General features: G+C 42.8%; 52 protein-coding genes and 5 tRNA genes (2 of these 57 running past the window's edge). 45 read left to right on the top strand and 12 right to left on the bottom strand.

Translation table 11 applies throughout. The features are described from left to right. The 27 genes from AC4CUZ_RS01915 to AC4CUZ_RS01785 form a co-directional block, all read left to right on the top strand. Positions 1-612 carry the 3' portion of a uroporphyrinogen-III synthase gene (locus tag AC4CUZ_RS01915; RefSeq protein WP_419380939.1) on the top strand. 168 nt of this gene lie to the left of the window's left edge, so only the last 612 of its 780 coding nucleotides appear in the window; its start codon lies off the left edge, out of view; it ends in the stop codon at positions 610-612. Beyond that, entirely contained in the window at positions 609-1451 is an 843-nt protein-coding gene (locus AC4CUZ_RS01910; RefSeq protein WP_087014448.1) for a hypothetical protein, read from the top strand. The genes AC4CUZ_RS01915 and AC4CUZ_RS01910 overlap by 4 nt, the downstream gene beginning before the upstream one ends. A 4-nt stretch (positions 1452-1455) precedes the next feature. Continuing rightward, positions 1456-2649: a heme biosynthesis protein HemY gene (locus AC4CUZ_RS01905; RefSeq protein WP_419380938.1), complete on the top strand. Its 1194-nt coding sequence runs from the start codon at positions 1456-1458 to the stop codon at positions 2647-2649. 7 nt (positions 2650-2656) lie between these two features. Further along, positions 2657-3085: an acyl-CoA thioesterase gene (locus tag AC4CUZ_RS01900; protein WP_004978627.1), complete on the top strand. Its 429-nt coding sequence runs from the start codon at positions 2657-2659 to the stop codon at positions 3083-3085. A 151-nt stretch (positions 3086-3236) separates the two neighbouring features. Then, complete coding sequence (locus AC4CUZ_RS01895; RefSeq protein ID WP_004692786.1) at positions 3237-3560, top strand: H-NS histone family protein; 324 nt, start codon at positions 3237-3239, stop codon at positions 3558-3560. A 197-nt stretch (positions 3561-3757) separates the two neighbouring features. Further along, positions 3758-4468 (top strand): type II secretion system protein N, encoded by a 711-nt coding sequence (gene gspN / locus AC4CUZ_RS01890; RefSeq protein WP_078425920.1) that lies wholly within the window; start codon positions 3758-3760, stop codon positions 4466-4468. Then, positions 4468-5292: a type II secretion system protein N gene (locus tag AC4CUZ_RS01885; RefSeq protein WP_419380937.1), complete on the top strand. Its 825-nt coding sequence runs from the start codon at positions 4468-4470 to the stop codon at positions 5290-5292. The genes gspN and AC4CUZ_RS01885 overlap by 1 nt, the downstream gene beginning before the upstream one ends. A gap of 39 nt (positions 5293-5331) precedes the next feature. Continuing rightward, positions 5332-7689: a type II secretion system secretin GspD gene (gene gspD, locus AC4CUZ_RS01880; protein ID WP_419380936.1), complete on the top strand. Its 2358-nt coding sequence runs from the start codon at positions 5332-5334 to the stop codon at positions 7687-7689. Positions 7690-7776: 87 nt separating this feature from the next. Then, the gene (locus tag AC4CUZ_RS01875; protein ID WP_419380935.1) at positions 7777-8520 is read left to right on the top strand and encodes an FHA domain-containing protein; all 744 of its coding nucleotides are present in this window, start codon (positions 7777-7779) and stop codon (positions 8518-8520) included. 85 nt (positions 8521-8605) lie between these two features. Continuing rightward, the gene (gene gph / locus AC4CUZ_RS01870; protein ID WP_078390391.1) at positions 8606-9274 is read left to right on the top strand and encodes a phosphoglycolate phosphatase; all 669 of its coding nucleotides are present in this window, start codon (positions 8606-8608) and stop codon (positions 9272-9274) included. Positions 9275-9385: 111 nt separating this feature from the next. Next, positions 9386-10879, top strand: a complete 1494-nt coding sequence (gene trpE / locus AC4CUZ_RS01865; protein WP_419380934.1) for an anthranilate synthase component I — start codon at positions 9386-9388, stop codon at positions 10877-10879. A gap of 98 nt (positions 10880-10977) precedes the next feature. Continuing rightward, positions 10978-11053, top strand: a tRNA-Thr gene (locus tag AC4CUZ_RS01860). A gap of 54 nt (positions 11054-11107) precedes the next feature. Then, positions 11108-11191: transfer RNA gene (locus AC4CUZ_RS01855), tRNA-Tyr, on the top strand. 41 nt (positions 11192-11232) lie between these two features. Then, positions 11233-11308 (top strand) — tRNA-Gly (locus AC4CUZ_RS01850). Between the two features lie 17 nt (positions 11309-11325). Further along, positions 11326-11400: transfer RNA gene (locus AC4CUZ_RS01845), tRNA-Thr, on the top strand. A 146-nt stretch (positions 11401-11546) separates the two neighbouring features. Further along, positions 11547-12737 (top strand): elongation factor Tu, encoded by a 1191-nt coding sequence (gene tuf, locus AC4CUZ_RS01840; RefSeq protein WP_004692776.1) that lies wholly within the window; start codon positions 11547-11549, stop codon positions 12735-12737. A 48-nt stretch (positions 12738-12785) separates the two neighbouring features. Continuing rightward, positions 12786-12861, top strand: a tRNA-Trp gene (locus tag AC4CUZ_RS01835). 76 nt (positions 12862-12937) lie between these two features. Next, on the top strand, positions 12938-13378 hold the full coding sequence (secE, locus tag AC4CUZ_RS01830; protein WP_004692774.1) for a preprotein translocase subunit SecE: 441 nt from the start codon (positions 12938-12940) through the stop codon (positions 13376-13378). A gap of 7 nt (positions 13379-13385) precedes the next feature. Then, positions 13386-13919 carry a transcription termination/antitermination protein NusG gene (gene nusG, locus AC4CUZ_RS01825; RefSeq protein ID WP_004692772.1) on the top strand — a complete coding sequence of 178 codons (534 nt, stop codon included), beginning with the start codon at positions 13386-13388 and terminating at the stop codon, positions 13917-13919. 118 nt (positions 13920-14037) lie between these two features. Continuing rightward, complete coding sequence (gene rplK / locus AC4CUZ_RS01820; RefSeq protein ID WP_004668262.1) at positions 14038-14466, top strand: 50S ribosomal protein L11; 429 nt, start codon at positions 14038-14040, stop codon at positions 14464-14466. A gap of 3 nt (positions 14467-14469) precedes the next feature. Beyond that, complete coding sequence (gene rplA / locus AC4CUZ_RS01815) at positions 14470-15165, top strand: 50S ribosomal protein L1 (RefSeq protein WP_004692770.1); 696 nt, start codon at positions 14470-14472, stop codon at positions 15163-15165. A 298-nt stretch (positions 15166-15463) separates the two neighbouring features. Beyond that, positions 15464-15970: a 50S ribosomal protein L10 gene (gene rplJ / locus AC4CUZ_RS01810; RefSeq protein ID WP_004692769.1), complete on the top strand. Its 507-nt coding sequence runs from the start codon at positions 15464-15466 to the stop codon at positions 15968-15970. A gap of 48 nt (positions 15971-16018) precedes the next feature. After that, entirely contained in the window at positions 16019-16384 is a 366-nt protein-coding gene (gene rplL, locus AC4CUZ_RS01805) for a 50S ribosomal protein L7/L12 (RefSeq protein ID WP_004692767.1), read from the top strand. A 301-nt stretch (positions 16385-16685) separates the two neighbouring features. Next, the gene (gene rpoB / locus AC4CUZ_RS01800; RefSeq protein ID WP_062035236.1) at positions 16686-20774 is read left to right on the top strand and encodes a DNA-directed RNA polymerase subunit beta; all 4089 of its coding nucleotides are present in this window, start codon (positions 16686-16688) and stop codon (positions 20772-20774) included. A gap of 141 nt (positions 20775-20915) precedes the next feature. Continuing rightward, a complete protein-coding gene (gene rpoC, locus AC4CUZ_RS01795; protein WP_004692765.1) occupies positions 20916-25115 on the top strand; it encodes a DNA-directed RNA polymerase subunit beta' in 4200 nt (1399 codons plus the stop codon). 168 nt (positions 25116-25283) lie between these two features. Continuing rightward, positions 25284-25823, top strand: a complete 540-nt coding sequence (locus AC4CUZ_RS01790) for a hypothetical protein (protein ID WP_178928091.1) — start codon at positions 25284-25286, stop codon at positions 25821-25823. Positions 25824-25972: 149 nt separating this feature from the next. Continuing rightward, on the top strand, positions 25973-26329 hold the full coding sequence (locus tag AC4CUZ_RS01785; protein ID WP_058868762.1) for a DNA transfer protein p32: 357 nt from the start codon (positions 25973-25975) through the stop codon (positions 26327-26329). Between the two features lie 49 nt (positions 26330-26378). Here the strand turns inward: AC4CUZ_RS01785 and AC4CUZ_RS01780 are convergent, their stop codons facing one another. Then, positions 26379-26864 carry a DUF4442 domain-containing protein gene (locus AC4CUZ_RS01780; RefSeq protein WP_004978660.1) on the bottom strand — a complete coding sequence of 162 codons (486 nt, stop codon included), beginning with the start codon at positions 26862-26864 and terminating at the stop codon, positions 26379-26381. A 116-nt stretch (positions 26865-26980) separates the two neighbouring features. On the opposite strand from AC4CUZ_RS01780, the gene AC4CUZ_RS01775 reads away from it, so the two are divergent. The 5 genes from AC4CUZ_RS01775 to htpG all read left to right on the top strand — a co-directional run bounded on the left by AC4CUZ_RS01775 (position 26981) and on the right by htpG (position 32779). Next, positions 26981-27865, top strand: coding sequence for an alpha/beta fold hydrolase (locus AC4CUZ_RS01775; RefSeq protein WP_178928089.1), 885 nt, complete (start codon positions 26981-26983; stop codon positions 27863-27865). Between the two features lie 101 nt (positions 27866-27966). Then, positions 27967-29337: a Na+/H+ antiporter family protein gene (locus AC4CUZ_RS01770; RefSeq protein WP_058868765.1), complete on the top strand. Its 1371-nt coding sequence runs from the start codon at positions 27967-27969 to the stop codon at positions 29335-29337. Positions 29338-29652: 315 nt separating this feature from the next. Further along, positions 29653-30255: an OmpW/AlkL family protein gene (locus AC4CUZ_RS01765; RefSeq protein WP_151837216.1), complete on the top strand. Its 603-nt coding sequence runs from the start codon at positions 29653-29655 to the stop codon at positions 30253-30255. A gap of 160 nt (positions 30256-30415) precedes the next feature. Then, positions 30416-30760 (top strand): lysozyme inhibitor LprI family protein, encoded by a 345-nt coding sequence (locus AC4CUZ_RS01760; protein WP_178928088.1) that lies wholly within the window; start codon positions 30416-30418, stop codon positions 30758-30760. A gap of 99 nt (positions 30761-30859) precedes the next feature. Beyond that, positions 30860-32779: a molecular chaperone HtpG gene (htpG, locus tag AC4CUZ_RS01755; RefSeq protein ID WP_178928087.1), complete on the top strand. Its 1920-nt coding sequence runs from the start codon at positions 30860-30862 to the stop codon at positions 32777-32779. Positions 32780-32961: 182 nt separating this feature from the next. On the opposite strand, the gene AC4CUZ_RS01750 is transcribed toward htpG, so the two are convergent. The 4 genes from AC4CUZ_RS01750 to AC4CUZ_RS01735 all read right to left on the bottom strand — a co-directional run bounded on the left by AC4CUZ_RS01750 (position 32962) and on the right by AC4CUZ_RS01735 (position 36946). Then, on the bottom strand, positions 32962-34113 hold the full coding sequence (locus tag AC4CUZ_RS01750) for a hypothetical protein (RefSeq protein ID WP_178928086.1): 1152 nt from the start codon (positions 34111-34113) through the stop codon (positions 32962-32964). A gap of 77 nt (positions 34114-34190) precedes the next feature. Then, complete coding sequence (locus tag AC4CUZ_RS01745; RefSeq protein WP_490747160.1) at positions 34191-36320, bottom strand: hypothetical protein; 2130 nt, start codon at positions 36318-36320, stop codon at positions 34191-34193. Between the two features lie 10 nt (positions 36321-36330). Further along, positions 36331-36510, bottom strand: a complete 180-nt coding sequence (locus AC4CUZ_RS01740) for a hypothetical protein (protein ID WP_017397192.1) — start codon at positions 36508-36510, stop codon at positions 36331-36333. Between the two features lie 274 nt (positions 36511-36784). Further along, positions 36785-36946 carry a hypothetical protein gene (locus AC4CUZ_RS01735; protein ID WP_004692748.1) on the bottom strand — a complete coding sequence of 54 codons (162 nt, stop codon included), beginning with the start codon at positions 36944-36946 and terminating at the stop codon, positions 36785-36787. 459 nt (positions 36947-37405) lie between these two features. Between AC4CUZ_RS01735 and AC4CUZ_RS01730 the strand changes: the two genes are divergently transcribed. Then, positions 37406-37606, top strand: coding sequence for a dodecin family protein (locus AC4CUZ_RS01730; protein ID WP_004978694.1), 201 nt, complete (start codon positions 37406-37408; stop codon positions 37604-37606). A 104-nt stretch (positions 37607-37710) separates the two neighbouring features. Here AC4CUZ_RS01730 and AC4CUZ_RS01725 read toward each other — a convergent pair whose 3' ends face one another. Beyond that, complete coding sequence (locus AC4CUZ_RS01725; RefSeq protein ID WP_078425769.1) at positions 37711-38394, bottom strand: DsbA family oxidoreductase; 684 nt, start codon at positions 38392-38394, stop codon at positions 37711-37713. A gap of 235 nt (positions 38395-38629) precedes the next feature. On the opposite strand from AC4CUZ_RS01725, the gene AC4CUZ_RS01720 reads away from it, so the two are divergent. The 3 genes from AC4CUZ_RS01720 (at position 38630) to AC4CUZ_RS01710 (ending at position 40427) form a co-directional block, all read left to right on the top strand. Further along, positions 38630-39145: a hypothetical protein gene (locus AC4CUZ_RS01720; protein WP_419381178.1), complete on the top strand. Its 516-nt coding sequence runs from the start codon at positions 38630-38632 to the stop codon at positions 39143-39145. A 147-nt stretch (positions 39146-39292) separates the two neighbouring features. Continuing rightward, complete coding sequence (locus tag AC4CUZ_RS01715) at positions 39293-40042, top strand: hypothetical protein (protein ID WP_419381179.1); 750 nt, start codon at positions 39293-39295, stop codon at positions 40040-40042. A gap of 112 nt (positions 40043-40154) precedes the next feature. Further along, a complete protein-coding gene (locus tag AC4CUZ_RS01710) occupies positions 40155-40427 on the top strand; it encodes a hypothetical protein (RefSeq protein WP_126038546.1) in 273 nt (90 codons plus the stop codon). A 57-nt stretch (positions 40428-40484) separates the two neighbouring features. Here AC4CUZ_RS01710 and AC4CUZ_RS01705 read toward each other — a convergent pair whose 3' ends face one another. Further along, positions 40485-41183 carry a YidX family protein gene (locus AC4CUZ_RS01705; protein ID WP_126038543.1) on the bottom strand — a complete coding sequence of 233 codons (699 nt, stop codon included), beginning with the start codon at positions 41181-41183 and terminating at the stop codon, positions 40485-40487. A 282-nt stretch (positions 41184-41465) separates the two neighbouring features. On the opposite strand from AC4CUZ_RS01705, the gene tehB reads away from it, so the two are divergent. Further along, positions 41466-42335, top strand: a complete 870-nt coding sequence (tehB, locus tag AC4CUZ_RS01700) for an SAM-dependent methyltransferase TehB (protein ID WP_419381165.1) — start codon at positions 41466-41468, stop codon at positions 42333-42335. 143 nt (positions 42336-42478) lie between these two features. Here tehB and AC4CUZ_RS01695 read toward each other — a convergent pair whose 3' ends face one another. The 3 genes from AC4CUZ_RS01695 to fadB all read right to left on the bottom strand — a co-directional run bounded on the left by AC4CUZ_RS01695 (position 42479) and on the right by fadB (position 46903). Then, entirely contained in the window at positions 42479-43198 is a 720-nt protein-coding gene (locus AC4CUZ_RS01695) for a YidX family protein (RefSeq protein ID WP_419381166.1), read from the bottom strand. A 366-nt stretch (positions 43199-43564) separates the two neighbouring features. After that, the gene (gene fadA / locus AC4CUZ_RS01690) at positions 43565-44737 is read right to left on the bottom strand and encodes an acetyl-CoA C-acyltransferase FadA (protein WP_004978712.1); all 1173 of its coding nucleotides are present in this window, start codon (positions 44735-44737) and stop codon (positions 43565-43567) included. Between the two features lie 12 nt (positions 44738-44749). Continuing rightward, on the bottom strand, positions 44750-46903 hold the full coding sequence (fadB, locus tag AC4CUZ_RS01685; protein ID WP_004978714.1) for a fatty acid oxidation complex subunit alpha FadB: 2154 nt from the start codon (positions 46901-46903) through the stop codon (positions 44750-44752). A 479-nt stretch (positions 46904-47382) separates the two neighbouring features. Between fadB and lpxO the strand changes: the two genes are divergently transcribed. The 6 genes from lpxO to pgsA all read left to right on the top strand — a co-directional run bounded on the left by lpxO (position 47383) and on the right by pgsA (position 52986). Further along, the gene (gene lpxO, locus AC4CUZ_RS01680) at positions 47383-48297 is read left to right on the top strand and encodes a lipid A hydroxylase LpxO (RefSeq protein WP_184117838.1); all 915 of its coding nucleotides are present in this window, start codon (positions 47383-47385) and stop codon (positions 48295-48297) included. 218 nt (positions 48298-48515) lie between these two features. Continuing rightward, positions 48516-48923, top strand: coding sequence for a PH domain-containing protein (locus tag AC4CUZ_RS01675; protein ID WP_010325754.1), 408 nt, complete (start codon positions 48516-48518; stop codon positions 48921-48923). Between the two features lie 156 nt (positions 48924-49079). Next, positions 49080-49424, top strand: a complete 345-nt coding sequence (locus AC4CUZ_RS01670; RefSeq protein WP_078390040.1) for a DUF2185 domain-containing protein — start codon at positions 49080-49082, stop codon at positions 49422-49424. 160 nt (positions 49425-49584) lie between these two features. Next, complete coding sequence (uvrC, locus tag AC4CUZ_RS01665; protein WP_419381167.1) at positions 49585-51384, top strand: excinuclease ABC subunit UvrC; 1800 nt, start codon at positions 49585-49587, stop codon at positions 51382-51384. Positions 51385-51497: 113 nt separating this feature from the next. Further along, complete coding sequence (locus AC4CUZ_RS01660; protein ID WP_332481935.1) at positions 51498-52292, top strand: thioesterase family protein; 795 nt, start codon at positions 51498-51500, stop codon at positions 52290-52292. Positions 52293-52398: 106 nt separating this feature from the next. Further along, on the top strand, positions 52399-52986 hold the full coding sequence (gene pgsA, locus AC4CUZ_RS01655) for a CDP-diacylglycerol--glycerol-3-phosphate 3-phosphatidyltransferase (protein WP_004692729.1): 588 nt from the start codon (positions 52399-52401) through the stop codon (positions 52984-52986). A gap of 52 nt (positions 52987-53038) precedes the next feature. Here pgsA and AC4CUZ_RS01650 read toward each other — a convergent pair whose 3' ends face one another. Next, complete coding sequence (locus AC4CUZ_RS01650; RefSeq protein ID WP_195728530.1) at positions 53039-54841, bottom strand: ABC transporter ATP-binding protein; 1803 nt, start codon at positions 54839-54841, stop codon at positions 53039-53041. Positions 54842-54969: 128 nt separating this feature from the next. Here AC4CUZ_RS01650 and AC4CUZ_RS01645 point away from each other — a divergent pair, with 128 nt between their 5' ends. Beyond that, a complete protein-coding gene (locus AC4CUZ_RS01645) occupies positions 54970-55602 on the top strand; it encodes an alpha-ketoglutarate-dependent dioxygenase AlkB family protein (RefSeq protein ID WP_005400948.1) in 633 nt (210 codons plus the stop codon). 6 nt (positions 55603-55608) lie between these two features. Here AC4CUZ_RS01645 and AC4CUZ_RS01640 read toward each other — a convergent pair whose 3' ends face one another. Continuing rightward, on the bottom strand, positions 55609-56379 hold the full coding sequence (locus AC4CUZ_RS01640) for an IclR family transcriptional regulator (protein ID WP_004692725.1): 771 nt from the start codon (positions 56377-56379) through the stop codon (positions 55609-55611). A 448-nt stretch (positions 56380-56827) separates the two neighbouring features. Here AC4CUZ_RS01640 and AC4CUZ_RS01635 point away from each other — a divergent pair, with 448 nt between their 5' ends. After that, positions 56828-57671, top strand: the beginning of a protein-coding gene (locus AC4CUZ_RS01635; protein WP_419381168.1) for an FUSC family protein. 1238 nt of this gene lie beyond the right edge of the window; only the first 844 of its 2082 coding nucleotides appear in the window; its start codon is at positions 56828-56830; its stop codon lies beyond the right edge, outside the window.

Raw genomic sequence — 57671 nt, 5'->3', positions numbered from 1 at the left:
GTGGTGGTCAGCCCCAGTGCCGTGCAGTTTGGTATGGCACATTTGCTGCAAAGTGGTTTAACGGTGTCCGATTTACAGCATATTCAATGGATTGCGGTTGGACAAAAAACAGCGCAGGCTTTGGCTGAATATGGTTTGGATAGTGTGGTGCCTGAGGTGGAAACCTCTGAAGGGATGTTACAACTGCCTGTTTTGCAGAACTTGGCCAGCAATGCGAGCATTGCGTTTTGGCGGGGAGAGGGTGGGCGTCAGTTTATGATGGACACCTTAATGCAACATGGGCGTCTTATACTGAACTTTGTTTTGTATGAGCGTCATTGTCCAAATGAAACGATGCAGCAACAGGCTGAACTAATTCAATGTTTATCAGAACATAATCACTACGTCGCACTGATCAGCAGTGAGGCCAGTTGGCTGAATTGGTTAGCTCTGCTGGACTCAAATATTCAGCTTCTGCAACAAGGACACTTTTTGGTGTTGGGTGAGCGTTTGGCACAGATCTTGAAACAGTATCAACAGCAAATGCATGTGCCGTTTAAAATGAGTGTACTGAAAGATTTAAAGACAGCCACGATTGTACAGTTGTTACAAAGTGAGCAAGGGAACGCATGAAGAAGATTCTTATCATTGTATTGATGGCTGCATTGGCGTGGATTGCGAAGCTAAGTTATGACGTGTGGGGGCTGAGTACACAGCAAGCTACTTTGCTCAATGAAATGCACCAAATCGAACAGCGCAGCGCCAATTTGAACGATCAAGTCGTGGCTATGCAGCGTCAAAAAGAAACTTTGAAACAAAACCCTGCAACAGTGAATACGATGAGTAGCCAACCTGCCGAATTGGTGGTTGAGGGTATTGATCCAATTTTGTTTATTAAGCAACAGTTGGACTTGGTTGAGTTTGCCTTAAAGCAACAGCAGTATGTGGTGGCCACCGATAAGTTGGCTTTTTTAGATATGCAGCTGGAAAAATATAACTTGGCTGTGGCGTTGAAGCAAAGTTTGCATCAGGTCATAGCGCGAGATATGCAAACCATTCAGAAGTTTGTGGCTGAGCGCAATGAGCAGCAAGCGTTGATTAACCGCCAGCTGCAACAGATTGATCAGGCTTTAAGTCGAGAAATACAACAACCTCAGTTAAACACCACGCGCGATACGTCCGAATCCTTTTGGAAACAATGGTTGAGGCTCGAACCTGCGCAAGCACCTGCAACAGCGTTAATGCAACGACAAATCGTGCTTAAAGAAGCCCAGTTACGCTTATTGTTGGCACGCCAAGCCTTAGCTGCAGGGCAATATACCGAATACCAAAAAGACTTAACCGAAGTAATGCTGTTGATCCAGCAACTTCCAGACCCTAAAGCCAAAGAGCTGCTGAAACAGCTGAATAAGCTGAAAACATTGGTGGTTGTCCCAACGCCTATTTTAAGTACGCGTGCGTTGTTGGGGTAATGGAATGAAACAAATACTGATTGCTTATGGTTTGGTGAGTTTAATTGCAATTGCTGTGTTGAGTGTCTTGAGTTATGGGCATGGTGCGGGTTATGTCTACGTGTTTTGGCATGACTGGCAGTTACAAACCAATCTCTGGATCGTATTTATTGCTCTAGCACTGCTTAGTTTTAGCTTGCATTTGGTTTGGTTGGGGCTAAAACGGTATCTCAGTCGAGAAAAACGCAAAGCGGAAACTGTTTTTGATTTTAAAAGTTTGCATCCTTATGAACAACTGGCTGTGATTTGGCTGTTGGATGCAGGTCGAGATCAACAAGCCTTTATTCAAAATGCCTTCGCGCAGTCGGGCTTGCTCAAAAGTATAATCGATGCACGTTTATATTTGATGCAGGAGCAGTTCCCTGAAGCCTTAAGCGCCTTGAGCCAAAGCAATGCCATGGCTTTTGAGTTGGCTGAACTGCAGCGTATTGAACTGTTTTTAGCACAAGAAGATGCAGAACAGGCTTTAACCCATCTAGAGTTTCTCAATCAACATGAACTTTCACCTTGGCTTAAAGATGTGCAAACCGCTTATGAAGCGTGTTTAAAAGAGCTATGGGGGCGTTTTGCGATTCAGTTTCCGTGGCTGTATTTACGCTCAACCCAATATGGTCATTTAGATCAAGATGTGAAAAAAGCATGGCTGAAGCGTTTGTTGATAAAATTTGATCAAGCCAATTATGAAAATTTAGAGGATTTAAAACAACGTTATTTGGATTTGTCTGATCAGATTTTCAGCCGCAGTTATGATGTTCAACTGCTGTGGCTTAAGTTATTAGCACGTATGCCAGACATGAGTGAACAGCATGAATACTTGTCGATTTATTTACTCAATCAGCAGTTTAATTCGGAAGTATTTTATTTGTGGTTCCAGCAGCAACTTTTGAAACAGCAACCCGATTATGTGGACTTGCAGCAACACATTGAAGCATGGGAAGTGAAGTATAAGAGTGTGCCGGTTTTGAGTTTTGCTAAGTGGCATATTTATACTGCTTTAGGCATGAAAGAGCAGGCAGATGCGTTATTAAGTTTATATCCCGATAATGTATTAATGAACTATTTAAGAATCAAATCGACCTTAAATGGTGATGAAGATTTAATTAAACAGTTAAATTTAATTTTTGAAAATAATGCAAATTTTGTAGAAATGAAAATATAGGTACATAATGCAGAGTGTTTTAGATTACCCATTGGTTTATACTCAACACGTGGCTTGGGGAGATATGGATGCCTTTGGTCATGTTAATAATGTCATGTATTATCGTTATGTAGAGAGTGCTCGTTTGGCTTATATTGAACATACGGGTATTTTATCTGCGGATGTACTGACCGTTGTTGCATCAAATCAGTGCAAATATTTAAAACCAGTATTTTATCCAGACCAATTAAAAATTAGTGCACGTATTGAAGAACTCAGAAATAGTGCATTTCGTATGCACTATTTATTATGGAGTGAACAGCAACAAGCGTTCGTTGCAGAAGCAGAAGCGGTCATTGTTTGTGTGGATAAAACCAATATGCAGAAAACATTAATTCCTGAACTGGTGCGTCAAAAACTCAAAGAATTTGAGTTAACGGTCGGTCATCAAATATAAATATCTTTTTATTTATTTTAAAAGTCGCTAGACTATATAAATACTGTCTAAGTATTGTTGTTTAAGTCATGGATGAGTTGAGTCTTTGGTCTAATCAAAATATTATTAAATAGACTCAGTAAATAAAATGTTGGTTAATGGAGTTAATGTAATGCCAGATATTAGTAATTTATCCGTAGAAGAGTTAAAGCGTCTACAAATCGAAGCGGAAGCTTTAATTGCATCTAAAAAAGATCAAGCAATTGAAGATGCTTATACCCAAATTAACGCGATTGCGGAAAATGTAGGCTTAAGCATTGAACAAATTTTAGAGTTTGGCGCGACTAAGCGTAAAAAAGGCACACGTAAGTCGGTTGAACCGCGTTATCGTAACAAAGGCAATGCTGCTGAGACATGGACTGGCCGTGGTAAGCAACCACGTTGGTTAGTGGCTCAGTTAGAAAAAGGTGCGAAGCTTGAAGATTTTCTAATCTAAGTCATCACCTTGTCACAGATGTGACATAAGCTCAAAAAACCAAGCATCATCTGCTTGGTTTTTTTTATAGTTAAAGTTTGGTGTTGTTGTAAAATTATGCATAATGTCTATCAAAGAAAGACAAGAAATGAAGCAAGGAAGAATAATTGAAAGTTCGTGGTGGGAGAATCACAAAACCTAAATACATCACGTGGTGGATGTTTGCAGTCGTTGCCTTTTTAATTTTTGTTTTGCTGCAAATTCCTGCGGCATGGCTCATTGCAAAATTTTATAAAAACAACCAAGTTTTACATAACGTCAGCGGTAATATTTGGCATGGACAGGCCGATTGGCAAACTGGAAAATTGCGTGGAACTGTGCTGTGGACCACCCGACCTTTAGATTTACTGCTCCTTCGTGCAGGGGCCAATCTCGAAATTTATAGTGCCAATACCAAGCTTGAAGGCGTTTTAGCCTATGGGTTTGGGAAAAAAATAATGGTGCGTGATTTAAACGGACAAATTGCACCTGAAACGTTAAAGTCGTTGGCCAATTGGCAATGGCCGAGTAATGCGATTCAGTTACAAGAAATTGATTTTAACTATAAAAAAGAGCAGGGATTTGATCAAGTGGATGGGGGAATACAATGGGCAGGTGGCGAACTCATGTATATCTTTGCGCAGCGCCCACAACAAATGCAGATTCCATCGTTGGCGGGTCGTTTGTCGCAGGAGCAAAATAAGCTGATGGTCGATTTACGCGATCAACGACAACAGAAACTGATGAACCTGACCATCGACCCAAGTCTGATGCTAGATGTGCAATTAACCCAGCGTCTCATGTTGAATGTCCCGTCATATCAAGGCAAAGCAGGCCTAGATAGTTATGTGGTGAGTTCACGTCAGCCTTTACTTAGTGGGGGCTTTTAATGGGTTTTGATCTACAAAAATTACCAGAAGTGAATCTCAAACAGTTTGAACGTATAGCGCCACTGTGCTTAATGCTTTTGATCTTGGCACTATGCTGGAAGTTGGCTGGCTTATTTTGGCTTTGGGTGGCGCCACCACAAGTTATGCAAATGCCACGCGTTGAATTGGGTTCGCAGCAACCTCAAGTTCCGAATATTACCAATTTTGCGTTATTTGCAGAGCAAAGTAAGAATCCCGCAGATGATCAGCTCAATTTACAGCTACAAGGGGTGGTGGTTGGACAACCCAGTCAGTTCTCATCTGCCGTGATTAAGGCAAATAATGTGGCAGAGCGTTATCGAGTGGGGGAAAATATCGAAGGCAGCGCTTATTATTTGGCAGAGGTGTATTGGGATCGCGCGATTCTCAAAAGTAACAGTGGGCAAACCCTAGAATTGTTTTTTCAAGGAATTGATAATTTAGATCAGCAAATTGTGCCCCCAACAGCAACACCCGTTGCAGTGCCTCCTGTGAGTCAAGAGCAGCAAGCATTAGGCCAAGCAGTACAGAACTTACAACAAGATCGTGAGCAATATTTAAAAGATTTGGGTGTAAATACCAATAACACAGGGCAGGGTTATCAAGTCACTGAGCAAACACCAGCTGTATTGCGAAGCCGTTTAGGCTTGCAGGCTGGGGATCAGATTATGTCTTTAAATGGTCAAACGATCGGACAGGGGCAAAACGACGCGCAGTTGTTAGAACGTGCGCGCCGTGAAGGACAAGTAAAAATAGAAGTGAAACGTGGTGATCGTATCATTACGGTACAACAGAATTTTCAGTGATCGAACATCACCAATATTAGTTAGGAATGACTTGGATTTATGGCTTTATTGAATCACCGCCCTGTTTGGGCACTGACAATCGCAGCGCCTTTGCTTGCCATGGTGAGTACAGCCAGCTATGCACAAACGTGGAAAATTAATCTGCGTGATGCGGACTTAACTGCATTTATTAATGAAGTTGCGGATATCACTGGGAAAAACTTTGCAGTTGATCCACGAGTACGCGGCAATGTCACGGTGATTTCAAACAAAGCGTTGAATAAGCAAGAAGTCTACGACTTGTTCTTAGGGGTATTGAATGTTAATGGTGTAGTTGCGATTCCTTCTGGGCGGACCATTAAAATTGTGCCTGACAGTAATGTTAAAAGTTCAGGCATTCCTTATGATGTTCGTCACCGTGCCACAGGCGATCAGGTTGTGACGCGGGTGATTTGGCTGGAAAACACCAATGCCAATGACCTGATTCCTGCACTGCGTCCATTGATGCCGCAGTTTGCACATTTATCTGCGGTGAATGGCACCAATGCACTGATTGTGTCAGATCGTGCCAGTAACATTTATCAGCTTGAGACCATTATCCGTAATTTGGATGGGACGGGACAAAATGACATCGAAGCGGTGTCGTTGCAGTCGAGTCAGGCTGAAGAAATGATTGGGTTACTAGAAAGTATGAGCGGAACGGGCTCGATCAAAGATTTAAAAGGTTCCAGAATACGAATTATTGCAGATAATCGGACCAATCGGATTATTCTAAAAGGGGATACCGCGACACGTAAACGTATTCGCCAAATGATCGAGATGCTGGATGTACCTGCTGCGGAGCGTCTGGGTGGCTTGAAGGTGTTCCGCTTAAAATATGCCAGCGCTAAAAGCTTATCCGAAATTTTACAAGGTTTGGTTTCAGGGCAGGCTGTTAATTCTAGCCAGTCTAACGACAGCAATAACAATAGCAATTCCAGCTATAACCAAAATAATAGTTCGAGTGAAGGTTCATCTTCACAGATTTCCACCCCAAGTATTAACTTAAACAGCCAGTCCAATCGCAATCAGAATAACATCACCAGCTTTAACAGTAATGGGGTCAGTATTATTGCCGATAGTTCGCAAAATGCGTTGGTGGTCAAGGCTGACCCTCAATTGATGCGTGAAATTGAGTCTGCTATTCAACAGTTGGATACGCGTCGCCAGCAAGTCCTGATTGAGGCGACTATTCTCGAGGTGGAAGGCAATGATGCCGACCAGTTGGGCGTGCAATGGGCGATGGGGGATTTAAGTAGTGGTGTTGGGATTATCAATTTTGACAATATTGGTTCGAGTCTCAAAAGTATTGCTGCAAACTATTTAACGGGTGGCGGTGCGGGGGCTGCAAGTGCAATTGGCGCGGGTGGTTCGTTAATCCTTGGGGATTATAAAGAAGGCAGTGATGGCTCGCGTCGGCTATATGGCGCGATGATCCAAGCGTTAAAAAGTAATACCAAGTCGAATTTGCTGTCTACCCCATCGATTGTCACTATGGACAATGAAGAAGCCTATATCGTCGTGGGTGAAAATGTGCCCTTTGTAACAGGCTCAGTTTCTACCACTTCTTCAGGCACAGCTAACCCTTACACCACCATTGAACGTAAAGATGTGGGTGTAACGCTTAAGGTGGTGCCGCATATTGGTGAAGGTGGAACCATCCGCTTAGAGATTGAACAAGAAGTCTCGGATGTCAAAACCAATAAAGGTGAAGCACAGGATTTGGTCACCAGTAAGCGTGCGATTAAAACTTCGGTCTTGGCGGAACATGGCAATACCATCGTTTTAGGTGGCTTGATTTCAGATAACACATCTTATTCACGCCAATCGATCCCAGGTCTTGGTGCAATACCAGGGTTGGGGCGTTTGTTCCGCTCAGATGGTAAGTCGGATCAGAAACGCAATTTGCTGGTTTTCATTCATCCGACGATTGTGGGGGATGGGGAGTCTGCACGTCGCCTTTCTCAGCAGCGCTACAGTCAGCTTTATAGCTTGCAGTTGGCCATGGATAAAGATGGTAGCTTTGCTAAGTTGCCTGAAAATGTCGATGATGTCTTCCAACAGCGTTTGCCTGTGACACCAACCAAGCCGACCTTGCCACAATCGTATCAACAGGTGCCAAGCAGTCCAACCACAACGCAACCGATGGTTGAAACAACGCCTGTGGCTATTGAACCTGCGATTCGTAAACAGTCGATTGCTAATGTTCCTAAAAATACCACCTCGCGTCAGTTATACCCAACGGGTCATCCTTATATTGGCTTGAACCTAATGGAAAATGTTCAAGGTGGTCGAATGGCACACATGGCACAGGCGGTATCGACAAGCTATTCCATCCCTGAGCGATACACTGAGAATGTCGCGATAGGTTCAGCCTAGCTGTCCAGCCATTCATCTGTGAGGGAAGGTGAAATGGTAAAGAATATTCTCTGTGTTATCATAAATCAGCACATAGAGAGATAAGTCATGACTTGGAAAATACAAGCAATTACTGGCGAATTAACGGGTCAGGAAATTAGCATTGACCGTGATATGTTGGTCGGTCGTCATCAAACAGCGGATATTTTATTACAACAATCTGAAATTTCGCGTAAACATGCGGCTTTTTTACTGAAAGAACATGCTTTGTGGCTACAAGACTTGGGTTCTTCAAATGGCACATATGTGAATAATGTGCAAATTGCGGCAGAAACGTTGTTGACGCAGGGTGATATCGTCCAGTTTGCAAGCTTAAAGTTTTCGGTCTTTGAGCCTGCTAAAGCGTTAGAAGATGTGGTGGAATCGGTAGAGGCGGCAACTCTGGGCGCAGCTGTGGTTGAAGCACCGATTAGTCAGCCATCTGAAGCGGTAGCTGCTTCAGAAACGGCCCAAGCGCAAGTTAGTACTAATGAAGCTGTTGTTGACCCAGAACAGCCGAAAACAGCAGCACAGCATATGAACGATCAGGGCATGCCTGAGCTAAAAGAACGCGATGGTAATGTGAGTTTAACGCGTGACGGGATGCCGCAAAATGTCGGTATTCCGAAACCAGCGCCTATTCCTGCAGGGGTGGATTTGACTGCGCCTAGCGTACCTCAGGTTGAGAACAACGAGGCTGCAAAAGTACAGGTTGAACAAGAGGCTGAAACTCAGAAAAATGCCTCGCTGGGGTTAATCTCGATTATTGTCTTGATTATTTTAGCGATTATTGCTTGGCTGATGTTCAAATAAAACGCAGATCACACTACAATCAAGGCATGCACAAGCATGCCTTGATTGTTTTTGGGCAGTACATGATAAAAATGGGTGAGGGTGAATGAATATTGCAAATGTGGCACAGCGAGAGGTTTTACTTTTCGATCTAGATGGAACCTTGGTGGATTCAGCAACAGATTTACATCGTGCCATGAATATGAGCCTGAATGCATTGCAACTGCCTACCGTTACTGAAGCACAGGTGCGGGTCTGGGTTGGTAAGGGAACAGCGCTGTTTTGTCAAAGTACCTTGCAACATTTAACAGGTAAAGTTGATCCTGCCCAGCAACAACAATTGTTGGAGACGTTTTTAAAAATTTATAATGCCGACCCATGTGTGGAAACTCAGCCTTTCGATGGCATTCTTGAGTTTTTAGAATGGGGCTTGGCACAAAAGAAAACCATGATTTGCGTGACCAATAAACCTGAAGCACCTGCGCGCGCTATTGTCGATCACTTAGGCATGACCCATTATTTTGCTGATGTCATCGGCGGCGATCGTTTCGAAGAGCGGAAGCCGCATCCGCGCCAATTGTTACACTGTGTTGAGCAATATGCGCAAAGCAAAGATCAGGTTTTAATGATTGGGGACTCATCCAATGATGTTGAGGCTGCACGTCGTGCGGGTATTGATTGTGTTGTGGTCAGCTATGGCTATAATCATGGTGAAAATATTTTAGACTGTCAGCCACAGCAAGTGGTGGATAATCTGTGTGAGTTGATCGGGTAACTTTGCAAACGAAGGAATGAACATGAGTAAACATATGGCTTTTCGATGGCGAAACTCCAAGCACTAATTTTAAAAACTGATCACGCCATATTGGAAAAATAGAGAACACTCATGACAACGCAAACTCAATTCGATCAACTCAAAACAGCGGGTTATAACCTGATTCCTGTCTATCGTCAGCGCTTAGCCGATACTGAGACACCATTGTCCGTCTTTGCGCGCCTAAAAGAGCATAAGCAAGCCTATTTGTTTGAATCTGTGGAAGGTGGGGAGAACTGGGCACGCTACTCGATTATTGGTTTAGGTGAATCTACCGTGTTCTCGTGCAACGCGGGTGAGCTGACCATTCAACAAACCGATGGCACTATAGAAAAGCAACCCTGTACAGATCCTTTCCAATTTATTCGAGATTTTCAGTCGCAGTATAAAGTACCTACTCAAGCTGATTTACCTGCTCTGCCAAGCTTTACAGGGGGCTTGGTGGGCTACTTTGGTTATGATGCGGTACGTTATATTGAACCGCGTTTAAATAATGCGCCAGAAGCAGATCCAGTGGGTTTGCCTGATATTTGGATGATGTTGTCTAAAACAGTGATTGTGTTTGATAACTTAAAAGATACGCTATTCCTGATCGTGCATGTCGATGTAGTTGACGCAGATGCGTATAGCCAAGCCCAGCAGCAACTGGATGTTTTGGAAGATTTGCTCGCAACGCCAATTAGTTTAAAAGCCACGCCGCATACTGCACCGCATTTTGAGTCACTCACGGGCAAAGCAAAATTCTTAGAATCGATTGAAACGGTGAAAGAGTATATTCGTGCGGGCGATGTGATGCAGGTGGTACCAGGGCATCGTATGGTCTCTGACTTTGATGGTGAACCTTTACAAGTCTATCGGGCGCTACGTCATTTGAACCCATCGCCTTATTTGTTCTTGGTGCAAGGGCAAACTTTGGAAAATAATCAGCCTTTTCATATTGTCGGTTCTTCCCCTGAAATTTTATCTCGCCTTGAAAATGGGATTGCAACCGTACGTCCGCTGGCAGGTACGCGACCGCGTGGTAAAACCAAAGAAGAAGATTTAGCACTTGAACAAGACTTGCTGTCGGATGAAAAAGAGATTGCTGAACATTTAATGCTGATTGACTTGGGGCGAAATGATGTCGGTCGCGTCTCGAAAATTGGCAAAGTGCAAGTGACTGATCAAATGGTGATCGAACGTTATTCACATGTCATGCATATTGTTTCCAATGTGCAAGGCGAAGTTCGTGATGATGTGGATGCCTTGGATGTTTTTAAAGCAACTTTTCCCGCAGGCACACTTTCAGGTGCACCAAAAATTCGTGCGATGGAAATTATTGACCAAGTAGAGCCCGTAAAACGTGGAATTTTTGGTGGTGCTGTTGGTTATTTAGGCTGGCATGGTGAAATGGACATGTCGATTGCGATTCGTACCTGCGTTATTCGTGAAAATAAGGTCTATGTTCAGGCAGGAGCGGGGCTTGTTTATGACTCAAATCCTGAATCTGAGTGGAATGAAACCCAAATAAAAGCTCGCGCAGTGATCAAAGCGGTTGAATTATCGTCAAACGGATTGATTTTGTGAGTTTTTGACGTTTTTTTTGAAAAAAACACTTGCAAGGATTTTGAGTTTTGCTAAACTGCACACCGTTCCGATACGAAACGTACGAAACACTAAGAAACGCCGGCATAGCTCAGTTGGTAGAGCAACTGACTTGTAATCAGTAGGTCCACAGTTCGAATCCGTGTGCCGGCACCATCTTAGAGAGTTGAGTGAATTAAGTAAAGAACGACACTGAAGTAAGTGTAAAATGGTGAGGTTCCCGAGCGGTCAAAGGGGGCGGACTGTAACTCCGCTACGAAAGTTTCGAAGGTTCGAATCCTTCCCTCACCACCAATTTTAAGACTTCAAGAAAGTGGTCTTTGTACCAACATCGTGCGGGAGTAGCTCAGTTGGTAGAGCGGTAGCCTTCCAAGCTACATGTCGCGAGTTCGACCCTCGTCTCCCGCTCCATTTGAAGTTTTATATTTGCTCTTATAGCTCAGTGGTAGAGCACTCCCTTGGTAAGGGAGAGGTCTCGAGTTCAAATCTCGATAAGAGCTCCAGATTACAGTTTAGTAGAATTTCTACAAATTTTTAAAGAAGCAGGCTTATTAGTCTGCTTTTCAAGTATTTGGTGTTTGATTTTTTAGGCGATGTGTCGATACTGAGTTGTTTATACCTGTGTTCGACGTAAACGAGGAAGATGAGCATGGCTAAGGCTAAGTTTGAACGTAATAAGCCACACGTTAACGTGGGCACAATCGGTCACGTTGACCATGGTAAAACAACTTTAACAGCTGCAATTGCAACTGTATGTGCGAAGAAATTCGGTGGTGAAGCGAAAGACTACGCTGCAATTGACTCTGCACCAGAAGAAAAAGCACGTGGTATTACAATTAATACTTCACACGTAGAATACGATTCTCCAACTCGTCACTACGCACACGTAGACTGCCCGGGCCACGCCGATTATGTTAAAAACATGATTACTGGTGCTGCTCAGATGGACGGCGCGATCCTTGTATGTGCTGCGACTGATGGTCCAATGCCACAGACTCGTGAACACATCCTTCTTTCTCGTCAGGTTGGTGTACCTTACATTCTTGTATTCCTTAACAAGTGTGACCTTGTTGATGATGAAGAACTTCTTGAATTAGTAGAAATGGAAGTTCGTGAACTTCTTTCTACTTATGACTTCCCAGGTGATGACACTCCAGTTATCCGTGGTTCAGCTCTTCTTGCACTTAACGGTGACGCTGGTCAGTATGGCGAAGAAGCAGTTGTTGCGCTTGTTGACGCACTTGACACTTACATTCCAGAGCCAGTACGTGCAATCGACCAAGCATTCTTAATGCCAATCGAAGACGTATTCTCTATTTCTGGTCGTGGTACAGTAGTAACTGGCCGTGTAGAAACTGGTATTGTGAAAGTAGGCGAATCAGTTGAAATCGTTGGTATCCGTGATACTCAAGTAACTACAGTTACTGGCGTAGAAATGTTCCGTAAATTGCTTGACGAAGGTCGTGCGGGCGAGAACTGTGGTGTTCTTCTACGTGGTACTAAGCGTGAAGACGTACAACGTGGTCAAGTACTTGCTAAACCAGGTGCAATCAAGCCGCACACTAAATTCGATGCAGAAGTATACGTACTTTCTAAAGAAGAAGGTGGTCGTCACACTCCATTCCTTAACGGTTACCGTCCACAGTTCTACTTCCGTACAACTGACGTAACTGGCGCGATCAAATTACAAGATGGCGTTGAAATGGTTATGCCTGGTGACAACGTAGAAATGTCAGTAGAATTAATCCACCCAATCGCAATGGACCCAGGTCTACGTTTTGCGATCCGTGAAGGTGGCCGTACAGTTGGTGCTGGTGTAGTTGCTAAAGTAACTGCATAATTATAAAATAAAATTACAAATTGGGGTTTCGGCTCCAATTTGTTTTGCAGGTCAGTAGTTCAATTGGTAGAGCGTCGGTCTCCAAAACCGAATGTTGGGGGTTCGAGTCCCTCCTGGCCTGCCAACTTTTTTATAAAAGACGCTTGATGTCGGCAAAACTGGTCATATAATAAGTCGCGAAACCTACGACGAGTACAAAAATGTCGAATGAAAAATTACGCGACGCACAAAGCGACGCGGCAATCCCTCAAAGAAATAATTCTGCTGAAGTAGTTAAATCTGGTTCTCCCCTAGACGTCGTCTTATGGATTATCGCATTGATTTTATTAATTGGTGCGACCATGGTGAATCAGCACCTACCAGCGTATTGGGCACCAGCCAACGATATCTGGGTGCGCGTTGGGGTAATTTTGGCTTGTATCATCGTGGCATTCGGTTTATTATACGCCACCCATCAAGGCAAAGGCTTTGCTCGTTTGTTGAAAGACTCACGAATTGAGCTGCGTCGAGTGACTTGGCCAACGAAGCAAGAGACCATGACCACATCTTGGCAGGTGCTTGCGGTTGTAGTTGTTGCATCCATTTTATTATGGTGTTTTGACTACATTTTGGGCTGGTTAATGAAGTTTATTATCGGGTAAGAGAGCTATGAAACGTTGGTACATTATTCATGCCTATTCAGGTTATGAAAAACAAGTGATGCGTTCACTTAATGATCGAATCCAGCGTAGCGCTGTAGCCGATAGCTTTGGTGAAGTCCTTGTTCCTACCGAAGAAGTGGTAGAAATGAAGGATGGTAAGAAACGTAAATCTGAACGTAAGTTCTTTCCAGGCTATGTATTGGTCGAAATGGAAATGAATGATGAAACTTGGCACATTGTTAAAGAATGTCCAAAAGTTTTAGGTTTTATTGGTGGTACGGCTGAGAAACCGGCGCCAATTACCCAACGTGAAGCAGATGCGATTCTTGCTCGTGTACGCAATACTGGTGAAGCACCACGTCCGAAGACGATGTTTGAACCAGGCGAAGAATTACTCGTAATTGACGGTCCATTCACAGACTTTAAAGGTGTGGTGGAAGAAGTTCTATACGAAAAGTCACGTTTAACGTTGACCATTAATGTATTTAATCGACCAACTCAGGTTGAGCTGGAATTTCGCCAAGTCGAAAAATCAGTTTAATTCGAAGTGGTTGAAAAACGCCTGGCTTATTTATAAGTCAGGCATTGTTGTTGTAACGGTATCGTTACTTAGAAATTGGGGAGCCTTCATCGGCGTTTGTACCCAGAGGTAATTTGAAATGGCTAAGAAGATTGACGGCTATATCAAGCTGCAAGTTCCAGCTGGTAAAGCGAATCCATCTCCACCGATTGGTCCTGCATTGGGTCAACGTGGTGTTAACATCATGGCATTCTGTAAAGAATTCAATGCTGCGACACAAAAACTTGAAGTTGGTTTACCAATTCCAGTCGTGATCACTGTGTACAACGACAAGTCGTTCACATTCATCATGAAAACTCCTCCTGCATCTATTCTTCTTAAGAAAGCTGCTGGTATCCAAAAGGGTTCTGCTGTACCTAACAAAACTAAAGTTGGTAAGTTGACTCGTGCTCAATTGGAAGAAATCGCGACTACTAAAGAACCAGATTTAACTGGTGCTGATTTAGACGCACGTGTTCGTACCATCGCTGGTTCTGCACGTTCTATGGGCTTGGAAGTGGAGCTATAAGACATGGCAAAGTTAACTAAACGTCAAAAAGCCATTGCTGCTGCTATTGAAGCAAACAAAGTTTACACTTTAGAAGAAGCAGTAGCTGTTCTTGCTGGTCTTCCTGCTGCGAAATTCAAAGAATCTTTGGATGTTGCGGTAAACCTAGGTGTTGACCCTCGTAAATCTGACCAAGTTGTTCGTGGCGCGACTACACTTCCTGCAGGTACTGGTAAAACTGTACGTGTAGCTGTGTTTGCTCAAGGCGCTGCTGCTGAAGCTGCTAAAGCTGAAGGCGCGGACATCGTTGGTTTTGATGACCTTGCTGAAAGCATCCAAGCGGGTAACCTTGACTTTGACGTAGTGATTGCTGCTCCTGATGCAATGCGCGTTGTTGGTAAGTTGGGTACGATTCTTGGTCCGCGTGGCTTAATGCCAAACCCTAAAGTGGGTACTGTAACTCCTGACGTAGCTGGCGCAGTTAAAAATGCAAAAGCTGGTCAAGCACGTTACCGTGTAGACAAAGCGGGTATTATCCACGCTGCGATCGGTCAAGTAGATTTCTCTGCTGAAGCTGTTCGTCAAAACGTTGAAACTTTGATTGCAGACTTGAAAAAGTTAAAGCCTGCGACATCTAAAGGTGTATACATCAAAAAGATTACTTTGAGCTCAACTATGGGTCCTGGTCTTGTTGTTGATGTAAGCAACGTTTCTAACTAAGTTTTACTTAGACAGAATTTTAAAGCCCTGAGTAAAAATCAAAGCGCTGCTTTGATTTTTACGCAAGAAACGCTCTGTCGTATTTTGCAAACTTAGGCAAACTTTGAATTGGTAAATGTAGATTTATCAGCGTCAAAGACCTCAGGCGAGAGTAATTTCGATTGCTTTCTTAATTTCCCAGCCTGAGTAGACGCGGTGGTGTGATTTGTTCATCCTCCGCGTGTAAGTTCAGTGATGAACTTGCGAATTGGGAGTGTACTTCGCGTAAGTACATAAATCACCGTTAGGAGGTTTTACAATGGCTCTTCTTATCGAAGGCAAAAAACAGATCGTTGCTGAAGTAACTGAAGTTGCTTCTACTGCGTTTGCTGCTGTTGTTGCTGACTACCAAGGTTTAACTGTTGAGCAATTAACTGCTCTTCGTGTTGAAGCTCGTAAGTTAGGTGTTGCTACACGTGTTGTACGTAATACTTTGGCTAAACGCGCTCTTCAAGATACTCCATTCAATATCTTGAACGACAACCTTGTTGGCCCAACAATTTTAGCTTTCTCAACTTCTGCAGATGATATGGGTGCTGCGGCACGCTTATTCGAAGAATTTGCGAAAACTAACAAAGCATTTGAACTTAAAGCTGCTGCATTTGAAGGCAAACTTTATCAAGGCGAAGAAGTTAGCGTTATCGCGAATCTTCCAAACCAAGAGAAAGCGCTTACTATGCTTGCAAGCGTTCTTCAAGCTCCTATTTCGAAATTGGGTCGCTTACTTACAGCGCTTCAAGAGAAAAACGAGTCAGAAGCTGCATAAGCTCAAACTTAAACACACATCATTCAATACCCATTTGGAGTTACTCTCATGGCTTTAACAAACGAAGAAATCTTAAACGCAGTTGCTGAAAAAACTGTTCTTGAACTTGTTGAACTTATTTCTGCTTTCGAAGAAAAATTCAACGTATCTGCTGCTGCTGTAGCTGTAGCTGCAGGTCCTGCTGCTGCTGCTGCTGAAGAACAATCAGAATTCAACGTTGAGTTGACTTCTTTCGGCGCGAACAAAGTAGCTGTGATTAAAGCAGTTCGTGAAATCACTGGTCTTGGCTTGAAAGAAGCTAAAGACATGGTTGAAGGCGCTCCTTCAGTTCTTAAAGAAGCAGTTTCTAAAGAAGAAGCTGAAGAACTTAAGAAAAAACTTGAAGAAACTGGTGCTACTATTACTATTAAGTAATGCTACCAGGGGGGGAATATTAATTTCACCCCAAAAATTGGCTGATGGCTCTTGGGTCATCAGCCTTTTTGCGTTACAATAATCGGCTCGATTTTTGTTTGCTTGGTGGAAAACCCATCAAATTAAAATAAAGAAAAGAATCAAACGCTTACCAATATTTTTAAATTTGAAAAATATTGGTAAGCGTTTCAATACCACTGAAAATTGCAGCATTTGTAAAAAGTGGTGGCCATATCGGCCTGCGTAATTCCTTCTGAGCCCGTTCTGCAGGCGGGCTCGGTTTACTTTCCGAGGACTCCAGATGGCATACTCATATACCGAAAAGAAACGGATCCGTAAGAATTTTGGTAAATTGCCTAGTGTTATGGATGCTCCGTACTTGCTCGCGATTCAAGTCGACTCGTACAGAACATTTTTACAAGATGGCAAATCACCAAAAAACCGCGAAGATATCGGTCTGCAAGCCGCGTTTCGTTCAGTTTTTCCTATAGAAAGTTATTCTGGCAATGCTGCTTTAGAATTTGTTGAGTATAGTCTTGGTAAGCCTGAGTTTGATGTACGCGAATGTATTCTTCGTGGCTCAACTTATGCAGCACCAATGCGCGTAAAAATTCGTTTGATCTTAAAAGATCGCGAAACTAAATCAATTAAAGACGTGCGCGAGCAAGAAGTGTACATGGGTGAAATGCCACTCATGACCGATAACGGTACATTCGTTATTAATGGTACTGAGCGTGTAATCGTATCTCAATTACACCGTTCACCGGGCGTATTCTTTGACCACGATAAAGGCAAAACCCACTCTAGTGGTAAAGTGCTTTATTCTGCGCGTATTATTCCTTACCGTGGTTCATGGTTAGACTTCGAATTTGACGCAAAAGATCTTGTATTTGTGCGTATTGACCGTCGTCGTAAATTACTTGCGACTGTGGTTCTTCGTGCTTTGGGTTATAACAATGCGCAAATCTTAGACTTGTTCTATGAAAAAGTGCCTGTATACCTAGACATGGGTAGCTACCAGATTGACCTTGTTCCAGAACGCTTGCGTGGCGAAATGGCACAATTTGACATCGTAGACAATGATGGCAAAACCATTGTTGAGCAAGGCAAGCGTATCAACGCGCGTCATGTGCGTCAAATGGAAGCTGCTGGCCTAGAAAAGCTTTCTGTGCCTGATGAGTACTTATACGAGCGTATTACTGCAGAAGACATTCCACTTAAAGATGGTGATGTGATTGCAGCTAATACCTTGTTAAGTCATGAAATTATGGTGAAATTGGCTGAAGGTGGTGTTAAACAATTTAACATTCTATTCACCAATGACATCGACCGTGGTTCATTCGTTGCAGATACTTTACGTGCCGACACCACGACAGGTCGTGAAGAAGCATTGGTAGAAATCTACAAAGTAATGCGTCCAGGCGAGCCACCAACAAAAGAAGCGGCTGAAAACTTATTCAATAACTTGTTCTTCTCTTCAGAACGTTATGACCTCTCTCCAGTCGGTCGTATGAAGTTCAACCGTCGTTTGGGTCGTCCTTACGAAGTGGGTACGGATCAGAAGTCTCGTGAAGTTGAAGGCATTTTGTCGAACGAAGATATCACTGATGTATTAAAAACATTGGTTGAAATCCGTAACGGTAAAGGTGAAGTCGACGATATCGACCACTTGGGTAACCGTCGTGTGCGTTCAGTAGGTGAAATGACTGAAAACCAATTCCGTGTTGGTTTAGTTCGTGTAGAACGTGCTGTTAAAGAACGTTTAAGCCAAGCTGAAACAGATAACTTGTCTCCGCAAGATTTGATCAATGCGAAACCAGTGGCTGCTGCAATCAAAGAATTCTTTGGTTCAAGCCAATTATCTCAGTTCATGGACCAAAACAACCCATTATCTGAGATTACGCACAAACGTCGTGTATCGGCGCTTGGTCCTGGTGGTTTGACACGTGAACGTGCAGGCTTTGAAGTACGTGACGTACATCAAACTCACTACGGTCGTGTATGCCCAATTGAAACGCCGGAAGGTCCAAACATTGGTTTGATCAACTCGCTTTCTGTTTATGCGAAATGTAACAATTTCGGTTTCTTAGAAACTCCATACCGTAAAGTGGTTGATGGCCGTGTAACAGATGAAGTTGAGTATTTATCTGCAATTGAAGAAGTAGGTACTGTGATTGCACAGGCCGATTCTGGCGTAGATAAAGACGGTAACTTAACAGAAGAATTTGTTTCTGTACGTCACCAAGGTGATTTCGTACGTATGCCGCCTGAAAAAGTGACGCATATGGACGTTTCTGCACAGCAGGTTGTTTCTGTTGCTGCATCACTAATTCCATTCCTTGAACACGATGACGCCAACCGTGCATTGATGGGTTCAAACATGCAGCGTCAAGCTGTGCCTACATTGATTGCTGACAAACCGCTTGTAGGTACAGGCATGGAAGCAAATGTAGCGCATGACTCTGGTGTGTGTGTGATTGCGGGTCGTGGTGGTCGTATCGAATTCGTAGATGCTTCACGTGTCGTGATTCGTGTCAACGAAGACGAAATGGTTGCAGGCGAGGCAGGTGTAGATATCTATAACCTGATCAAATATACACGTTCGAACCAAAACACTTGTATTAACCAAAAAGTTCTTGTGAAACTTGGTGATAAAGTGGGTCGTGGTGATGTATTGGCTGATGGTCCATCAACAGATGGCGGTGAGCTTGCACTCGGTCAAAACATGCGCGTTGCGTTCATGACGTGGAATGGTTACAACTATGAAGACTCGATCTTACTTTCAGAGCGCGTACTTCAAGAAGATCGTTTAACGTCAATTCACATTCAAGAATTGTCGTGTGTTGCTCGTGATACGAAGTTAGGCGCAGAAGAAATTACTGCGGATATTCCTAACGTAGGTGAAGCTGCACTGTCTAAGCTTGATGAATCAGGTATCGTATATATCGGTGCTGAAGTGACTGCTGGCGATATCCTTGTAGGTAAAGTAACGCCTAAAGGTGAAACGCAGTTAACACCAGAAGAAAAATTGCTTCGTGCAATTTTCGGTGAAAAAGCAGCTGACGTAAAAGACTCATCTTTACGTGTTCCATCAGGTACGAAAGGTACAGTGATTGACGTTCAAGTGTTTACACGCGATGGTCTTGAAAAAGACGAACGTGCGCAAGCAATTGAAAAAGCTCAGCTTGATTCATATCGTAAAGACTTGAAAGAAGAATACAAAATCTTCGAAGAAGCAGCACGTGAACGTATTGTTCGTTTGTTGACAGGTCAAGAGTCTAACGGTGGTGGTACAACCAAGCGTGGCGATAAGCTTTCTGCAGACGTATTGTCTGGTTTAGAGTTGGTTGATTTACTTGAAATCCAACCGACTGATGAAGCTATTGCAGAGCGTTTAACTCAAATTCAAGTGTTCTTGAAAGAGAAGAGCTTCGAAATTGATGAGAAATTTGCAGAGAAAAAACGCAAACTTTCTACAGGTGATGAATTAACAACAGGTGTATTGAAAGTTGTTAAGGTTTACTTGGCTGTTAAACGTCGCATCCAACCGGGTGATAAAATGGCGGGTCGTCACGGTAACAAGGGTGTTGTTTCTAACATCTTACCTGTTGAAGACATGCCGCACGATGCCAATGGTGTTCCAGTCGACATCGTATTGAACCCACTGGGTGTACCGTCACGTATGAACGTGGGTCAGATTCTAGAGACTCACTTAGGTATGGCAGCGAAAGGTCTTGGCGAAGAAATCGACAAGATGTTAAAAGCGCAACGTACTGTACTTGAGCTTCGTGGATTCTTAGACAAGATTTATAACAAAGTTGGTGGCGAGCAAGAAGATCTTGATAGCTTAACTGATGATGAAATTTTGGTACTTTCGGGTAACTTACGTGCGGGTGTTCCACTTGCAACGCCGGTATTCGATGGTGCTGAAGAATCACAAATTAAAGACTTGTTAGAGCTTGCGAACATTTCACGTACTGGTCAAACAGTATTGTATGATGGTCGTACAGGTGAACAGTTTGACCGTCCTGTAACTGTAGGTTACATGTACATGTTGAAACTGAACCACTTGGTAGACGACAAGATGCACGCGCGTTCTACTGGTTCTTACTCATTAGTAACTCAACAGCCGCTTGGTGGTAAAGCACAATTCGGTGGTCAGCGTTTCGGTGAGATGGAAGTCTGGGCGCTTGAAGCATATGGCGCAGCTTACACGCTTCAAGAAATGCTTACTGTTAAGTCGGATGACGTTGAAGGTCGTACCCGTATCTATAAGAACATTGTAGATGGTAACCATTATATGGACCCAGGTATGCCTGAATCGTTCAACGTATTGACCAAAGAGATCCGTTCTTTAGGTATCAACATTGAACTGAAAAATGGTGACTAAGTTTCTCCATTGAATCTTCCCAACCTCTCTTGTTCAAAGAGAGGCTTCCTCGAAAGGGAAGCGGGGAGATTTCTCAGTTAAAAAACAATATTTGTGACCCAGTTGTGTAGTGAAAGTCTCCACAACACACGGAGAAAAAAATTGAAAGACTTGCTCGATATCATGCGCAAAAAGACGGATTCAGACGGTCATGCTCCAGTTGAGTTTGATCGCATCCGTATTGGTCTTGCGTCACCAGAAATGATTAAGTCATGGTCTCATGGTGAAGTTAAAAAGCCTGAAACCATTAACTATCGTACGTTCAAACCAGAACGTGATGGTTTATTCTGTGCCAAAATTTTTGGTCCAGTCAAAGATTACGAATGCTTGTGTGGTAAATACAAGCGTATGAAATACAAAGGCGTCATTTGTGAAAAATGTGGCGTTGAAGTAACAACTGCGAAAGTTCGTCGTGAGCGTATGGGTCACATCGAGCTGGCGTCTCCAGTTGCACATATTTGGTTCTTAAAATCACTTCCGAGCCGTATCGGTCTATTATTAGACATGACTTTACGTGATATCGAACGTGTATTGTATTTTGAATCTTACGTAGTAACTGACCCAGGTATGACTCCATTTGAGAAATACCAACTTTTAAACGATGAAGAATACTTCAATGCTTTAGAAGAACACGGTGATGAATTCACTGCGAAAATGGGTGCAGAAGCTGTTCAAGATTTGTTAAAAGACATCGATCTTGAAAACGAAATTTCACGTTTACGTGAAGAAATTCCAAACACAACGTCTGAGACTAAGCTTAAAAAAGCGTCTAAACGTTTGAAGTTGATGGAAGCGTTTAAAGAGTCAAACAACAAGCCAGAATGGATGGTGATGAATGTACTTCCAGTACTTCCACCAGATCTTCGTCCGTTAGTACCACTTGAAGGTGGTCGTTTCGCGACTTCTGATTTGAACGATCTTTACCGTCGTGTGATCAACCGTAACAACCGTTTGAAGCGTCTTCTTGACCTTGCAGCACCAGACATTATCGTACGTAACGAAAAACGTATGTTACAAGAGTCTGTCGATGCATTGTTAGACAACGGTCGTCGTGGTCGTGCAATCACGGGTTCGAACAAGCGTCCTCTTAAATCTTTGGCTGACATGATCAAAGGTAAACAAGGTCGTTTCCGTCAAAACTTACTTGGTAAGCGTGTTGACTATTCGGGTCGTTCGGTAATTACTGTAGGTCCTACTTTACGTTTGCACCAATGTGGTCTTCCGAAGAAAATGGCACTTGAATTATTCAAGCCATTTATTTTCGCGAAACTACAAGCATCTGGCCAAGCAACAACCATTAAAGCTGCGAAGAAAATGGTTGAGCGCGAAACGCCAGAAGTTTGGGACGTTCTTGCTCACGTGATTCGTCAGCACCCTGTGATGTTGAACCGTGCGCCTACACTTCACCGTTTGGGTCTTCAAGCATTTGAACCGATCCTGATTGAAGGTAAAGCGATCCGTCTTCACCCACTCGTTTGTGCTGCGTTTAACGCCGACTTCGACGGTGACCAAATGGCGGTACACGTACCATTAACGCTTGAAGCGCAGTTAGAAGCGCGTGCGTTAATGATGTCGACCAACAACATCTTGTCTCCAGCGAACGGTGAGCCAATCATCGTACCGTCTCAGGACGTTGTCTTAGGCTTGTATTACATTACTCGTGATGCGATCAATGCCAAAGGTGAAGGCATGGTGTTTGCAGATACTCACGAAGTTAACCGTGCACTTGCAACAGGTCAGGTAAATTTACACGCTCGCGTAAAAGCACGTGTACACCAGACTGTGATTGATGAAAATGGTAACCGTGAACAACAAACAATTGTTGTGGATACCACACCAGGTCGCTGCTTACTTTGGGAAGTTGTGCCAGAAGGTATGGATTTCCAACAAATCAACGTTGAGATGACCAAGAAAAACATCTCTAAATTGATTAACTCTTGCTACCGTAAATTGGGTCTTAAAGATACAGTGATCTTTGCGGACCAATTGATGTACTTAGGTTTCCGTCAAGCGACACGTTCAGGCGTATCGGTAGGTATGGAAGACATGGTGATTCCACCTGCGAAGTACTCAATTATTGAAAAAGCAGAAATTGAAGTTCGTGAAATTGAGCAACAGTTCGAACAAGGTTTCGTAACTGCTGGCGAACGTTATAACAAAGTTGTCGATATTTGGGCACGTACGAATGACCAAGTAGCGAAAGCGATGATGGACAACTTGTCTTTTACCACTGTTAAAAACAAACAGGGTGAAGATGAGAAGCAAAAATCATTCAACTCGATCTATATGATGTCTGACTCAGGTGCCCGTGGTTCGGCAGCTCAGATTCGTCAGTTAGCGGGTATGCGTGGTTTGATGGCGAAACCAGATGGTTCGATCATTGAAACTCCAATTAAAGCGAACTTCCGTGAAGGTTTGACAGTACTTCAGTACTTCATTTCAACACACGGTGCACGTAAAGGTTTGGCCGATACAGCACTGAAAACAGCGAACTCTGGTTACTTGACACGTCGTCTTGTAGACGTAGCGCAAGACTTGGTTATTACTGAGCCTGACTGTGGTACTTTGGGCGGTCTTGTAATGACTCCGTTCATTCAAGGCGGTGACGTGATCGAGAACTTAGGTACTCGAGTACTAGGCCGTGTTGTTGCTGAAGATGTGAAGAAAGCAGGTTCTGATGACATTATCCTGCCACGTAACACTTTGATTGATGAGAAACTTGCAAACTTCCTAGAAGAGCAAGGTGTCGATGAAGTTAAAGTACGTTCAGTGGTTGCGTGTGAATCTACATTCGGCGTATGTGCGAAATGTTATGGTCGTGACCTTGCACGTGGTCATCAGGTGAACCCTGGTGAGTCTGTGGGTGTTATGGCTGCACAATCGATTGGTGAGCCGGGTACACAGTTAACAATGCGTACCTTCCACGTAGGTGGTGCTGCAAGCCGAACGTCTGCTGCAAACAGCGTACAAGTACGTAACAAAGGTACTGTACGTTTCCACAATGTGAAAACAGTACAACATGCCAAAGGACACTTGGTATCGACTTCTCGTTCAGGCGAAATCGGTATTGCGGATGATTTAGGTCGTGAGCGTGAGCGTTATAAACTGCCATACGGTGCGTCTATCTTGTTGAAAGATGGCGAAGCTGTAGAAGCTGGCGGTATTGTGGCGACTTGGGATCCGCACACACACCCACTTGTAACAGAAGTTGCAGGTAAAGTACGTTTCAGCCAAATCGCTGATGGCGTAACTGTTACCTCTAAAACTGATGATGCAACGGGTATGACGACGATTGAAATCTTACCTGTGACTGCACGTCCTGCGTCTGGTAAAGATTTACGTCCTGCGGTTGTTCTTGATACGACTGATGGTGGTGAGCAGTTCTACTTCCTACCACAAAACACGATTCTTTCTGTCCGTGATGGCGAAACAATTGGTGTGGGTGACGTTATTGGTCGTGTACCACAAGAAACTTCACGTACGCGTGACATTACCGGTGGTCTACCGCGTGTAGCTGACTTGTTCGAAGCACGTAAACCGAAAGAGCATGCGATTCTTGCTGAAATTTCAGGTGTTGTAAGCTTTGGTAAAGAGACTAAAGGTAAGAACCGTTTAGTGATTACTCCAGATGATGGTTCTGAGATTTACGAAGAACTGATTCCAAAATGGCGTACCATGAACGTGTTCGAAGGCGAACATGTGAACCGTGGTGAGACTGTTTCTGATGGTCCACAAAACCCACATGACATCCTACGCTTGAAAGGCGAAGTTGCGCTGACCAACTATATCGTGAACGAAGTTCAAGACGTATACCGTCTGCAAGGTGTAAAAATCAACGACAAGCACATTGAAGTGATCGTACGTCAAATGTTGCGTAAAGTTGATATCACTGATGGCGGTGATACAAGCTTCATCAAAGGCGAGCAAGTGGATTACATCCGCGTGATGCAAGAGAACCAAGCTGTTCTTGCGCAAAACAAGTTCCCTGCGAAGTTTGAACGTCAATTGATGGGTATTACCAAAGCATCGTTGTCTACTGACTCGTTCATCTCTGCTGCATCGTTCCAGGAAACTACACGTGTGTTAACTGAAGCGGCTGTAACAGGTAAAGAAGATGATTTACGTGGCTTGAAAGAGAACGTAGTTGTAGGTCGTTTGATTCCTGCAGGTACTGGTCTTGCGTATCACTTAGAGCGTCGTCGTCAAGAAGCTGAAGCTGCAGAGCATGAGCTTGTAAATGACTTCTCTGATGTGGATCAAGCATTAAGCCAAGCATTTAGCGATGAGTTTAACGGTCTATAATTAGCCCTTTAAACGCGTGAAAAAGCCACCTTCGGGTGGCTTTTTTTTGTCCTTTTGTTACAGAAGCTGATTTAAGCTTTTATAAATTTCACATTTTTCCTATATTAAAAATATAAGTACACAAATCTCCTTACTTCATTAACGATTAAAAAATAGAGGTGGTTCGACATGAAATTGACATCAAAACTATTGGGCTTAAGCATCTTCGCATTTGTGAGCCAAACGATGGCAGCGCCGATGCCGAATACCATCACAGTGGAGGATAAGGCGGTTGTACCGATTGTCAAAACACAGATTATTCGCAGTGTCGCGGGTCAAGACCCAGTGCGGACGACCGAAGCGACTATTTTTGAAGTGAAAAATGGTGGTAAAGATATTGTGGCGCGTGAAGTGGTTCTCGAAGAAAATGCCAGCCAATTTTCAGATAAAAAAATGTCTGCACCGATTGTGCAAAAAGGTAGCGTGATTGTTCCGACATCCAAAGTTGAAGTGAAATCGACCTTGAGTCAAGGTGGTGTTGTCCTTGCAGAAGGTAAGCAAGTTGACGCACAAGGGATTGAGTTTAAGAAAGGGCAGGAACCTGTACGTAAGGAGCTGAAACTGGATCAAGTGAAAGACCCGAACAGTCAAGAAAGTGTGACGCGTGCGGTGCTCCAAGAAAATGGCACCACCACCAAAGATGTGGTTGTGGTGAAAGAGCCTGAATAAGCTTGAATTGAATGCGGTATGAGGCCCTCTCAGGAGGGCTTCTTGCTTACAAATTTTCAGCAATAGCAGCTGTAACCGTAACATTTCACGGGTTTTAAGTTCATACTGATCTTTTATGCTGTAAGAAATAGCCAATAAGGACAAATCTCATGAAAAAATATATGAGCATTATTGCAGTGGCATCTCTTTCGACGATGCTGTTGGCAGGTTGTGAAAATATGAGCGCTTCTGAGCAACGTATTGGGACAGCGGCTTTAGGCGGTGCAGTAGGTGGTGCTGCGGGGAATAGCCTCGGTGGCGGTGTAGGTGCAGCCGTTGGTGGTGGTGCTGGTGCGGCTGTGGGCAGTAAAGCCCAAGGTGGATCAAACCGTAATGCAACCTACAGTGGTGTTGGCGGTGCGATTGGTTCAGCAGTGGGTAAAAGCGTGTTTGGTGGTAATACCGGCGCTGCCATTGGTGGTGCCATCGGCGGTGGCGCAGGCGCAGCAATTGAAGAACGTAAATAATGTCTTAAGTTCAAATTTCCAAAAAAAGCACTTCATGGAAGTGCTTTTTTTATAGCTGTGCCGGTTTAGGTTTTTTACGACGGATATATAAAGTCTTTTCCACTTCTGCAATTCGAATGCCAGCTTCATCATAAATATTTAAGGTATAAATACGATGTACGGGGGCATAGTTGTCGGCCAGTTGTTTCACGGTCGCGATTTCTTGGGCATCAAGATGAAAGTCTGCATAGACTGTACTGCGACCTGGGCTGAGAAATTGGATAGAGGCGGCTTTGTCCCAAACAATATATTTATTGCCTAAGTGGTGCATCAGCAGGGTCATATAAAAAGGGTCGACCATTGCATATAAACTCCCGCCAAAATGTACGCCGACAATATTTCGATTTTGTCGAGTGAGGGGCATTTTGACACGAATATGGTAGTGTTTAAGGTCAAACTTTTCAATTTGAATCCCTGCACCTTTAAAGGGGGCAAAATGATTGAGAAAGTATTTCGCGACAATCGGCTGTGTCACAAGTTTTTTTAAAATGCTCATTTCGGTCAATGGTATCTGATGAACTTCTATCCATACTAGAGAAGATCAAATCAATTGGCATTGATCGTTTTGCCAGCAAAGTATAAAAAACAGTCAATAACAATAAGGAGCTGAATATGGAGCAGCAAAGTTACTGGGTACAAACCACAGACCAACAAAGACTTTATGTGAAAACATGGGGCAATGCGAACAATCCTGCACTGGTCTTGGTGCATGGCTATCCAGATAATCAAGAGGTCTGGGAGCCTGTGATTGGGCATCTGGTGCAAGATTATTATATTGTGACCTATGACGTTCGCGGTGCAGGGATGTCGAGTGTGCCGCGTCGTACATGGGCCTATGCCTTGCCTCAGCTATCGCTAGATTTGGAAAGTGTGGTGAATAGTGTGATCCCACAGCGTAGCTTTCATCTGGTTGCGCATGACTGGGGGTCGATTCAGTCATGGGAGTCCGCGACTGAGCCAAAATTTAGAGAGCGTATGCTGTCATTTACCACCATTTCAGGCCCATGTTTAGACCATGCCGCATTTTGGATGCGAGAACAGTTCAGACAACACAAGCCTCAATTTTTTAAGCAGTTAACGAAGTCTTGGTATATTGCGGCCTTTCAGGTGCCTTTTTTAGCACCAACCGTATGGCAGTTTTTTAGTCCTGAGCATTGGGGCAAAGTTTTATCGCGTTTAGAAGGACGCTCAGACTTACCGCTGAATCATCACATTGCTGCCGATGGTAAGCACGGGGTTGCGCTCTACCGCGCGAACTTTATCCCACGCCTGACGAAACCTCGGGAACGCTTTGCAATTTGTCCCGTACAAGCGATTGTGTTGGAGCAAGATCAATTTGTGAGTCCAGCGTTAATCGATGAAATGCCGAAGTGGGTCGAAGATTTTCAACGGGTGAATGTAAATGCCAACCACTGGGCAATCTTGAGCCAGCCTGAAGTAATTGCTAAAGAAATCAAAAGGTTTGTTCAAAACTGGCGTTGTGTTGAAGCCAGCTGAAATGATCTGTGAAAGAGAAAGGCGCTAGCGACCTGTAAGGGCAGAATTTTTTGGTTATTTTCTGATAAAATGCGCCTTTCTTCCAAGTCACTCTTTTCACTATGTTCGCAATTCTTGCCGCTATTGGGGTCATGTTTGGACTTTCATTAGCTCGTGTGCCTGTAGTATTTGCATTAATTATTGGTGCTGTCACAGGTGGTTTATTGGCTGGTTTAGGGCTACACGGTACCCTCGAAGCATTTAATAATGGGCTTGGGGGCGGCGCAAAAATTGCGTTGGCTTACGGGGTTTTAGGTGCGTTTGCTTTGGCTTTGGCACGCTCAGGTTTACCTGACTTGTTGGCCTATAAGCTTATTAAAACATTGAAAGGTTCGAGCAATGAAAAGGCACAAAATCGGGTTAAATATCTGATTTTTATAACCGTCGCATTAGCAGCCATTTGTTCACAAAACGTCATTCCTGTGCATATTGCGTTTATTCCAGTCCTGATTCCTCCTTTATTAAGTGTGTTTAACCATCTCCAGTTAGATCGTCGACTAATTGCTTGTGTTCTAACCTTTGGCTTGGTTGCCACTTATATGCTGGTACCATTTGGATTTGGTGCGATTTTCCTGAATGACATCTTAGGTCAAAATATTAATACTTTTGGGCAACCCTACGGTTTTAAAATCAATTATGCCGATATCCCTTCAGCAATGGCCATTCCTGTTTCTGGTATGTTTGTCGGTTTATTGGTTGCTGTATTCTTTAGTTACCGTAAGAAACGTGTATACGAAGAAGTGCATGTGGAACCAGTGCAGCAAAGTATTTCTTCTGAACTTGATATCACGGGTGAGAAGTCTAAGCCCGAAATTTCAAAGTTTACGTTATCTATGGCTCTCATTGCGGTAGTTGCTACGCTTTGGGTGCAAATTGCATCAGACTCCATGATTTTAGCTGGTCTGGTTGGTGTTGCGATTTTGAGCTGTGCGGGCATTTTTAAATGGAAAGAAGCAGACGATGTGATTATTAGCGGTATGCGAATGATGGCATTAGTTGGTTTCATTATGATTGCAGCACAAGGCTTTGCATCTGTTATTTCTGCAACCAATCAAGTACCAGCATTGGTAGAAGCATCAGTGCAATGGATTGGTTCTAGCCAAGGACTCGCTGCATTTTGGATGCTATTGATTGGCTTACTGATTACTTTAGGAATTGGTTCTTCGTTCTCTACCATTCCAATTTTAGCAATTATTTATGTGCCTTTGTGTATCCAGTTTGGCTTCAGTCCAGCGGCAACCATTGCGATTATTGGTACGGCTGCGGCACTCGGTGATGCGGGTTCTCCAGCTTCTGACTCCACTTTGGGACCGACTTCGGGTTTGAATATGGATGGTCAGCATGATCACATGAAAGACAGTGTGATCCCGACCTTTATTCACTTTAATATTCCACTCATGATTTTCGGTTGGATTGCGGCCATGGTTTTGTAATTTACCCTCCAATTATTATAAAAAGGCGATTTTAAATCGCCTTTTTTATTATTTATTCAGATTAAAATAATCGGGTTTATAATATTAATTCGGATTAAAAAGGTTGGAATTAAAATATATTTATTTTGATTCTTCGTTATTAATTTAAAACCAACTAAAACAGTATATTTAATATTTAAATCAATTAAAAACAATCAATTAAAAACAGTATTTAAAATACATTATTATTATAATTGCATATTAATTACACTCTTGTTTATGATGAGTTAATGTTAATTTTTATATTAATTATTTTACAAACAGAGGTTGTTTTAAATGTTGAAGCAAATTGCTCTAATTACATTAATGGGTCTTTCTGCATCTGCTGCAATGGCAGGTCAATGGCAAGTCAAAGTCGGTGGATCTGCAATTGCGCCAACGCAGGACACGAAAATTGCGAATGGTACATTAACGGTTGAAGCAGATAGCGAACTCGCGTTTACGCCATCGGTTGAATATTTCTTTAATGACAATATTTCTGCAGAGCTGCTATTGGCGACACCAATTAGCCATGACGTGACAGTAAATGGTAGCAATGCTGTAAAACTGAAGCATTTGCCGCCAACAGTGACTGCAAAATATAACTTTAAAAATTCAACAGGTTTCACGCCTTATATTGGTGTTGGTGCAACAGCATTTATTGCTTGGGGTGAAGAAACTTCAGGTGTACTCTCAGGAACTAAAGTTAAAGTCAAAGATGACTACGGCTATGCTGCACAACTTGGTTTTAATTACCAACCTGCTGATGCGAAAAACTGGGGTGTATTTGTCGATGTTCGTTATGCAGACTTAAACCCAAAAGTTGAAACTGTGGTTGAAAACTTTAAATTAGATATCGATCCAGTGATTTATACACTCGGTTATAGCTACAAATTTTAATAATCAAAAGTAGCTTTTTAAGAACCTCATCAATGATGGGGTTTTTTTATGCAAAGACTAAAGTTGAATAGTGGTCAACGCTGAAATAAATCACGATGATTCAGTATTAAAAGAAAATCATCTATAGAATGGATAGAAACAGAATAAGAGAGTTATAAAAATGAAATCTATGCTCGGGATTGGTTTAGTCTGTGGTTTGGCGTGGAGCATGCATGCTCAAGCGGCCAGTTTTAATTGTGATAAAGCGAAAACGACGACGGAGCACGCGATCTGTGAATATCGCCAAATCAATGACGCCGATGTGAAAATGGCCACCACTTATAGCATTTTAAAACGCCTTGTTCCGATGGGGACGCGTGGCATGATTCAAGATGAGCAAGTGAAATGGTTGAGTCTCCGTGACCGCTGTGGTGCTTCACAAAGTTGTCTCATGGATGTGTATAAAATGCGCCAGCAGCAGTTAGAACTACATCTAGATCGTATTTACCGTCAGGGCCCATTTTAAAAAAAAGCAAAAAAACTTGCGATTGCTATTGAAAAACGTATCGCTCACTCCAATTCATTAAGCATTCTCTATAAGACTTAATACATTAAGGAGCGATTGATGAGCGAGCAAAACGCACATAAACATAGTTTCCAAGCTGAAGTGGCTCAGCTATTACATTTAGTGACGCATTCACTGTATTCGAATCCTGACATTTTCCTACGTGAATTGATCTCAAATGCATCCGATGCCTGCGATAAACTGCGTTTTGAAGGCATTAATCATCCTGAATATTATGAAAATGACCCAGACTTACATGTGCGCGTCAGCTTTGATGAAGTCAATCAAACACTGACTATTTCAGATAATGGGATTGGTTTAACTGAACAAGAAGCAATTGACCACTTAGGTACGATTGCTAAGTCTGGAACCAAGGACTTTATGTCTAAGCTCACAGGTGACCAGAAATCAGATGCACAACTGATTGGTCAGTTTGGTGTCGGTTTTTACTCAGGCTTTATTGTGGCTGACAAAATTACCGTAGAATCACGCCGTGCAGGTGTGGATGCTGATCAGGCGGTACGTTGGGTCAGTGCGGGCACGGGTGAGTTCGAAGTCGAGCAGATCCACAAAGACAGCCGTGGTACCGATATTATTTTACATTTACGTGAAGATGCGTTGGACTATTTACAATCGCATAAAGTGAAGCAAATTATTAATAAATACTCGGATCACATTAGCCTGCCGATTGAGATGCAAAAAGAGGTTTGGCAGCAAGAAGAAGCGGTTGAAGGTGAAGAGCCAAAACCGGGTCAGTATGTGAAAACGGGTGAGTGGGAAGCGATTAACTCAGCCAGCGCGCTGTGGACACGTAATAAAAATGAAGTGACTGAAGAGCAGTACATCGAGTTTTATAAGAATCTCAGCCATGACTTTGAAGCCCCACTGGCATGGGCGCATAACCGCGTTGAAGGTAGTACCGAATATACGCAGTTGTTGTATGTACCGAGTAAAGCTGCTGCGAATATCTTTACCCGTGAAGCCAAAGCAGGGATTAAGCTCTATGTAAAACGGGTCTTCATTATGGATGACGCGGATAACTTGATTCCAAACTATTTACGCTTTGTCCAAGGGGTGGTCGATAGTGCCGATTTGCCACTGAACGTTAGTCGTGAGTTGTTACAAGAAAGCCGTGATGTGAAAACTATTCGTGAAGGGAATGCACGCCGTGTATTGACCATGCTGGATGCTTTAGCTAAATCGGAAGATGAAAAAGATCAAGAGAAGTTCACAACCTTCTACCGTGAATTTGGTTCAGTATTGAAAGAAGGTTTGGGCGAAGACTTTGGTAACCGTGAGCGTATTTTAAAACTTTTACGCTTCCCAACTTCAAACAATGATGCGGTGAGCACTTCTTTGCAGGACTATAAAGCGCGTATGCCTGAGGGGCAAAAAGCGATTTACTATGTGACTGCAGACAGTCTAAATGCTGCGAAGAACTCGCCACAACTTGAGCTGTTTAAGAAAAAAGGAATTGAAGTCTTACTCATGGCAGACCGTGTCGATGAATGGGCAATGGAATTTGTACATGAGTTTGATGGCACACCAATGCAAAACGTGGCCAAAGGTGCAGTCGACTTAGGTGATTTACAAGATGCCGAAGAGAAGAAGGCACTTGAGGCAGCTGCAGAGCAGTTTAAACCTGTGGTTGAAAAACTGTCTGATTCATTGAAAGCCAAGACCAAAGAAGTACGGGTGACCACACGTTTGGTCGATTCACCTGCATGCTTGGTGACAGGTGAGGGAGAGCTTTCACCACAACTGATTCGTATGCTGCAACAAGCGGGTCAGGCTGTACCTGAAAGCAAGCCAATTTTGGAAATTAACCCAGAGCATCCATTGGTGAGAAAATTAGAAAATTCGGCACAGTTTGATGACTTGGCCAATGTAATTTTTGACCAAGCGGTGATTGCTGAAGGCGGCTTGCCTGATGATCCTGCCGAATATATCAAACGGATTAACAGCTTATTGCTTCAATAAATTAATATGTGCTTAAAAAAAAGCCTATCGCTAAGATAGGCTTTTTTTATGTCAATGAGTTGGATCAAGCATCTTAATATCTGTTGAACGTATCGATTAAATCGGTGGAAAAGAAGCTGATGTGGATATCCGTGGATAAGTTTGGACTTATCCACAGTTCAGCTTAAAGATTCACCACGGCCTTAAAATAAAGCTTCAAAACGCACTAAGGCACTGACGTAGTGGCTGCGGTCTTCACGGTGATCGTTAAAATAATTTAAATCGCCTTGGATATAAAACCATTCGCGTAAAAAGGGTTGACGCCACGAGACAAAAGGCCCCCAACGGTTCAAACGCAGGTCGTCGTTGTTGTAGAAACCGCCAGTGTAAATGCCGTAGTTAAAGCGATTGCCATGAAAAAATTGGTGTTGTCTAAAGCTATAGTTATCCCAGAGCAGATCATCATCTTGTTCGTCTGCATAGGTCAGACTGAACTGATTGGATAAAAATGGCTGATTGGGTCGTGCATGCGTCAGCTCTAGGTTGGTACGTAAGTAATTTTCACTGTCGATACCATAACGGTAAATCTGTTCAGCATAAGCGCGAAAATCATTGTCGAGTTTCCATTCTCTCGATAACTCGATTCGCGCATAGATATCATCCCCTGAACGTACACCCAAGTCGAAATCGGTTTCAAAAGGCAGACGATCTGACAGTTGCGACCATCTTAAAGCCAGTGAGCTATTGGCATCACGGGTTTGGCGGCGGTCAAATGTTTTATCGTTATTCGCACTGGGTGGATTTTCATTGGTAATCGCGACATTGTTTTGTAGTTCGTTATCTAAAGAATCATCCCCAAACACCACACTGAGTTTATGTTCTAAGGTTGGAAGTTTAACTCGACCCCGAATACGCGGTTTTACATCATATTCATCATGTTTATTCCAGCGGTTATCGACCAAGACACGTAATGTGGCTGTAGCTGGTTTTTTAGGATCTGTTTCACCAAACCAATTGTCCATTTTGGCGGCTGTTCGGTCTGCCCAGTTTCGAACTTCTTTTTGCTGGCGGTCGACCCACGTGCGTTCTTCAGTGAGGTCAGTCGTGGGCACAATCAGCTCGTCCGATTCTTCAGGTAGAACGGTTGGAAGTGAGTCAATCCACTGTGGAATTTGATATAAAAGTCCACTACCTTTGGGGGGCGATGCGATTTTGTCAATTTCAGCCACGTCGTGAGGTGGCACAAAATGTTGTGTGATGTTGGTATTGCTTTCCGCCCAAGCCACGTTGACGTATGTACCTAAACTTAGGCAGAAAAATAAAGAGATGGATCCCACATGTTGAGTTCTTAGCATGCTTTCGTACTTTATTGTTCTTCGATGTTTTAGTGTTGTAAATTTCACATAAGAACACAAGTAGAAAATACAAAACTCTACAACTCGCTGCCCAGTTGTTTTTGAATAGAATCAAATAATTGAAACACAGTGATAGGTTCAGGCAAAGTGGAAATCGTATTTTGAATCAGCTGCCAGCTGACGCCGTGCTGTCGGTCTAAGACCAAGCATGGATAGGCGATCTCGGTACGTGAGAGTTCAACCCGCTTTTGACCATGAATTACTCGAATTTTTTGTCGTTCTTTTAACACTAAAATGGGCGTATTTATGTCCGCGGAGCTTTCTTCAAACTGGATGAATTTACGGCTATTGAGTAGATCAGCCAGAATAAATGGATGATAGTCTTCAATATGCCATACCAGTTTGGCCTGTTGGGTATACAGCTGAAAAATCGAAAATACATCATGCATGTGACCCTGTAGCTGGTCCCATCCAATTTCGCGGAGGGCTGCGAGTTGATGTTGACAACTCTGGGCAAATTGTTGGCTCAGGCAAATGGCTTCCGTGGGACTGTCAGCACCGAATAGAGCCAAATACTTAATAAACCCTCCATGCTGATTAGTCTGTTCTGCTAAATAGATAGGAGAGTCCAACCAGTGATCGAGTTGGTCGCTGTGGATCAGAAACTCGATATTTTGATTGATCTCAATGTGCCCTGAAATGTCGAGGCCATACAGCTTAGGGTCTAAATTTGGTTGATGCAGCGTGCGCAATTTCGCTTGATATTGCCCCAGATTAATCTGTATGGGCAGTATGGGTTGTGCAGCAGTAGCTGATGCTTCTGAATTTTCTGTATGGCTATCCTGCAAAACAGGGCATGGTGCTGTCACCTCGCTTTCAAGTGGATTTTGCTGATGAGATTCAGATGAAATGTCTGTATCTGGTTGTTCAGCCAAGATCGATCGCCTTTGGATAAAGTCCTGAATAGCAAGCGTTGAAATAGAAGCACTTGGCTTAAGGTCAAATCGAATGGGTGCAACGGCCTCAATGATAAATTCTTCCTGAGGCGGATATAGCTCATCACTTAAAAGAGGCAGATTGCTGAGAATCGAATAATTTTTTAGTAACACTTCGGGTTGAAGATCTAAATCTGTTTGTACAATATCGACCTGATTTTTAGGTTCCTTATCTCGTTTGATACTTGGCTCAATAGCATTAATAGAGATCACTTCTTCTACAGTGCTTTGTTTAAAAGAGCTGAGTTCCGTTTCTTCAATTTGAGTTGCATTTGGGCTGCTGTCAAATGTAGGTTGTATTTCAGTTTCGACTTGAAGCTCTGCTTCAACCTTAGATAAAACTAGACCAGAATCTGGGCTGACTTCGGTGAGCAATGACTCAGAATCTTGGGTTCGTTCAGCCGATGTATCATCTGTAGCAATGCTTAAAAGCTCAATACCCGTGAAAACAAAAGCATCGGTAACTACATTGTCCTGTGCATGCCCTATGTCAGTTTTTTCCTCGAATGTTGTTGTAATAGGGACGATAAACTGGTCTTCTGCAACTTCTGCAACTTCTGCAACTTCTGCAACTTCTGCAACTTCTGCAACTTCTGCAACTTCTGCAACTTCTGCAACTTCTGCAACTTCTGCAACTTCTGCAACTTCTGCAACTTCTGCAACTTCTGCAACTTCTGCAACTTCTGCAACTTCTGCAACTTCTGCAACTTCTGCAACTTCTGCAACTTCTATGGATGTTTCAGATGTTGTGAGAAAAGGTACGTTCTCGGGCTGTTGAACGCTTTGCACATGGATCAAAAACCATTGGTAAGCGTGTTCAAACTTTATGTGCCATGGGCTGCTATACAGTGTAGGTGGGGAGCTTTGAAAAGCAATTTGCCAACCTAAACCTGATTTATACAAAACACCCCATGCGAAAGCCGCCTGCTGTTTTAAGGCATCGCTTAAAGCAGATTTATAATGAAATAGTCCAATGTAGGCATGCTGATAGGGGCTTTGTTGTATCCAGCGTTCAGCCGCAGTTTGAGGCTGAATCAGCGCCTTATAGGCTTCGAGTTGTTTTTGAAAAATGGGTTCATCACAGAGTGCAAAAATTTCACGGATGCGTTTTTTCGAGCGCGCAATTTCAAAAAAAGACAGAGGTTGATGTTCCAAACCATCAATCAATTGATGCAGTTCTTTGATCAGCAGTGCTTTTTCGATTGCTTTCATGCGCTGAACTCTAAAGTTGTTTTTGTGCTTGTTCCAAGTAGCTTGCCAAAACCATATTGATGGCCAGTTCAAGTAATTTATATTCGGCTGAAGTCGGCTGCGTATACTGCTGTGCAAACGCAATCAATTGATCAAGGTCAATGGCTTGGGGTGTAATACGACCTTGGATAAGGGCTTGTAAATTTTGCATAGGCATGTGCTATTGAGTGCATTTAATTTATTGGTTTTGGAATTGGGTCTTCTTGTTTGATCATAATTAGAAAAGAATAAATAGGCAAAAATTATTCTGCTCTCGATACGAGAAAAGGGTAGTGAAAAATGTAGATAATTTCGATTTCAGCACAGATTGAATTAAATATTTTGCCCTAGAGGGTTCATAGCTGAAATTTTTTGTCAGTTCTTTGCAATTTTGGGCAAAAAAATAGGCAATCAACATTGCCTATTTTTGACCAAGTCAGCACAAATTACGCTTCTTGATGTGGTGCAGCCGCAGGAGCATCAGCCGTTGCCGTTTGAGTGTCTGCTGGTTTTTTTACAGGAAAATCTGGAACAAAAACAACTTGTGCAGAAACAGTTGCAGAAAGAGCCATTACAGCGACAGCCAAAGCATATTTAACAGCGTTCATGATATTTCCTCTAAAAAGGAGGTCTCACTAAGGAGACTGGGAGTTTTAAAAAGATAAATTTCGCATGAATAATATCAAAAAATGATCGATTTAAGCGCTGGTTTAGGCCATTAAAAGATGAATGGCGAGTTCATTTATTGTTAAAAAACAATTAATTAGAATAAATAATCTAGTCTGGTATAGAGTTTTTACTCCAGTGCTAAGCTGTTTAAATTTAAAGTGAAAATTTAGATTTTCAAGTTTGAAATGAAGCTTGAAAGTAGGACTTTTTTGTCTGAAATGAGACCTGAAAAAGGACTTGGAGTTACATGATTAATTGTTTAAATATTCATCATTTTGAAGTCTTTTGATTGTGCATACTGTGTAAGTTTTTGCTGTGGAATGTTTAAGTTATCTATTTTTGATTAAAAATTCACCTAAGATGAACAGGCAAAAACAACAATAGCTGAGGACAAACAGATGGCCATTGCAAAAGTGGTAGAAGTCAATTCAAGCAGTGCGAAAAGTTTTGAAGATGCGATTCAGACAGGGATCGCAAAAGTCACTGAGACGGTGAAGAATGTTCAAGGTGCTTGGATCAATGAACAAAAAGTGGTGATTAAGGACAACCAAATTGTAGAATATCGGGTCAATCTTAAAATTAGTTTCTTGGTCGATTAAACATAAATCCATTTTTTTTAACCTATAAAAAAATCCCCGCAGGCCGGGGATTTTCTCATCTATAGATAGGGCTCAGTTAAGGTCTGAAACCAGTATCCTTATGATTATTTGGGTGTTTCACAAGACTCATCGGAACACTGTGCCGCATTATTTTCTTCTGCTGGCATTTGTGCTTTTTCAAGGACTTGTAAAAAGACTTCACGCGGCTGTGCACCCGCTAAAGCCACACGTTGATCGAAAACAAAGAAAGGTACACCCGTTACTTTCAGTTGTTCACGCGCCACTTCTTGGTCAAACTTCACGAAATCTGCGTATTCGTCAGAATCCAGCACATCATCTACTTCAACTGGGTTTAAGCCAATACGAGAGGCCACGTCTTCAATGGTTTCACGTTCACCAATCGGTAAGCCTTGCGTCATATAGCTAAAGAAAAAGGCTTCTTTAGCTTCATTGCCTAAACCATGGCTTTGAGCAAGGTGAATAATACGGTGTGCATTGAAACTGTTGCCTGAGTTGGCATTTTCCCAGTTAAATTCAATGCCTTCTTCCGCAGCCATTTTGGCAATATTACGTTGCATCTCTTCAACTTCAGCCACTGTGCGACCATATTTTAGTGCGAGACGTTCTGAGTTCGAAATTTCTTGGCGTACTGGTGCATCTGGATCCAGTTCAAAACTGTGCCAATGCACTTCCAATTCCACACCAGCTTGTTCAGCCGCCGCTTCTAAACGTTTTTTGCCAATATAACAAAAAGGACAAACAACATCTGACCAAATATCTACACGCATGCGATTTCTCAAAAATAGTAAAAAGAGCAATTAAGGAAATGATGGGGATGAGTTATAAAATTTAAAGCAGGCCCATTAAAAAAAGCGGTTTCGCTATGGATTCAATCAGTTGAGCCTCTGGGTTTGACCGTTTATCTGACAACTACGCTGCATAAAGATCGAAAAATATACAATAGAGTGAAGGCGCTCAGTGTGAGCATGCCTTTTTATATCTCTTATCGTTTGGGATTGTTTTATGAAATTTTTAAATTCTCTTCCAGTTTTTTGTTACGCTCTTCTTTCTATGCCGACTTTGTTGCAAGCCAATGGTGAGATTGTAAGTCTACCGACTTTTAAAACCATGGCGGAATCAGAGCTACGTGCTGAAACGGGCGTGATTCCTTATCAACAGGATGAAAATATTCGTAAAGCCTTGCAGCACCGCATTGTTCACTTACAGGATGATGCACAGTCTTTTGTGGTCGATCCGACTATCACTCAAAATGTAGATATCTTGCCACCTGCGGTCACAGCAGATCTAAATTCTGTGCCACCTTTGTTACGTGAGCATGTCTTGAACATCGCCGCTGGTTTGCAGTCGTCTAATCCAACTGAAGGTTTGTATATCATGTTGCAGCCGTTTGGCATTGACCGTAATGCGACCAATGTACAAATTGCCCGTGAACAAATTTCGATTGGGCAGATTGATCGGAATTTTATGCAAGGGATTCAACAGAATAGTCAGCAACCGAGAATAGCTCCAACGAAGTAACACGTCTTTATTTGTTTATCGCCCGTACATTCCTCATCCACTTGGGGAGGGTACGGCCTTAGCGTCCTCAAATATCGATAATATGTTGAAATATTGATCATGTGCCTATATTTGCTATGATGAAAAGAAATGAAGAGGAAGCTGAACATGCGACGTATCGTGTTGATTTTAGTTCTTTCGACCAGTGCCGTTTTTGGTTGGATGTTTTATCAGTATTCTCAACAACAAAAAGAGCAGCAGCAGCTACAAAGCTATGAAACAGTGCTGTATGAAAAGACCGAACAAATTTACAAACAAGCTCAAGATTGGACCACACCAATTCAAGTCGATGTAAAAGACCCACGTCTGACAGGTGACTATCAAATTATGGCGGAGTTTGTGCTCAGTCATATGCTGCAAAATGCCGAAGCGCGTAATCAATATCTGCGAGATTTAAAAGCTTTAAATTGGGATCAATTTTTAAATATTGACCGATTAAGCAAAGACAAAAAAAACAATTATGCTGAAACGGAGCAAATGCTGAAAGACGTACTTACTGTTGTCGATAGCTATGCACAGCAGGTTGAACAACGTCAAAAAGAGGCCATCGCTCAGGCTAAAGATTTAGCAATATCTTCACGGTTCCGCCATCAACTGACCGACAGCATGAAAGCCAGTGAAAAAAGCCATGAAGCCACCCGCCTGTTTAGTCTTGAACAGCAGAATTTAGCCAAAGCGGATCAAATTTTCTTGGTGCTGAAAAATAACCAATGGGAAAAGAAAAATAACACCTTTATGTTTTATGAAGATGCACCACTAAAGCAGTTTAATGCGCTGTATAAAGAGATTTTGGCACTGAATAGCCAAATGCAGCAGGTCGAAAAACAGACCCAAAAAGAGGTGGAACAGAAGTTATAACACCGTGCAAAGATGACAGTCTTGTAAGCGGACTGTCATCTCTTGTTCAAAATTGGCTGCTAGAGTAAAAGCATCACAACGATGACGACTTTTCAGTGCAGGCAGGTGAGTCATGAAAACCATACACGTTTTTGATGATATTCAGCATGTGTATAGTGAGTTTGTAGAAAATAAAAACTATCCAAAATTAGAACGTTTAAGCAACTGGGGGAAGAATCGATTTTTCTTCAACCAATATTTCAAAATGATCGAAGACTGGCACCACACCGAACAAATCGTGATTCAGTTCAACCAACAGTACTTCAGTCTAGATACGGGCAGCGCGCCTGACTTTATGGACAAAGAAAAGTATATGGCTTGGTTGATGGGCGAACTCTTAATTTAAATCTTTCACAAAACAGCACAGCGCCTGATTCGTTCTAGGCGCTGTGCTTTTATTGTCTTAATCAAAAATTTTATCGGCGGCTTGGAACGGTAGGCTGACCACATCAATTGCGACTGCAAAAGGCAGTAACACTAATTTTTCAAAAGGATTCATACCCGACTTCGCTTTATAACTTTCCTCTTGATGGGTATAAATGCTCACCTGATAAGGCTTACTCAAGGCTTTTAAGGAGGCTAAATTGTTCGCCGCAGGGTAAACCACACCTGCCAGTTTGATCTCAAAACAGAAACGCTGCGCAAACATGCGTTCATCGCTGGAACTTGAACATTCCTTCGCGCCATTTTCAATAAAAAATTCCAGATCTTTCTTGCTGATGTCTTCTTTGAGCTTCACATAAGATAATGGCAATGTTCCTGTAAAATGACCATCATTCTTTTCTGAATAGAAACTTAGTTCTCGGGTCACTTGAATATTTTTCGGGTCCAGTTTCCCAATCAAACTGACAAATTGAGGCCCACCTTGGGTCAATACATAACTTTTTTGTTGCCCTGCAATCACTAAACTATGCACAGGTAAATTCGGTAGAGGCTGAGCGGGTTTGCCAAAAGCCACCACTTGGTCTTCGATTAAGGTCACTTTGTTGGTACGGGTATAGGTTTTATTGTCTTTGGTCATCAGGGTTTTGGTGGCACAGCCTGTGAAAAATGTTGCCATGACGCCTAAGCAAATGATGGTTTTTAAAGGTGATGAAAACATCGATAGACTCCGAATCATTTGAAATATAGTTAAGCTGAATTTTTATTGTCTTTAAGCCTATCATTAAAAGGTTCAAAAAGGCGCCAAAGCTCAAAAGTTTAAAGTCATGAAAGTTCGATGAGTCGCTCAATGTAGGGGAGCGACAGATTTTATTTCTTACTCATCTGTAGTTTGTAGTCACTGAATGAATGTTCATTTTAGTCTGAACTGGCTATGATCATACAAGCTTCGATAAAAACGATGGACTGGCGAATACGTCATAACAAGGTGGGGACTAGGCTGATGCAAGACTTGATTTGTTATAAAGAGCTTCCTGTGTGGACTGTGCAGACCATTCCGCAAGGGTTTAAAAATCAACACAATACCAAAGCGGGTACGTGGGCCAAGTTACAGATTTATCAAGGTGAGCTGAGCTTTGCTTTTTTAGATGAGGCTGGTCAAGTGCAATCTGAACATCTGTTTACAGCTGAGCAACAGCCACCATTTATTCAGCCTCAAGCATGGCACAAGATTGTTTCGGCGAGTGACGATATAGAGTGTCAACTACAGTTTTACTGCACTCCGCAAGATTATTTTTATAAGAAATATCAGCTTTCACCTACCCACTCAGAAATTTTGGCGGCTACGCCATATTTACACGGTGGTCGGGCTTTGGATGTCGGCTGTGGGCAGGGGCGAAATTCGCTGTATTTAAGCCAGCAAGGCTTTGAGGTGGATGCTTGGGATGTGAATCCACAAAGTTTGCAAAAATTACAGCAGGTAATAGATGTCGAAGGTATTCAAAAGATTCATCTGCAACAGCGGGATTTAAATACTGACCCAAGCATTACAGGTACATACGACTTTATCTGCTGTACGGTGGTGATGATGTTCTTGCAAGCGCCAACGGTGAAACCATTGATTGCGCAGATGCAGCAAGCCACAAATGTAAATGGGTTGAATTTGATTGTCTGTGCGATGGATACCGATGATATTCCTGCGCAGGCTGACTTTCCTTTTGCGTTTAAAGCAGGAGAGTTAAGTGCGCTATACGATGGCTGGAACATTGTGAAATACAATGAAGATATCGGTGAATTGCATCGGGTAGATGCAGATGGGAAACGGATTAAACAGCATTTTGCGACGTTGTTGGCGCAGAAAATTGAAGTATGAGCTTTTTAATGGTTTGAGTTGAATAGGTTTTGTATTCAACTCATTAATTAAATACTCGAAAGTCTTCGGTCACTTCCTTAAGTTAGATGGACTGTTCTTATATTCAGAAAAAGACAGTCTATTTAATGTGATGATGTGAGTAATTAAGGTTGATAAGTAATGTCTAAAGCTTTCAGAGGCAATTGAATAATGTCGATGGCGATTGTTAAAGGCAATAGCGGTATTGCAGATAATTTTTCACGATGAGACATTTTAGTATAGCCACTTTGATTGTCGTAATACATGATACGTACTTTATAAGGATGACTTAAGGGCTTTAGATCTGTGGCATTCTCAATTTTGGGGTAAACCGTACCTGAAATTTCTAAACTAAATAGATGATCTTGTTGCTCTGCCTTAGAGCAATCACATGGTGCAACACCATATTTTTTGAATAATGAACGTTCTTCTGGACTTAATGTTCCATGGGGTGGTGCATAAGAAAATTTAAAAGTACCGCTAAATTTATTGCTGTTGAGTCCAGAAGAATAGAAATCAAGTTCACGATTGATACGGATATATTGCGGATTGAGTTGGCTAATGAGTTGAATAAAATCAGCACCGCCTTTATTGATGAGGTAACTGTATTTATTTCCTGCAACTACAATGCTATCAGTTGGCTCGTTTGGAAGTGCTTTAGACAGTTTGCCAAATGCAATCACATCGTCTTCAAGTAAGGTTACCCATTCGTATTTAGCCTCGTATTTTTGAAATAAGCTACGGGAGTGATGCCCAATTTCTTTATTAGCAATGCAACCTGTGAGGAAAAGTGATGTACATAGGTAGCCGATCGTCAAAAGGGAATAAAATGGTTTAATTTTCATTGTTATGTAAAAGACTGTTATATTTTAGGTCATACCATAAAGCAAAAACTTCTGAAACTCTAGAATTTTAGTCCTCATTATTGAATTGATGCGCTTCGTTAGGAATGGTTCTAAGACTGTATAAAGATCAGATTTTCTGAGAAAAAGTCGAATAGAGGTAAGAGGTTTAATGAATGTTTTGGCTTTGTAAGATAGTAAATAAGATGTTTATTCAACTTATGATTCAGTTTTGAAACTTGAACTTTCTATCTGTTAGTTTATTTTAGATAACCGCTTTAAGTTTAAGTAAATAGTATTTACTCTTTGCTTAATAAAAGAAACCCCGCAATAAGCGGGGTTTCTTTTATCTCAGTATTTAACTAAATATTAAACACGTTCGATAATCGTCGCGATACCTTGACCCAAACCGATACACATGGTCGCAAGACCAATTTGCGTATCTTGTTGTTCCATCACGTTTAACAACGTCGTTGTGATACGTGCACCAGAACAACCCAATGGGTGACCCAGTGCAATCGCGCCACCATTTAAGTTAATGATGTCTTGCTTCTCATAAACACCTAAGCCCTTCATCACTGATAAGCCTTGAGCAGCAAACGCTTCGTTTAACTCGATGGTTTGGATATCCGCCATGCTTAAGCCAGCACGTTTAAGCGCTTTTTGAGTTGCAGGTACAGGACCATAACCCATGATCGCAGCGTCACAGCCTGCAACCGCCATAGAGCGAATCACAGCACGTGGCTTAAGACCTAAAGCTTGAGCACGTTCAGCAGACATCAACAACATTGCAGATGCACCATCAGACAAAGCTGAAGAAGTCGCAGCTGTTACCGTACCGCCTTTCGGGTCAAATACAGGACGTAAACCTTTGAATGCTTCAAGGTTTGCATCTGGGCGAATCACTTCGTCGATGTCGCAAAGGATTTTGAAGCCATTGGCATCATGACCTTCAACACCTACGATTTCGTTTTTGAAACGACCTTCTTGCGTTGCAGCCCAAGCGCGGCGGTGAGATTCAACACCGAACGCATCTTGTTCTTCACGTGAAATACCATTCATACGACCTAACATTTCAGCGGTTAAGCCCATCATGTTCGATGCTTTTGCATAGTGTTTAGACGCTTCTGGGTTGAGGTCGATGCCGTGCATCATCCCAACGTGACCCATGTGCTCTACACCACCGATGATGAAGATATCACCTTGGTTGGTTGCAATCTGTGCAGCAGCGGTGTGTAGCGCTTGCATAGATGAACCACAAAGACGGTTAACCGTTTGACCTGCCACAGTTTTTGGAAGGTCCGCCAATAAACCAATGTTACGGCCAATGTTCATACCTTGTTCTAAAGTCTGGTTTACACAGCCCCAGATCAGGTCTTCAACTTCATTGGTGTCAAACTGGTTACGAGCAACTAAAGCACGAACCAATTCAGCCGATAAGCTGTCAGCACGTACATTGCGGAACATACCGTTTTTGGTTTTACCCATTGCTGAACGTACGCCATCAACGATGACAACGTCACGTGGATTTAAAGTAGCCATTCACGTTGCTCCTTAACCGTAGAATTTTTTGTTGTTAGCAGCCATGTCACGCAACATTTGTGGCGCTTCATAAGCCTTACCTAAGTGTGCGTATTTGTCGCAAAGTGCAACATATTCAGCAACACCTGTTTGGTCGATGTAACGGCATGGACCACCACGGAATGGAGGGAAACCTACACCCATAATCATTGCCATGTCTGCTTCAGAAGCAGTCGCTACGATGTTGTCTTCTAAGCAACGAACAGTTTCGTTACAGAAAGCAAGCATCATACGGTCAATGATTTCTTGAGCATCAAACTCGCGTTTTTCTGCAGTTGCCACAGTAGCAACAAGCTCATACGCAGTTGGATCAACCACTTTGGCTTTTTTGCCTTTACGGTCAAGTTCGTATTTGTAGAAACCAACGTCGTTCTTTTGACCCAAACGTTTGTTTTCGTACATGATTTCGATTGAACCTTTGAAGTCTGGCTTCATACGGTCAGGGAAACCTTCAGCCATGACTTCTGCACCGTGAACGCCCGTGTCGATGCCAACAACGTCGATCAAGTAAGCAGGACCCATAGGCCAGCCGAATTTTTCCATGACTTTGTCGACTTGTTGGAAGTCAGCACCATCTTTAAGAAGAAGGTCAAAAGCACCAAAGTAAGGGAACAATACACGGTTTACAAGGAAACCTGGGCAGTCGTTAACTACGATTGGTGTTTTACCCATTTTCTGAGCAAGAACTACAGTGGTCGCAATCGCTTCAGCCGAAGTCTTCTCACCACGGATCACTTCTACCAAAGGCATCATGTGTACTGGGTTAAAGAAGTGCATACCGACAAAGTTTTCAGGACGTTGTAGGTTTTCAGCCAAACGTGTGATTGAAATTGTTGAAGTATTTGAAGCAATGATCGTGTTGTCACGAACATTCTTCTCAGTTTCAGCAAGTACAATGCCTTTTACTTTTGGATTTTCAGTTACTGCTTCAATCACGATGTCCACTTCTTTAAACTCGTCATAGCTTAAAGTTGGACGGATGCGCGCAAGAGTTTCACCCATTTGAGCAGGTTTCATCTTCTTACGTTCAACTTGTTTGGTCAGTAAGCCATTGGCTTCTTTCATACCCAAAGCAAGTTGCGGGTTACCAATGTCTTTCATGATGATTGGTGTGCCTTTGCTTGCCGCTTGGTAAGCAATACCGCCACCCATGATACCCGCGCCTAATACAGCCGCTTGGTTTACAGGGTGTGCACCTTTTTCATATTTCTTCGAAGTTTTCTTCACCACTTGGTCATTGATGAATAGACCAATTAACGCATTTGCTTGTGGTGTAATGGCTGCTTTTGCAAAACCAGCCGCTTCAGCTTGAAGTGCTTCATTACGTGGAAGGCTTGCACCTGCTTGTAATGAGTCAAGAAGAAGTTTAGGCGCAGGGTATTGAGCAGGATTTGCTTTTGCAAGAACTGCACCTTTCGCCGAGTTGAACGCCATCATTTGTTCGATTGGGTTCAATTTAACTGGGTCAAGTTTTTCCTGACGTTTTGCTTTCCAGTCTACACGGCCAGCAAGAGCTTGTTTAACCAAGTCAATCGCAGCGTCTTGTAGTTTGTCCGCAGCAACAACCGCATCAACCGCACCGTCTTTCAGTGCTGCAGCTGGTTTTTTAGGATTAGCCATTGCCATCCATTCAACTGCATTGTCGATACCAATTAGACGGCTTAAACGAACCGTACCACCGAAACCAGGGAAGATGCCCAGTTTGATTTCAGGAAGACCGACTTGAGCCGCTTCTGACATCACACGATAGTCACACACGAGACACATTTCAAAGCCGCCGCCCAATGCCATACCATTGATCGCTGCAACTTTAGGAATCTCTAAATCTTCAAACGCGTTGAAGATGTCGTGAACAGGCAATGCCCAATCCACAATCGCTTGTTCGCCTTGAGCGAAGTTTGCACCAAATTCAGTAATATCTGCGCCAACGATAAATGTAGATTTAGCCGAAGTAACGATTAAGCCTTTGATGTCACCGTTTGCTTTAACAGCGTCAATTGCAGCTTTGAAATCTTCAATCGTTGCACGGTTAAATTTGTTGACCGACTCACCTTGTAAGTCAAAGCGGAATTCTGCAATTCCGTCCGAAAGCATTTGGACGGTAATGGCATTGCCAGCGTGGATCATGCCTGATCTCCTTTATTTTGGAGGACTTCTAAGTTGATGTTGTGAAGCGAGTACGTCATTCCTACGTACATCTATGCTCCGCCAATCTTACGATAACTATATCGAAAAAGAACATAACAAGTTGTATCAAGCCGTGACGCAAGGGTCATCTATTTTTATTCAATTATTTCGTGTGCTTGCGTGATGTATTTTTGAATGATGCGGCCTAAATAGAGTGAAGTTTTTGTTTCATTTAAGATTTTTTATGGATGAGTGATCAAAAAACGATTAGACCGCGCCCTTATGTTTCAAGTCGATCTTTGAGCCGATTTTGGCAATTTAGTCAATGCTGCACTTGCAGGTAAACCCAAACAGAATGAAAACTTGTGATGAAAAGCTGGAAATAGGACGTACTTTGCAGCCTATGTTACAATTCGCAGTCTAGACCGAATACCGGTCTTTTTCTTTTATTTCGTTTTCTTTGGTTTCCAGGTTTTCATATGATTAAGTGGATCATTCTGGCGATTTTTATTCTTTCTGCACTTTATATTCAGCAACGTGGGAAGGTTCGTCACTCGTTTTATCGTCAATTTTTCGATCACTCAACGATTCTTGCGCCGATTAATTACCTCATGTACATGTTTTCAAAGGTACCGAATCAGCCATATATCGATACACAGCATTTTCAAGACTTAAAAGTGTTGGATGAAAACTGGGAAATGATTCGTGATGAAGCAAAAGCTTTATATGAAAAAGGCGGAATTAAAGCATCGAGCAGTTATGATGACTTGGGGTTTAACTCCTTTTTCAAAACAGGCTGGAAGCGTTTTTATCTGAAATGGTATGACTCTGCACATCCGTCAGCCGCTGAACTTTGTCCAAAAACGACGGCGTTGCTGAAAACCTTGCCGACCATTAAAGCCGCGATGTTTACCGAGCTGGCACCTGACAGCCGTTTGGTTCGTCACCGTGACCCTTATGCGGGTTCATTGCGTTATCACTTGGGGCTGATCACACCGAACGATGACCGCTGCTTTATTGATGTGGATGGTCAGCGCTATTCATGGCGCGATGGTGAAAGTGTGGTCTTTGATGAAACTTATATTCACTATGCCGAAAACACCACTGATCAAAACCGCATTATTTTCTTTGCTGATGTCGAGCGTCCTTTAAAAACACGCTTTATGCAAAAGTTTAACCATTGGTTTGGTAAAAAAGTTATGACCGCTGCCAGTTCTCCAAATGAAGCAGGGGATCAAACGGGTGGGCTGAATAAAGTCTTTGGTTATGTCTATCAAGTGCGGATCAAAGCCAAAGCTTTGAAGAAAACCAACCGTCAATTGTACTACTTCTTAAAGTGGTTCCTGATGCTCGGAATTTTCTTTTTGATCTTTGTTCGGCCTTATGTGTTTTAAAGCACATTAAGCGCCCTGAGGGGCGTTTTTTATTTGGGCAGAAAAGGGGGAAGCCTATCTGCCCTTTTGATTTTTCTATTTATTTCAAGGCTCACAGTGGATTCGAACCACGTATGGCTTTATGCTTTATCCAGTTAAAACTAAAAACAACATGAGCGCGTATCTGTGTCATTTTTAAGATCGCAACTTATAACTTAGATAAAGCATGAGGTTTCAAGGTGCAAAAGTTTCGTTCGAAGATGGACTGGTGGTTTTTGGGGTTTATTATTGCTATGTCAGGCCTGTTAGCCCAATTGATTTTGACCACCTATGGCAAAGGCATTTTGATGCAAAATCTTTTGTTCGTTGTGGTCTATGCTTTGACTATTGTTTTACTGTGGTGGCCGCTGTGGAGTACCCGCTATGTGGTTGATCAGGAGCAACTGACAATTCGCAGTCTCTGTTTTAAATGGATCATTCCCTTGACTGCGATACAGTCTGTTTCTGAAACAGATAATTCCATCAGTTCACCAGCCTTGTCCTTAGATCGTCTAAAGATTGAATACTTAAAAGAGGGACAAACCAAAACCATTTTGGTGTCACCGAAAGATAAAGTAGCGTTTAAAGCTGCGTTAAAATTGTCATAAATACAGTCTTAGGCAAGTTGTATGCTTTACGGGCCTAAGCGAGTGAAAGCCTTGCTCAAATATGCCGTGAAGACTAAAGTAAAATAAACTTGAGTTCTGTTCATCCCCCCAAACCTCTACTTGCAAAACGTCTACTTGCCGTTGAAGGATATGCTTATGAAGTCGTATCAATTGAGTCCGACACAAATTCAAACTTTAGTGCCGCATATGGGAAGTTGTATCGCTTCAGATATGATTACGGTGCAAGGCCTAAAAGTGGCCTATATGTACCGTGAAGAAGCACAATCTAGCGATGAAAGTGGTTGGGTGTTTTTATCGGGTGAAGAAGGAGATGACTATATTGAAGACCCTGAAAACTTGGGTCTTTATGAGGTCAATGTGATTGCTAACTATGATGCGGACATCATTGCTCACTTAAATGCGCCTGCGGGAAGTCACTTTGCCCGCAATGAACAAGGTGTGTTTGAACGGATCGATTTTGAAGCGATGGATCTGGAATAAGCCTTCAATCTCAGTATCAATGTCTTTTGCCAACCAGACTGGTTTTGAAATGAACTTTCATGTGCTTGAAATGCGTCAGACCTGCCCAATCTAAAAGACAGATCAAAGGCTAAGCCTAAGCAGAACAGTTGACGGCGAGCCGAGAAAATTAGGGAACCCTGTGAACGAAAACGCACGAGAACATATCGAAAAAATTTTAGCCAATATGACCACACTGCCGGGCGTTTATCGCATGCTCGGCAAAGACGGTGAACTGCTGTATGTGGGCAAAGCGAAAAATTTAAAAAATCGTGTTTCCAGTTATTTTGTCAAAACTATTGAGCACCCGAAGACGCAGGCGTTGGTAGCGCGTATTTATGACATCGAAACCTTAGTCGTTCGTTCCGAAACTGAAGCGCTACTGCTTGAACAAAACCTGATTAAGCTGCACCGTCCACCCTATAACATCATGCTCAGGGACGATAAGTCCTATGTGTATATTTTTGTTTCTGCCGACAAACCTTATCCACGGATTGCATCGGGTCGGGGCAAAGGCAAACACCAAGTTGGGAAGTTCTTTGGACCGTATCCGAGTGCTTATAATGCACGGGATACTTTGTTGGTTTTGCAAAAGCTGTTTAATGTTCGTCAGTGTGAAAATAGCTATTTTTCACAGCGTAAGCGTCCTTGTTTGCAGTATCAAATCAAACGTTGTTCAGCGCCGTGTGTGGGACTCATTAGCCCTGAAGAGTATAAAAATGATGTCGATAACTCGATTCGTTTTTTACAAGGGGACACCAAAGAGCTGAATCAAGAACTGATTGCGAAAATGGAGCAAGCGGCCGAAGCCTTAGAATTTGAAAAAGCGGTGTTTTACCGTGATCGTATGGCGCTGCTACGGGATGTCCAGTCTCAACAAGCCATTTATAAGCTCAAAGGTGAGGCCGATATTCTAGCGATTGCCTATCAGGCAGGAGTGACCTGTGTGCAGATTATGCATGTGCGTAACGGGAAAATGCTCGGAGGTAAAAGTTACTTCCCAGATATGCTCGGAGATGATTTGGGGCAAATGCTGGCTGACTTCATAGCGAACTTTTATTTCCAAGTGGCAGATGAAGTACCCAGTGAGTTGATTGTAAATGTCGAATTGCCCGATCGAAAAGAACTGGAACAAGCGTTACAACAACAGTTTGATAAGAAAGTACAGATTAAACATAGCGTGCGTGAGACACGTGCAGAATGGTTAGAGCTGGCACAGATGAATGTACAGCATGCGATCAAAGGGCAATTGGCCAATCACTTTGAGCTGAATGAGCGTTTCCATCAACTTGAACAAGTGGTGGGACGTCCGATTGATCGGATCGAATGTTTTGACATCTCACATACCATGGGCGAAGAAACCGTGGCTTCCTGTGTGGTATTCGACAGTGGCGGCATTCGTAAGCGCGATTATCGTCAGTTTTCAATTCAAGACATTACTGCGGGTGATGACTATGCCGCAATGCGCCAAGCGCTGACTCGTCGTTATAAAAAAGCTATGCTGCCTGATTTACTGCTGATTGATGGTGGCAAAGGGCAGTTGCATATGGCGATGGACGTCATGCAAGAGCTGGGTTTAGAGGCCTTTATGGTTGGGGTGTCAAAAGGCGAGGGGCGTAAACCGGGCCTTGAAACCCTACACTTTACCGATGGAACTAAAATTCAGTTGCCTGAAGATCATAAAGCATTGCATTTGATTCAACAGGTGCGTGATGAGGCGCATCGCTTTGCGATAACCAAGCACCGAGCCAAACGCGATAAAAAACGGGGTTCATCGATTTTGGAAGTGATTCCGGGTTTGGGGCCGAAACGCCGCCGTGATTTGTTGACGCACTTTGGTGGGATTCAAGGGGTGTTAAAGGCTTCCGAGAAAGACTTAACCGTAGTCCCCGGTTTGGGTGAAGTGATGGCCCGCACCATTTATAAAGTCTTACATGAATAGAACCGCATCCACTGCGTTGGCAAAAGTGCTCATTGACGCATGGGTCATTGATCATTCACATTGGTTGAATTGTGTTGTAAAGATATGGACGGAATTTAAAACAAGGATGCCACATGTCACTTCAACACAGTTATCAAGCTTTAGCAGAACAAGAATCGATTGATATTCCTACAGGTTGGTTACAAGGACGCACGATTTATGGGGGACTGGTCGCAGGTTTAATGATGCAAAAAGCATTGTTGACTCTTGCCGATGACACGAAGCATTTACTCAGTTGTAGCGTGACTTTTGTTGGGCCAGTACAACAAGCCAAAGTTCGTTTAACCAGCGAGATTTTACGTCAAGGTAAGTCGGTTACAACCTTGGAAGTACGTTTATGGCAGGATGATGCAGTTCAAAGCATTTTAGTGGCAAGCTTCGGGACACAGCGTGAATCGAGTATCCATGTGCATCAAGAACCTGTAGCACCAGCGTTTCCATCGGTTGATGGTCTTACAACTGCGCCGCATCATCCGCTTGCACCTGAGTGCTTTAAGCAGCTAGATATGGTTTGGGTGACAGGACAGTATCCGTGTACAGCCAGCCCAAAGCCTGACTTTTCTGGCTGGTATCGCTTTAATCCAGACTTACATGAAAATCGAGACATGACTGTAGCCGACCTTATGGTGTCGATGGACATTTGGCCACCAGGGGTGCTACCGATGTTTAAAAGTATGGCACCTGCCAGTTCGCTAACATGGCATTTGACCTATGTGCATCCACTGAAAAATCAGTTACACGATTGGATGAAGTACCATGTTGAAACGCAATATGCTGCGGATGGATATTCCACCGAAGCCGCCTATTTGTGGGATGATCAGAATCGTTTAATTGCAATTTCACGTCAAACAGTTACCGTGTTTGCCTAGTGACACCTTAGGTCAATTCGTATAAAGTGGGCGCTATTAACGATGGATTAAACCTCAGAAAAGTGTGCATTTTCATCGTACATGAGGGAAACAACGGGCGGTGTTTATGACTACAGGTCGCATCCTGAATATTCCTAATATCTTGACCTTGGCGCGTATTGCCTTAATTCCGGTCTTTTTGTTGGTGGCCTATTGGCCCCCTGTAATGGGTATCGCTGAACAAGCGGTAAGTATGTCTCGTCATATTTTGTTGACGTCTATTTTTGTCGTTGCAGCGGTGACAGATTGGTTCGATGGTTATTTGGCGCGTACTTTAAATCAGACCTCTGCATTTGGGCGTTTCTTAGACCCTGTTGCGGATAAATTGATGGTGGCAGCCGCACTGATCGTGTTGGTACAGTGGAAACCTGAAATTTCGATGGCATTTGCGGCGATTGTGATTATTTCCCGTGAAATTACGGTGTCAGCACTGCGTGAGTGGATGGCAGAGTTAGGCGCGCGTACCAATGTAGCCGTGTCTACGGTCGGGAAATATAAAACTGCTTTTCAAATGATTGCGATTACGGTGTTCTTACTGAATTGGCAACCGCTTGAAATGTTGGCTTATGCATTGTTGTATACCGCAGTAATTTTGACTTTGTGGTCGATGTTTATTTACCTCAAAGCGGCTTGGCCGTACTTAAAGCAGCCTTGATTGTTAGATTTTTAAAAAGCTCCTGCGGGAGCTTTTTTTGTGTTTGAAAAGATTAACTATGCGTTTCTTCCTCAGTATCATCTTCAAAAGTCTTGGCAATTTTTTCAATATTGAGGCTCTTGGCCATGGCATCGAAAATTTCCTTATAGACCCCATCCTGACGGTACAGCGCTTCATGTTCTCCATGTTCAGCAATACAACCTTCCTTCATGACATAGGTATAATCGGCATCGATAATTTGTGACAAACTATGCGAAATAATAATCACCGTTCGCCCTTGTTTGATCTCATCGAGGCTCTGTTTAATTTGCTCGCTAGCAATCGCATCGAGACTGGCGGTCGGTTCATCCAGAAAAATAATTGGTGGATTTTTGAGGAACATGCGTGCCAGTGCAATACGCTGTTGTTGCCCACCTGAAAGCATCAGTGCATCGGATTGGTAAGCTGCCGGTAGCTGCAAAATTTGTTCATGAATAGAGGCTTTTTCTGCGGCAGCATAGACTTCGTCATCACTGGCATTGATTTTTCCATAGCGAATATTGTCTAAAATACTGCCTTGGAAAATGTGATTTTTCTGTAAGACGAGGCCAATGTGATCGCGTAAATAGGCGGTGTCGATGTCTTGTAAATCAATTCCATCGAGCTCAATTTTTCCTGTATCTGGCTGATAAAACTTATCCAATAAGCTAATTAAAGTGGATTTGCCTGCACCGGATAAACCGACCAAGGCCGTGATTTTGTTGGGTCGAATTTCCATGTCGATTTGTTTTAATGCGTGATGACCATTGGGGTAGAAAAAATCGACACTCTTTAGGCTGAATTTTCCCTGAATTTTGGGTTTGAGTGCACCACTTTGCTCGATTTCATCATCTGCTTCTAAAATTTTAAAAAAGCTTTCTGCGTAAATCATTGCATCATTGACTTCATCATAAATACGGTGCAATGAACGAATTGGCGCAGAGACATTATTAAACAGCAAAATATGAAACATGATCATGCCAATGCTCATTTGTCCATCGAGTACAAAGTACGCCGTGAGGATGATGATCAGCACAATCCCGATTTGTTCAATAAAGGTCTTTAAGCCATCAAATAAAAAGCTGAGTTGACGCGTTTGCATCTGGTTATCGGTCAGTGCTTTTTGCAATTTCAGTTGTTTAGTCGACTCAATGGACTCTCGGTTAAAGGACTTAATCACGCTAATCGACTGGATAATACTGAGAATGCCTTGGCTCTTTTTTTCACGGCCATCACGCAGGTTGCGCCGCCATCCGCCCAGTTTTTTAGCTTGTTGGAAGGTCAGCCAAAAGTAAATCGGGATAATACTGGTTGCCACTAAACCGACATAAACATTGGCATAGTACATCAATCCCAGTGCTACAATGGCACTGCTAAAAAGTGGCAAAATATCGATAAAAAAGATTTGTACCAGACGGGTGAGTGAACCAATGCCACGGTCAATTCGCGTTTGTAACTTACCTGCTTGGTTTTGATCGGCATTAAAAAAAGCCAAACGGTAGCTGAGGAATTTTTCGATAATGCTTTGCGCCAAGTCTTGCGATACCAGAATGCGCAGTTTTTCCCCATAAAACTTTTGACCAAACTGCACCAAGGCACTGATGATTTCTTTACTGAGTAAAATCACAGAAATGGTGATCAAAATGTGTAGGCCTTCGGTCAGTCCTTGGCCTTGTTCGACCAGACGGTTGATACTGTCGACGGCATATTGCAAAGTCAGGGCATTGACCTGCGCGGTGAAGGAACCAATCAGCGTCAGAATCAAGGTCGCAATCACCAATATCCGATAGGGGCGGACAAAGGGGCGAAGCTTTTGAAACAACTGCCAAAGGTTCATACATGCTTCTTTTCATTGTGAAAGTTCACATGAGTGTATGCATAAGGAGGCTAGGCGACAAGCTGTGACTTTGTTTTGATTTGTGTCGTTCTGAATTCAGTTAAACTGTTTGCAGAGGAGGAAAAGTCATGACCTTAGATCTGTTTAGTCCTGAACCGCAAGCAAACTTGCTCCCATTTGATGGGCAGGTGCAGGACATGGGCTTGATTTTAACTGCAGAGCAAAGTGCGAAATATTTGGATTATTTTTTAGCACATTTGGCATGGCAACCTGACGAGGTCGTACTGTATGGCAAACGTTATGTCACGGAACGAAAAGTGGTGTGGTATGGCGATGCCGAGTATCAATATCACTATTCGGGTAGTGCCAAGCAAGCACTGTTATGGCATCCCGCTTTGTTTCGTTTAAAACAACATATTGAGCAACTGGTGGGACATCCATTTAACTCATGTCTAGCTAATTTATATGAAAATGGCAGCCAAGCCGTGGGCTGGCATAGTGATGATGAGCCTTCACTACGTTCGCCGCAGCATGAAAATGTGGTGATTGCCTCACTCAGTTTTGGCGCAACCCGCAAGTTTTGCTTTAAGCACAAGTTTAAACAGGAAAAAATCGAGCTGATGTTGCATAGCGGGCAATTGATCGTGATGCGTGGACAGACCCAGCGCTACTGGAAACATGCTTTGATGAAATCCAGCAAAATCACTGAGCCACGTCTGAATTTAACCTTTCGCTATTTCTATCCAGTGCTTCAAAGCTAAGTTGAGTTAAGCCTCAATATTATGCAGCAGATGACATTTTTGTTCGATCTGTAAGGCGCTATGTCTTAATATTTCAACCATTTTTTTCAGATCGACAAATTCAAACCGATTTTTTGAAGCCAATAAGGTCAGTGCCAACGGTGTATCTTTGGGTGAAAATTTGACTGGTACAGACAGACTGGCAAGGTTGGGGTCGAATTCGCCATTGGAAAAATAATAGCCCTGTTTCTTAATGGCTTTCATTTTCTGTAAAAATTCATCTTGGCTCGCGGCAAAATTGACCTCGGCCAGTTGAGCCGAAAACTTTTGATAATATTCAATAATTTTAGCTTTGCTGAGCTGTGAAATCACTACTTTAGGCGATGAACCCAAATACACGGGACGTGGGCAACCACGCCCATAAGAAAATAACTCAAGGTCTTTAAAGACTTCACCATATAGATCAATACAGTGCTCTGCGTTGAGCTGGGTGAGGATACAGCAAAACTCCGTTCGCTCAACGATGTCTTGCATAAAAGGAATGCTGATTTGTAAGAGTGGGTCTGTGGTTCGAGAGATATAGTCCAAAACAGCAATTTGAGAGCCTAAAGTATAGTCACCGCTGGTTCCGCTTAAGCGCTGTAAAAGTCCTGCAGATACCAATTCCTTTAAATAACGGTAACTGGTGGGTTGTGATAGCCCCAGTTCGGCACTGATGATATCGACATTGATAATCGGGCGTGACACAGAAAAGAGGTCTAAGACAGTGAGAATTTTACCGAAACTTGAAAGTGCCATAAGAACCTACTTAGTCAAAATAAATGCCATTTGAGCGACAGTTACTATATAACAAAAACCCTAGACTCGACATGGCTTTCGTTCTGGGTGCATGGCTTTCGTGGACTTTTATCAGCATTTGTAATGCAATAAAAAGGGTGAAATATGATCTTAAAAACATGTGGATTATCATATTGAGATATTTAAATTGACAAAAATCCATATTTTTGGAAAAATTATCATTATAAATGTCTTTTAATGAATAATGATTTTGTTATTTATTGAGCTATTTTCTTTCCTTTCAACATGGCGCTGTCTTTGACCATGTTTGTAAAAGACTTCATTTATTTGAATCATTTTTTCATCCGTCTTCGCATGAGGTGAGGACGAAGTGATGCTGTTTGTCTGAGCAATGCTGTGTTGAAGAGTTGTTTAAATGTTGTCATTCAGCGCATTTAGAGATGAATTTATGTTCCTCACCAAACAGTTACTCGCATTCCGTCCAAATAAATTGGACTGGATTTTTGCGACGAAAACCTTTTTGGCAGGCATGCTTTCACTTTATGTCGCATTTTCATTAGATTTGGCTTATCCCATTTGGGCGATTGGAACGGTCTTCGTCATCGCAAACCCATATGCGGGTATGACCTCCTCAAAAAGTCTTTATCGGGTGTTGGGAACATTGTTGGGGGCGATTGTTTCGATTGCAGTCACGCCCAACCTGATCAATACCCCAGAATTGTTCACATTATTTTTAGCCACATGGGTCGGGTTTTGTCTATATTTTTCATTGTTGGATCGGACGCCGCGTAGCTATATTTTTATGTTGGCGGGCTATACCACGGTCATTATTTGCTACAACATTGTCTATAACATTGAAACCATTTCCATGTTTGATATGGCGATTGGGCGCTGTATTGAAATCACGGTGGGAGTACTGTGTAGTGCAGTGGTGAATGCGGTACTGTTTCCCATGCATATTGGTCCCGTAGTCAAAACCCGTGTTTCACAGACTTTTCAAGACACCCAAGCGGTTTTTGATCAGATCCTGACAGATGATGTTAAGGCCATTAATTACAGCACTACGCTTAGTCATATCACGCGGGATATTGCCGATATTCATGTGATGGCCGTGCACTTGAGCTATGAAAAATCGACCTTGCAGGGCATGACCAAACCGCTCCAAGAAATGCTGCATCAACTCAGTATGTTGGTGACGAACTTGGTGGCCATGGCCGAGCGAATTCAGCAGTTAGATCACATTGACGCATGCTACCGTCCAGCTTTAGAAAAGGCGCATGCACAGATTGTAA

The organism is Acinetobacter sp. 789_lipA (assembly GCF_058242845.1).
This window is presented reverse-complemented; position numbering and strand designations above follow the sequence as displayed.

What these genes read in the sequence shown, in the direction of transcription:
- AC4CUZ_RS01735 (WP_004692748.1), bottom strand. Translation starts at nt 36,946, where the DNA reads ATGAACGCTGTTAAATATGCTTTGGCTGTCGCTGTAATGGCTCTTTCT.
- trpE (WP_419380934.1), top strand. Translation starts at nt 9,386, where the DNA reads ATGACAACGCAAACTCAATTCGATCAACTCAAAACAGCGGGTTATAAC.
- AC4CUZ_RS01695 (WP_419381166.1), bottom strand. Translation starts at nt 43,198, where the DNA reads ATGAAAATTAAACCATTTTATTCCCTTTTGACGATCGGCTACCTATGT.
- nusG (WP_004692772.1), top strand. Translation starts at nt 13,386, where the DNA reads ATGAAACGTTGGTACATTATTCATGCCTATTCAGGTTATGAAAAACAA.
- AC4CUZ_RS01760 (WP_178928088.1), top strand. Translation starts at nt 30,416, where the DNA reads ATGAAATCTATGCTCGGGATTGGTTTAGTCTGTGGTTTGGCGTGGAGC.
- AC4CUZ_RS01640 (WP_004692725.1), bottom strand. Translation starts at nt 56,379, where the DNA reads ATGGCACTTTCAAGTTTCGGTAAAATTCTCACTGTCTTAGACCTCTTT.
- AC4CUZ_RS01705 (WP_126038543.1), bottom strand. Translation starts at nt 41,183, where the DNA reads ATGTTTTCATCACCTTTAAAAACCATCATTTGCTTAGGCGTCATGGCA.
- AC4CUZ_RS01660 (WP_332481935.1), top strand. Translation starts at nt 51,498, where the DNA reads ATGTCACTTCAACACAGTTATCAAGCTTTAGCAGAACAAGAATCGATT.
- rplK (WP_004668262.1), top strand. Translation starts at nt 14,038, where the DNA reads ATGGCTAAGAAGATTGACGGCTATATCAAGCTGCAAGTTCCAGCTGGT.
- AC4CUZ_RS01775 (WP_178928089.1), top strand. Translation starts at nt 26,981, where the DNA reads ATGGAGCAGCAAAGTTACTGGGTACAAACCACAGACCAACAAAGACTT.
- htpG (WP_178928087.1), top strand. Translation starts at nt 30,860, where the DNA reads ATGAGCGAGCAAAACGCACATAAACATAGTTTCCAAGCTGAAGTGGCT.
- AC4CUZ_RS01770 (WP_058868765.1), top strand. Translation starts at nt 27,967, where the DNA reads ATGTTCGCAATTCTTGCCGCTATTGGGGTCATGTTTGGACTTTCATTA.
- gspN (WP_078425920.1), top strand. Translation starts at nt 3,758, where the DNA reads ATGTTTGCAGTCGTTGCCTTTTTAATTTTTGTTTTGCTGCAAATTCCT.
- AC4CUZ_RS01645 (WP_005400948.1), top strand. Translation starts at nt 54,970, where the DNA reads ATGACCTTAGATCTGTTTAGTCCTGAACCGCAAGCAAACTTGCTCCCA.
- AC4CUZ_RS01765 (WP_151837216.1), top strand. Translation starts at nt 29,653, where the DNA reads ATGTTGAAGCAAATTGCTCTAATTACATTAATGGGTCTTTCTGCATCT.
- AC4CUZ_RS01790 (WP_178928091.1), top strand. Translation starts at nt 25,284, where the DNA reads ATGAAATTGACATCAAAACTATTGGGCTTAAGCATCTTCGCATTTGTG.
- AC4CUZ_RS01895 (WP_004692786.1), top strand. Translation starts at nt 3,237, where the DNA reads ATGCCAGATATTAGTAATTTATCCGTAGAAGAGTTAAAGCGTCTACAA.
- AC4CUZ_RS01670 (WP_078390040.1), top strand. Translation starts at nt 49,080, where the DNA reads ATGAAGTCGTATCAATTGAGTCCGACACAAATTCAAACTTTAGTGCCG.
- rplA (WP_004692770.1), top strand. Translation starts at nt 14,470, where the DNA reads ATGGCAAAGTTAACTAAACGTCAAAAAGCCATTGCTGCTGCTATTGAA.
- rplJ (WP_004692769.1), top strand. Translation starts at nt 15,464, where the DNA reads ATGGCTCTTCTTATCGAAGGCAAAAAACAGATCGTTGCTGAAGTAACT.
- gph (WP_078390391.1), top strand. Translation starts at nt 8,606, where the DNA reads ATGAATATTGCAAATGTGGCACAGCGAGAGGTTTTACTTTTCGATCTA.
- AC4CUZ_RS01885 (WP_419380937.1), top strand. Translation starts at nt 4,468, where the DNA reads ATGGGTTTTGATCTACAAAAATTACCAGAAGTGAATCTCAAACAGTTT.
- AC4CUZ_RS01745 (WP_490747160.1), bottom strand. Translation starts at nt 36,320, where the DNA reads ATGAAAGCAATCGAAAAAGCACTGCTGATCAAAGAACTGCATCAATTG.
- tuf (WP_004692776.1), top strand. Translation starts at nt 11,547, where the DNA reads ATGGCTAAGGCTAAGTTTGAACGTAATAAGCCACACGTTAACGTGGGC.
- AC4CUZ_RS01750 (WP_178928086.1), bottom strand. Translation starts at nt 34,113, where the DNA reads ATGCTAAGAACTCAACATGTGGGATCCATCTCTTTATTTTTCTGCCTA.
- gspD (WP_419380936.1), top strand. Translation starts at nt 5,332, where the DNA reads ATGGCTTTATTGAATCACCGCCCTGTTTGGGCACTGACAATCGCAGCG.
- lpxO (WP_184117838.1), top strand. Translation starts at nt 47,383, where the DNA reads ATGATTAAGTGGATCATTCTGGCGATTTTTATTCTTTCTGCACTTTAT.
- AC4CUZ_RS01650 (WP_195728530.1), bottom strand. Translation starts at nt 54,841, where the DNA reads ATGAACCTTTGGCAGTTGTTTCAAAAGCTTCGCCCCTTTGTCCGCCCC.
- rplL (WP_004692767.1), top strand. Translation starts at nt 16,019, where the DNA reads ATGGCTTTAACAAACGAAGAAATCTTAAACGCAGTTGCTGAAAAAACT.
- AC4CUZ_RS01785 (WP_058868762.1), top strand. Translation starts at nt 25,973, where the DNA reads ATGAAAAAATATATGAGCATTATTGCAGTGGCATCTCTTTCGACGATG.
- AC4CUZ_RS01710 (WP_126038546.1), top strand. Translation starts at nt 40,155, where the DNA reads ATGAAAACCATACACGTTTTTGATGATATTCAGCATGTGTATAGTGAG.
- AC4CUZ_RS01905 (WP_419380938.1), top strand. Translation starts at nt 1,456, where the DNA reads ATGAAACAAATACTGATTGCTTATGGTTTGGTGAGTTTAATTGCAATT.
- tehB (WP_419381165.1), top strand. Translation starts at nt 41,466, where the DNA reads ATGCAAGACTTGATTTGTTATAAAGAGCTTCCTGTGTGGACTGTGCAG.
- secE (WP_004692774.1), top strand. Translation starts at nt 12,938, where the DNA reads ATGTCGAATGAAAAATTACGCGACGCACAAAGCGACGCGGCAATCCCT.
- fadB (WP_004978714.1), bottom strand. Translation starts at nt 46,903, where the DNA reads ATGATCCACGCTGGCAATGCCATTACCGTCCAAATGCTTTCGGACGGA.
- AC4CUZ_RS01725 (WP_078425769.1), bottom strand. Translation starts at nt 38,394, where the DNA reads ATGCGTGTAGATATTTGGTCAGATGTTGTTTGTCCTTTTTGTTATATT.
- AC4CUZ_RS01730 (WP_004978694.1), top strand. Translation starts at nt 37,406, where the DNA reads ATGGCCATTGCAAAAGTGGTAGAAGTCAATTCAAGCAGTGCGAAAAGT.
- AC4CUZ_RS01875 (WP_419380935.1), top strand. Translation starts at nt 7,777, where the DNA reads ATGACTTGGAAAATACAAGCAATTACTGGCGAATTAACGGGTCAGGAA.
- AC4CUZ_RS01780 (WP_004978660.1), bottom strand. Translation starts at nt 26,864, where the DNA reads ATGAGCATTTTAAAAAAACTTGTGACACAGCCGATTGTCGCGAAATAC.
- rpoB (WP_062035236.1), top strand. Translation starts at nt 16,686, where the DNA reads ATGGCATACTCATATACCGAAAAGAAACGGATCCGTAAGAATTTTGGT.
- pgsA (WP_004692729.1), top strand. Translation starts at nt 52,399, where the DNA reads ATGACTACAGGTCGCATCCTGAATATTCCTAATATCTTGACCTTGGCG.
- AC4CUZ_RS01740 (WP_017397192.1), bottom strand. Translation starts at nt 36,510, where the DNA reads ATGCAAAATTTACAAGCCCTTATCCAAGGTCGTATTACACCCCAAGCC.
- AC4CUZ_RS01910 (WP_087014448.1), top strand. Translation starts at nt 609, where the DNA reads ATGAAGAAGATTCTTATCATTGTATTGATGGCTGCATTGGCGTGGATT.
- AC4CUZ_RS01720 (WP_419381178.1), top strand. Translation starts at nt 38,630, where the DNA reads ATGAAATTTTTAAATTCTCTTCCAGTTTTTTGTTACGCTCTTCTTTCT.
- AC4CUZ_RS01900 (WP_004978627.1), top strand. Translation starts at nt 2,657, where the DNA reads ATGCAGAGTGTTTTAGATTACCCATTGGTTTATACTCAACACGTGGCT.
- fadA (WP_004978712.1), bottom strand. Translation starts at nt 44,737, where the DNA reads ATGGCTACTTTAAATCCACGTGACGTTGTCATCGTTGATGGCGTACGT.
- AC4CUZ_RS01715 (WP_419381179.1), top strand. Translation starts at nt 39,293, where the DNA reads ATGCGACGTATCGTGTTGATTTTAGTTCTTTCGACCAGTGCCGTTTTT.